Annotated in this window: 63 protein-coding genes and 2 pseudogenes (1 of these 65 running past the window's edge); 22 read left to right on the top strand and 43 right to left on the bottom strand. The window is 40.5% G+C overall.

Features of this window, described 5'->3' with window-relative positions:
* From PGQ38_RS06525 to PGQ38_RS20490, 4 genes are all read right to left on the bottom strand, one after another.
* A protein-coding gene (locus PGQ38_RS06525; RefSeq protein ID WP_204452868.1) for an AAA family ATPase crosses the window boundary here: on the bottom strand, positions 1-276 show its 5' end (the start). Its footprint begins 1,428 nt before the window's first position; 276 of the gene's 1,704 nt are visible here — the first part of the coding sequence; its start codon is at positions 274-276; its stop codon lies beyond the left edge, outside the window.
* Positions 277-464: 188 nt separating this feature from the next.
* On the bottom strand, positions 465-695 hold the full coding sequence (locus PGQ38_RS06520; protein ID WP_118582817.1) for a DUF1653 domain-containing protein: 231 nt from the start codon (positions 693-695) through the stop codon (positions 465-467).
* A 60-nt stretch (positions 696-755) separates the two neighbouring features.
* Complete coding sequence (locus tag PGQ38_RS06515) at positions 756-1,208, bottom strand: hypothetical protein (RefSeq protein WP_270431087.1); 453 nt, start codon at positions 1,206-1,208, stop codon at positions 756-758.
* 4 nt (positions 1,209-1,212) lie between these two features.
* Complete coding sequence (locus PGQ38_RS20490) at positions 1,213-1,497, bottom strand: DUF6020 family protein (RefSeq protein ID WP_226855177.1); 285 nt, start codon at positions 1,495-1,497, stop codon at positions 1,213-1,215.
* Between PGQ38_RS20490 and PGQ38_RS06510 the strand changes: the two genes are divergently transcribed.
* The gene (locus tag PGQ38_RS06510; protein ID WP_270431113.1) at positions 1,408-2,088 is read left to right on the top strand and encodes an IS630 family transposase; all 681 of its coding nucleotides are present in this window, start codon (positions 1,408-1,410) and stop codon (positions 2,086-2,088) included. The two genes, PGQ38_RS20490 and PGQ38_RS06510, sit on opposite strands and share 90 nt — an antisense overlap.
* A gap of 29 nt (positions 2,089-2,117) precedes the next feature.
* Here the strand turns inward: PGQ38_RS06510 and PGQ38_RS06505 are convergent, their stop codons facing one another.
* Genes PGQ38_RS06505 through PGQ38_RS06465 form a run of 9 tightly spaced genes read right to left on the bottom strand, consistent with a single transcriptional unit; the run spans position 2,118 to position 11,512 of the window.
* The gene (locus PGQ38_RS06505) at positions 2,118-3,254 is read right to left on the bottom strand and encodes a glycosyltransferase family 4 protein (protein ID WP_118582826.1); all 1,137 of its coding nucleotides are present in this window, start codon (positions 3,252-3,254) and stop codon (positions 2,118-2,120) included.
* Between the two features lie 2 nt (positions 3,255-3,256).
* A complete protein-coding gene (locus PGQ38_RS06500; protein ID WP_173715818.1) occupies positions 3,257-3,625 on the bottom strand; it encodes a DUF2304 domain-containing protein in 369 nt (122 codons plus the stop codon).
* The gene (locus PGQ38_RS06495; protein ID WP_118582832.1) at positions 3,622-4,347 is read right to left on the bottom strand and encodes a glycosyltransferase family 2 protein; all 726 of its coding nucleotides are present in this window, start codon (positions 4,345-4,347) and stop codon (positions 3,622-3,624) included. Before PGQ38_RS06495 ends, PGQ38_RS06500 begins: the two co-directional genes overlap by 4 nt.
* Before the next feature lies 1 nt (position 4,348).
* The gene (locus PGQ38_RS06490) at positions 4,349-5,470 is read right to left on the bottom strand and encodes a glycosyltransferase family 1 protein (RefSeq protein ID WP_173718429.1); all 1,122 of its coding nucleotides are present in this window, start codon (positions 5,468-5,470) and stop codon (positions 4,349-4,351) included.
* 16 nt (positions 5,471-5,486) lie between these two features.
* Positions 5,487-6,581, bottom strand: a complete 1,095-nt coding sequence (locus PGQ38_RS06485) for a glycosyltransferase family 1 protein (RefSeq protein ID WP_118582838.1) — start codon at positions 6,579-6,581, stop codon at positions 5,487-5,489.
* On the bottom strand, positions 6,578-7,456 hold the full coding sequence (locus PGQ38_RS06480) for a glycosyltransferase (protein ID WP_173718430.1): 879 nt from the start codon (positions 7,454-7,456) through the stop codon (positions 6,578-6,580). The genes PGQ38_RS06485 and PGQ38_RS06480 overlap by 4 nt, the downstream gene beginning before the upstream one ends.
* An 18-nt stretch (positions 7,457-7,474) precedes the next feature.
* Positions 7,475-8,920 carry a flippase gene (locus PGQ38_RS06475; RefSeq protein WP_173718431.1) on the bottom strand — a complete coding sequence of 482 codons (1,446 nt, stop codon included), beginning with the start codon at positions 8,918-8,920 and terminating at the stop codon, positions 7,475-7,477.
* 26 nt (positions 8,921-8,946) lie between these two features.
* Complete coding sequence (locus PGQ38_RS06470) at positions 8,947-10,860, bottom strand: DUF2142 domain-containing protein (RefSeq protein ID WP_173718432.1); 1,914 nt, start codon at positions 10,858-10,860, stop codon at positions 8,947-8,949.
* On the bottom strand, positions 10,844-11,512 hold the full coding sequence (locus PGQ38_RS06465) for a hypothetical protein (protein WP_173718433.1): 669 nt from the start codon (positions 11,510-11,512) through the stop codon (positions 10,844-10,846). Before PGQ38_RS06465 ends, PGQ38_RS06470 begins: the two co-directional genes overlap by 17 nt.
* 130 nt (positions 11,513-11,642) lie before the next feature.
* Between PGQ38_RS06465 and PGQ38_RS06460 the strand changes: the two genes are divergently transcribed.
* Complete coding sequence (locus PGQ38_RS06460) at positions 11,643-12,902, top strand: hypothetical protein (RefSeq protein ID WP_173718434.1); 1,260 nt, start codon at positions 11,643-11,645, stop codon at positions 12,900-12,902.
* 55 nt (positions 12,903-12,957) lie between these two features.
* Here the strand turns inward: PGQ38_RS06460 and PGQ38_RS06455 are convergent, their stop codons facing one another.
* The 4 genes from PGQ38_RS06455 to PGQ38_RS20485 form a co-directional block, all read right to left on the bottom strand.
* Positions 12,958-14,037 carry a glycosyltransferase family 2 protein gene (locus tag PGQ38_RS06455; RefSeq protein WP_173718435.1) on the bottom strand — a complete coding sequence of 360 codons (1,080 nt, stop codon included), beginning with the start codon at positions 14,035-14,037 and terminating at the stop codon, positions 12,958-12,960.
* A 176-nt stretch (positions 14,038-14,213) separates the two neighbouring features.
* Entirely contained in the window at positions 14,214-15,293 is a 1,080-nt protein-coding gene (locus PGQ38_RS06450; RefSeq protein ID WP_173718436.1) for an acyltransferase family protein, read from the bottom strand.
* A 34-nt stretch (positions 15,294-15,327) separates the two neighbouring features.
* On the bottom strand, positions 15,328-16,485 hold the full coding sequence (locus tag PGQ38_RS06445) for a glycosyltransferase family protein (RefSeq protein ID WP_204452794.1): 1,158 nt from the start codon (positions 16,483-16,485) through the stop codon (positions 15,328-15,330).
* A gap of 322 nt (positions 16,486-16,807) precedes the next feature.
* Complete coding sequence (locus PGQ38_RS20485) at positions 16,808-16,858, bottom strand: DUF6783 domain-containing protein (RefSeq protein ID WP_373119316.1); 51 nt, start codon at positions 16,856-16,858, stop codon at positions 16,808-16,810.
* A 68-nt stretch (positions 16,859-16,926) separates the two neighbouring features.
* On the opposite strand from PGQ38_RS20485, the gene PGQ38_RS06440 reads away from it, so the two are divergent.
* Positions 16,927-17,649 (top strand): hypothetical protein, encoded by a 723-nt coding sequence (locus PGQ38_RS06440; protein ID WP_195991163.1) that lies wholly within the window; start codon positions 16,927-16,929, stop codon positions 17,647-17,649.
* 3 nt (positions 17,650-17,652) lie between these two features.
* Positions 17,653-18,102, top strand: a complete 450-nt coding sequence (locus PGQ38_RS06435; RefSeq protein ID WP_195991164.1) for an HD domain-containing protein — start codon at positions 17,653-17,655, stop codon at positions 18,100-18,102.
* 115 nt (positions 18,103-18,217) lie between these two features.
* Here PGQ38_RS06435 and PGQ38_RS06430 read toward each other — a convergent pair whose 3' ends face one another.
* From PGQ38_RS06430 to PGQ38_RS06400, 8 genes and pseudogenes are all read right to left on the bottom strand, one after another.
* On the bottom strand, positions 18,218-18,826 hold the full coding sequence (locus PGQ38_RS06430) for a DUF4317 family protein (RefSeq protein ID WP_118582927.1): 609 nt from the start codon (positions 18,824-18,826) through the stop codon (positions 18,218-18,220).
* A 113-nt stretch (positions 18,827-18,939) separates the two neighbouring features.
* Positions 18,940-20,115, bottom strand: a complete 1,176-nt coding sequence (locus tag PGQ38_RS06425) for a MalY/PatB family protein (RefSeq protein ID WP_195991165.1) — start codon at positions 20,113-20,115, stop codon at positions 18,940-18,942.
* Positions 20,096-21,274 (bottom strand): trans-sulfuration enzyme family protein, encoded by a 1,179-nt coding sequence (locus tag PGQ38_RS06420; RefSeq protein ID WP_195991166.1) that lies wholly within the window; start codon positions 21,272-21,274, stop codon positions 20,096-20,098. Before PGQ38_RS06420 ends, PGQ38_RS06425 begins: the two co-directional genes overlap by 20 nt.
* 115 nt (positions 21,275-21,389) lie before the next feature.
* Positions 21,390-21,500, bottom strand: a complete 111-nt coding sequence (locus PGQ38_RS20480; protein WP_416386741.1) for a DUF6783 domain-containing protein — start codon at positions 21,498-21,500, stop codon at positions 21,390-21,392.
* A 17-nt stretch (positions 21,501-21,517) separates the two neighbouring features.
* The gene (locus PGQ38_RS06415; RefSeq protein ID WP_270431112.1) at positions 21,518-21,823 is read right to left on the bottom strand and encodes a branched-chain amino acid transporter permease; all 306 of its coding nucleotides are present in this window, start codon (positions 21,821-21,823) and stop codon (positions 21,518-21,520) included.
* Positions 21,824-21,839: 16 nt separating this feature from the next.
* Positions 21,840-21,941 (bottom strand): annotated as a pseudogene (locus PGQ38_RS19785) (branched-chain amino acid transporter AzlC); the annotation flags it as partial.
* Between the two features lie 202 nt (positions 21,942-22,143).
* Positions 22,144-22,497 carry an Hpt domain-containing protein gene (locus PGQ38_RS06405; RefSeq protein WP_148462144.1) on the bottom strand — a complete coding sequence of 118 codons (354 nt, stop codon included), beginning with the start codon at positions 22,495-22,497 and terminating at the stop codon, positions 22,144-22,146.
* Between the two features lie 119 nt (positions 22,498-22,616).
* Positions 22,617-24,137, bottom strand: a complete 1,521-nt coding sequence (locus PGQ38_RS06400; protein ID WP_195991167.1) for a C69 family dipeptidase — start codon at positions 24,135-24,137, stop codon at positions 22,617-22,619.
* Positions 24,138-24,348: 211 nt separating this feature from the next.
* Between PGQ38_RS06400 and PGQ38_RS06395 the strand changes: the two genes are divergently transcribed.
* On the top strand, positions 24,349-25,113 hold the full coding sequence (locus PGQ38_RS06395; RefSeq protein WP_173715802.1) for a threonine/serine exporter family protein: 765 nt from the start codon (positions 24,349-24,351) through the stop codon (positions 25,111-25,113).
* Between the two features lie 5 nt (positions 25,114-25,118).
* Positions 25,119-25,550, top strand: coding sequence for a threonine/serine exporter family protein (locus PGQ38_RS06390; protein ID WP_270431111.1), 432 nt, complete (start codon positions 25,119-25,121; stop codon positions 25,548-25,550).
* Positions 25,551-25,558: 8 nt separating this feature from the next.
* On the opposite strand, the gene PGQ38_RS06385 is transcribed toward PGQ38_RS06390, so the two are convergent.
* Entirely contained in the window at positions 25,559-26,596 is a 1,038-nt protein-coding gene (locus tag PGQ38_RS06385) for a DUF3878 family protein (protein WP_270431077.1), read from the bottom strand.
* A gap of 267 nt (positions 26,597-26,863) precedes the next feature.
* On the opposite strand from PGQ38_RS06385, the gene PGQ38_RS20475 reads away from it, so the two are divergent.
* Positions 26,864-26,935 (top strand): DUF6783 domain-containing protein, encoded by a 72-nt coding sequence (locus PGQ38_RS20475; protein WP_373119314.1) that lies wholly within the window; start codon positions 26,864-26,866, stop codon positions 26,933-26,935.
* Positions 26,936-26,995: 60 nt separating this feature from the next.
* Positions 26,996-27,328 carry a helix-turn-helix domain-containing protein gene (locus PGQ38_RS06380; RefSeq protein ID WP_173715800.1) on the top strand — a complete coding sequence of 111 codons (333 nt, stop codon included), beginning with the start codon at positions 26,996-26,998 and terminating at the stop codon, positions 27,326-27,328.
* A gap of 106 nt (positions 27,329-27,434) precedes the next feature.
* Here PGQ38_RS06380 and PGQ38_RS06375 read toward each other — a convergent pair whose 3' ends face one another.
* The 17 genes and pseudogenes from PGQ38_RS06375 to PGQ38_RS06295 form a co-directional block, all read right to left on the bottom strand.
* Positions 27,435-29,381 (bottom strand): bifunctional metallophosphatase/5'-nucleotidase, encoded by a 1,947-nt coding sequence (locus PGQ38_RS06375; protein WP_270431075.1) that lies wholly within the window; start codon positions 29,379-29,381, stop codon positions 27,435-27,437.
* A gap of 38 nt (positions 29,382-29,419) precedes the next feature.
* Positions 29,420-30,718 (bottom strand): DUF2399 domain-containing protein, encoded by a 1,299-nt coding sequence (locus tag PGQ38_RS06370; RefSeq protein ID WP_270431074.1) that lies wholly within the window; start codon positions 30,716-30,718, stop codon positions 29,420-29,422.
* Positions 30,696-34,808: a TIGR02680 family protein gene (locus PGQ38_RS06365; protein ID WP_416386740.1), complete on the bottom strand. Its 4,113-nt coding sequence runs from the start codon at positions 34,806-34,808 to the stop codon at positions 30,696-30,698. The genes PGQ38_RS06370 and PGQ38_RS06365 overlap by 23 nt, the downstream gene beginning before the upstream one ends.
* Positions 34,801-35,943, bottom strand: coding sequence for a TIGR02678 family protein (locus PGQ38_RS06360; RefSeq protein WP_270431070.1), 1,143 nt, complete (start codon positions 35,941-35,943; stop codon positions 34,801-34,803). Before PGQ38_RS06360 ends, PGQ38_RS06365 begins: the two co-directional genes overlap by 8 nt.
* Entirely contained in the window at positions 35,943-37,427 is a 1,485-nt protein-coding gene (locus PGQ38_RS06355; RefSeq protein WP_256144253.1) for a TIGR02677 family protein, read from the bottom strand. Before PGQ38_RS06355 ends, PGQ38_RS06360 begins: the two co-directional genes overlap by 1 nt.
* Positions 37,428-37,838: 411 nt before the next feature.
* Positions 37,839-40,130: an SIR2 family protein gene (locus PGQ38_RS06350; RefSeq protein ID WP_270431067.1), complete on the bottom strand. Its 2,292-nt coding sequence runs from the start codon at positions 40,128-40,130 to the stop codon at positions 37,839-37,841.
* A 30-nt stretch (positions 40,131-40,160) separates the two neighbouring features.
* Positions 40,161-40,460 (bottom strand): type II toxin-antitoxin system RelE/ParE family toxin, encoded by a 300-nt coding sequence (locus PGQ38_RS06345; RefSeq protein ID WP_270258811.1) that lies wholly within the window; start codon positions 40,458-40,460, stop codon positions 40,161-40,163.
* Positions 40,461-40,463: 3 nt separating this feature from the next.
* Positions 40,464-40,712 carry a type II toxin-antitoxin system prevent-host-death family antitoxin gene (locus tag PGQ38_RS06340; protein WP_168933414.1) on the bottom strand — a complete coding sequence of 83 codons (249 nt, stop codon included), beginning with the start codon at positions 40,710-40,712 and terminating at the stop codon, positions 40,464-40,466.
* Positions 40,713-40,929: 217 nt separating this feature from the next.
* On the bottom strand, positions 40,930-41,358 hold the full coding sequence (locus PGQ38_RS06335) for a hypothetical protein (RefSeq protein ID WP_270431066.1): 429 nt from the start codon (positions 41,356-41,358) through the stop codon (positions 40,930-40,932).
* The gene (locus tag PGQ38_RS06330) at positions 41,345-41,557 is read right to left on the bottom strand and encodes a helix-turn-helix transcriptional regulator (protein WP_270431110.1); all 213 of its coding nucleotides are present in this window, start codon (positions 41,555-41,557) and stop codon (positions 41,345-41,347) included. The genes PGQ38_RS06335 and PGQ38_RS06330 overlap by 14 nt, the downstream gene beginning before the upstream one ends.
* Positions 41,558-41,719: 162 nt before the next feature.
* Positions 41,720-42,034 (bottom strand): TnpV protein, encoded by a 315-nt coding sequence (locus PGQ38_RS06325; protein ID WP_270431108.1) that lies wholly within the window; start codon positions 42,032-42,034, stop codon positions 41,720-41,722.
* 77 nt (positions 42,035-42,111) lie between these two features.
* On the bottom strand, positions 42,112-43,425 hold the full coding sequence (locus PGQ38_RS06320) for a plasmid recombination protein (protein ID WP_270431106.1): 1,314 nt from the start codon (positions 43,423-43,425) through the stop codon (positions 42,112-42,114).
* Between the two features lie 197 nt (positions 43,426-43,622).
* Positions 43,623-43,844 carry a DUF5348 domain-containing protein gene (locus tag PGQ38_RS06315; protein ID WP_270431065.1) on the bottom strand — a complete coding sequence of 74 codons (222 nt, stop codon included), beginning with the start codon at positions 43,842-43,844 and terminating at the stop codon, positions 43,623-43,625.
* A gap of 174 nt (positions 43,845-44,018) precedes the next feature.
* A complete protein-coding gene (locus PGQ38_RS06310; protein ID WP_262624073.1) occupies positions 44,019-44,252 on the bottom strand; it encodes a complexin-2 in 234 nt (77 codons plus the stop codon).
* A gap of 66 nt (positions 44,253-44,318) precedes the next feature.
* Positions 44,319-45,383: an AAA family ATPase gene (locus tag PGQ38_RS06305; protein WP_270431062.1), complete on the bottom strand. Its 1,065-nt coding sequence runs from the start codon at positions 45,381-45,383 to the stop codon at positions 44,319-44,321.
* 124 nt (positions 45,384-45,507) lie between these two features.
* Positions 45,508-45,831 (bottom strand): plasmid mobilization protein, encoded by a 324-nt coding sequence (locus PGQ38_RS06300; protein ID WP_270431060.1) that lies wholly within the window; start codon positions 45,829-45,831, stop codon positions 45,508-45,510.
* Positions 45,832-45,844: 13 nt separating this feature from the next.
* Positions 45,845-46,039, bottom strand: a pseudogene (locus tag PGQ38_RS06295) (site-specific integrase); the annotation flags it as partial.
* Positions 46,040-46,296: 257 nt separating this feature from the next.
* Between PGQ38_RS06295 and PGQ38_RS06290 the strand changes: the two are divergent.
* From PGQ38_RS06290 to PGQ38_RS06225, 14 genes are all read left to right on the top strand, one after another.
* Positions 46,297-46,818: a DUF5720 family protein gene (locus PGQ38_RS06290; RefSeq protein ID WP_270431058.1), complete on the top strand. Its 522-nt coding sequence runs from the start codon at positions 46,297-46,299 to the stop codon at positions 46,816-46,818.
* Between the two features lie 29 nt (positions 46,819-46,847).
* The gene (locus tag PGQ38_RS06285; RefSeq protein ID WP_005361053.1) at positions 46,848-47,720 is read left to right on the top strand and encodes a DUF6017 domain-containing protein; all 873 of its coding nucleotides are present in this window, start codon (positions 46,848-46,850) and stop codon (positions 47,718-47,720) included.
* A gap of 77 nt (positions 47,721-47,797) precedes the next feature.
* Entirely contained in the window at positions 47,798-48,778 is a 981-nt protein-coding gene (locus PGQ38_RS06280; protein WP_067536870.1) for a toprim domain-containing protein, read from the top strand.
* A gap of 13 nt (positions 48,779-48,791) precedes the next feature.
* Positions 48,792-49,016, top strand: a complete 225-nt coding sequence (locus PGQ38_RS06275; protein WP_005361058.1) for a hypothetical protein — start codon at positions 48,792-48,794, stop codon at positions 49,014-49,016.
* 32 nt (positions 49,017-49,048) lie between these two features.
* Complete coding sequence (locus PGQ38_RS06270; protein ID WP_005361060.1) at positions 49,049-49,330, top strand: helix-turn-helix domain-containing protein; 282 nt, start codon at positions 49,049-49,051, stop codon at positions 49,328-49,330.
* 82 nt (positions 49,331-49,412) lie between these two features.
* Positions 49,413-50,315, top strand: coding sequence for a hypothetical protein (locus tag PGQ38_RS06265; protein WP_040446567.1), 903 nt, complete (start codon positions 49,413-49,415; stop codon positions 50,313-50,315).
* A 126-nt stretch (positions 50,316-50,441) separates the two neighbouring features.
* On the top strand, positions 50,442-52,370 hold the full coding sequence (locus PGQ38_RS06260) for an LPD1 domain-containing protein (RefSeq protein ID WP_005361064.1): 1,929 nt from the start codon (positions 50,442-50,444) through the stop codon (positions 52,368-52,370).
* An 18-nt stretch (positions 52,371-52,388) separates the two neighbouring features.
* Positions 52,389-53,219, top strand: a complete 831-nt coding sequence (locus PGQ38_RS06255; protein ID WP_040446570.1) for a hypothetical protein — start codon at positions 52,389-52,391, stop codon at positions 53,217-53,219.
* Entirely contained in the window at positions 53,216-53,632 is a 417-nt protein-coding gene (locus PGQ38_RS06250) for a DUF3846 domain-containing protein (RefSeq protein ID WP_005361068.1), read from the top strand. The genes PGQ38_RS06255 and PGQ38_RS06250 overlap by 4 nt, the downstream gene beginning before the upstream one ends.
* A gap of 17 nt (positions 53,633-53,649) precedes the next feature.
* The gene (locus tag PGQ38_RS06245) at positions 53,650-54,465 is read left to right on the top strand and encodes a hypothetical protein (RefSeq protein ID WP_005361071.1); all 816 of its coding nucleotides are present in this window, start codon (positions 53,650-53,652) and stop codon (positions 54,463-54,465) included.
* Positions 54,466-54,516: 51 nt separating this feature from the next.
* Positions 54,517-54,987 carry a PcfB family protein gene (locus PGQ38_RS06240; protein WP_040446572.1) on the top strand — a complete coding sequence of 157 codons (471 nt, stop codon included), beginning with the start codon at positions 54,517-54,519 and terminating at the stop codon, positions 54,985-54,987.
* Positions 54,984-56,828, top strand: coding sequence for a VirD4-like conjugal transfer protein, CD1115 family (locus PGQ38_RS06235; protein ID WP_005361076.1), 1,845 nt, complete (start codon positions 54,984-54,986; stop codon positions 56,826-56,828). Before PGQ38_RS06240 ends, PGQ38_RS06235 begins: the two co-directional genes overlap by 4 nt.
* Positions 56,829-57,072: 244 nt before the next feature.
* Positions 57,073-57,231 carry a Maff2 family mobile element protein gene (locus tag PGQ38_RS06230; protein WP_055156893.1) on the top strand — a complete coding sequence of 53 codons (159 nt, stop codon included), beginning with the start codon at positions 57,073-57,075 and terminating at the stop codon, positions 57,229-57,231.
* 155 nt (positions 57,232-57,386) lie between these two features.
* Positions 57,387-57,659 (top strand): helix-turn-helix domain-containing protein, encoded by a 273-nt coding sequence (locus tag PGQ38_RS06225; RefSeq protein WP_002593556.1) that lies wholly within the window; start codon positions 57,387-57,389, stop codon positions 57,657-57,659.
* The last annotated feature ends 12 nt before the right edge of the window (positions 57,660-57,671 follow it).

Below are 57,671 nucleotides of genomic sequence, written 5' to 3'. Positions count from 1 at the left end.
AATTTCTCTATATTTCTCATGATTCCAGATTGATAATCCCCGAAACAGTTCTCCTTCTCCCCTGTATTTTTCTGAGAAAAAGCATTCAAGCATATTTAAATTTAAAGATTTTCCGAATCGCCTTGGCCGCGTTATCAACGTAGCAACATCCTGGCTTTCCCACCATTGGCGGATAAAATCTGTTTTGTCAATGTAGAAGCTATTGGCTTCCCGAATGGATGCGAAGGCGGTATTGCCGAGGGAAATTGTCTGGTGGGAGGTGTTTTTTATTTTCATTTTACTGCTACTTTGCTGTTCTGATACTGATAACTGATTGTTTATCTGTTCCGATTTGGAGTTTTCACCAATCTTCATTTAAGCGTCCTCCCATTTCATAATAATATATTTTTAAAGAAATAAAAATCCGCCGATTGCTTATGCAGTTACATTGTACTACATGAGGAATCGGCAGACAAGGGGATTATCTAGTCTTCTACAAGTTCAAATCTATATCGTTGCTTCACTTCCGGGTACTTATCACGATCCACTTCTGAGGCAAACATTTCTAAAGGCCTAATATACACTTTAAAGTCACCATACAAAGCCCGATACACAACAAACTGTTCTCCAGTTTCAGAATGCTCTGCTATATATAAAACTTTATATTCATTTCCTTTAAAATGCTTATACTTTCTGTTCGTCTCAATTTGTCTCATCGTTATGCTCCTTTTTATTAACTTGACAAGTTCAGCTAAATATCTATTTTTCTTTGTGTCTTAACTCTCCTCTAACTCTTTGAGCAAGTATGGAAAAAGAGCACTAATCGGTAACAGGCAAATGAAAGATAATCCATAACGCGGCCAGTAAGTAATTGGTGTAGCTACTAATAGTGTGGCTATATTTCCCAAACAAGGAATAAAAAATAGTAGATAACGCCATTTTCCTTCTACTAGTGCATACAGAATCATAAATAATGAAATCCATAAGCACAATGCAACAGATGGCATTTGCGTCACAACTGAAAAATACTTTTTTACAGTTAAATCAATACTCGAATTTTCCCCAAGAAGACTACCACTTGTAATATCATACACTTTTTTAAGCTCACTAGTCTCTCTTGGTGCTCCCATACATTTAATTCCCAATAGCTCAGCCCCCAGAAGCCACAAGTTTCCATAGCCCATGCTTCCATGAATAATATAGGATTTTTTATTAGCAGTGACATCCATACCTTTAGAAACTCCTTCTTATGTTCCTTAAAAACTCTGTATTAAAATCTTCACTCCACTTCATATGATCAACTAATCCTGGCCTATAATTATCTATATATTTCTCCAGCGGCATAATTTCATTCAAAAAAGACTTTTCTTCATTCGATATGTTACCCTCGTACACAACACTCCTTGCAACTTGTTGTAATGGTATTCCATATGCCCCAGTTGCAGTTCCCTCAATTCCAAACCCCAGGCTGATGCTGAATTCGTAGCAAAAATGGAGGATGTTCTGGATGTATATCAAAGACCATATGATCCGTCCAGACCGGTAATTTGTATTGATGAAACGAATAAACAGCTGATCCTTGAAAAACGGATTCCCTGTAAACCTGGGGAACCGGAAAAAGTAGATTCTGTTTATGTCCGGAATGGAGTTGCAGATATCTTTATGATATCTGAGCCGCTGGCAGGAAAACGGGAAACTGTTGTAAAACAGACTCGGACAGCAATCGATTTTGCTGAAGTTCTTCGCTATACAGCAGATGAGCTATATCCAAAAGCGGAAAAAATCATATTGGTCACAGATAACTTAAATATCCATGCGCCGTCTGCTTTGTACAAGGCGTTTTCAGCAGAAGAAGCAAATCGACTAACCAAACGTTTTGAATGGCATTACACGCCAAAACATGGCAGCTGGTTGGATATGGCAGAAATCGAAATAGGAGTTATGAGCCGCCAGGCACTTGCAAAACCATTTCCAGATTTCGAAAGTTTTGAAAAACAGGTTCGTAACTGGACAGTTAACCGAAATGCGAGATGCGTAAAAACAAATTGGCAGTTTACAACAGCTGATGCCAGAATTAAGCTGGCAAAGCTATATCCAACGATACTTTAAAAACTAGATGGATGCAATACTACTACTTTTTATAAAAATTCATGTTCTATTTTATCTGCAACTTTTTCCCACGTAAAACCTTTTATCAAACGTTCATAACTTTTTTCAGTTGCAGATATTCGATATTTCCTATTTTCCATTGAACGAAGTAACGCCTTCTCAACCAGATCTTTTTTGTTATTTTCTAAAATAATTCCATAAGAATCGTCTACTATAATTTCTTTTGCACCACCTCGCTCAGTTGTTATAACAAAGTTATGGCAAGCAATAGCCTCCATTACAGAAGTAGGCATTCCTTCTGATACAGATGGCAAGCAAAAAATATCAGATACTTTTAGCAAACTTACAACCTCTTCAAAAGTAACCTGCCCCATAAGTATCATATTTTTTGTATTACTTTCCTTTAATCTCTGATATAAAACTCCGTCTCCCGCCATAATTAAATAACTATTCGGAAAACACTTCTGAATATTTTGAAAAGCAGACTGTAACTGCAGCACCCCTTTTTCTTCAATCAACCTGCCTGTATATGCTATTACAATAGCATTTTCGGGAATACTATATTTGTCTCTCATGTCATCTTTCCGATTCAGCAAATTATTGATATCATCCATATCAACGGCATTATACAATGTAGAAATACCATTAATATGGAAATGTCCAAGCCACTCCAAACAAGCCTGTGATACACCATAGAACTCATTGCACTGCCTTTTTACAAGCCAGGTAATTCCATGTTCAAAAATCCGCTCCATTTTATCCAGTATCGCATTATGTACAGACATATGTGACGTACCATGTTCAATAACAATATTGCGTTTTGCATACTTTCTCCCGAATGTTACTCCTACAAGAGAATGAATATAAAATCTAGTATTTGTAATCACTAAATCGTATTTTTGTTTCTTCAACATTCTCATCAGTTTACGGTATTCTCCGTTAAACTTTACGGTCGGAAACCTTCCATTCATCAGATTATAGCAGGGCAGGCGATATATTTTAATCCCATTTTCGATTTCAAATTCTTTCAGTTTTGAAATTCTAGATGTAACAATTGTAACATCTATCCCTTTTTTCTGCAGTTGCTTTGCAATATTATAAGTATACCGTTCAACACCTCCAACGGTAGGTAAATACTGTGCTGAAAAAATACATACTTTTTTCATTTTTAACTATCCTTTTGATCTTTATCATTACTGTCTGCTTCAAATTTCTCATCTATAGCTATTTTTTGTGACAATTCTTTAATACGGTATTCCAAATTTGAAATTTCGATTGTTGCCATAAACAATTTTATAATGACAATAAAGAGAATTACCAAAAAAATAAAGTTGGTAGAAGAATAAATTCCAAGCAGTTTAGCACCCCAAATCGTAAGTTGTGGAAACAAACTTATTACAATCAGAAGAAATGCAAACATGAGCCAAAAAATAGCATGTTCTATCTGAAGTTTCGAATTTCTTATCTTTTTAATCATAAAAACTGTTGTCAAAATAGAACAAACAATCAAGGCAATCCTAAATACAAGAGAAATCATCTTTCGACCTCCTCACTATTTATTATCTCAACCTCGTATTTTCGCTTTCTAAAATTCTGCAATACAATAATTGAAATTAGCATTTTCGTCATATACCAAATTGATTTTGTAAAATTCAGATAACTCTCGCCGGCAATTCTCTCTGCCATTTTCACCTGTACTTCTCCAATCTTTGCTCCCTGTTTAAGCAAAAATGAAATGGTATCAGGTTCTGGTCCATAATTAATGTTACTGGCAAATTCCTTAATCATGTTTCGATTAAATATACGCATTCCAGATGTCGGATCCATAACTCTGACTCCGGTAGTCATATGAATTGCCCATGAAATCATATTACTCCCCAGCATACGCATAGATTTCGGTTTTTTTTCCGTTACAAACCGAGAACCAATTACAATATCATATCCTTCATTTATTTTTTTGATCAGCGCTTCAATATATTCAGGCAAATGCTGTCCATCTGCATCCATCTGCATAGCATAATCATAATTTTTTAAATATGCGTACTTTAATCCAGTCTGAAATGCACCCGCCAATCCTAAATTAATTGGAAGATCTATAATTTCATATCCACTTTTATGACAAATTTCAGAGGTATGGTCTGTTGAACCATCATTTACAATGATATAATCATACTGAGGATATCTCTCAACCAATTCGTCAATTACTTTGGTAATACAATTTTCTTCATTATAGGCCGGAATAATAAGTAATATTTTCATTCTATTTTTCCTCATTTACAGCTTTCGTATAAATATTTTCTAGTTGTTTTACTGTTTCATATATATCGTAGTTGGCAGTTCTTATTTCTTCCAATCTATTTATGCGAGGTATATTCTTATACATATCCAGAATTGTCTCAGCCCACACTTTTGCACCTGCTGCAATCTGCTCTCTCTTAACACACCGTGTCACTATAGCTTCATCCGGAACTCCTTCTGAAATCAAACATGGAAGACCTGCTGCTTGAGCTTCAACTGCTACAATTCCCAAACCTTCGTGAATAGAAGGAAAAACAAATCCATCCATCATAATCATAAGCTCAGGAATATCTTCTCTCACTCCCAGAAAATGTACCTTATCTACAAGTTTCATATCTTGCACTTTTCTTTTTATTTTATCTTCTAGTCCCCCGCGTCCCACTAATATAAACTCTGCTTTAGGTTCAATTTTCACAATTTCCGAAAAAACTTCCAAAAGAAAAGTATGATTCTTCAAGGGAATAAAACGTCCCACATGTCCAAATACAATTTTCCCCTCCAGTCCTAAAGAGGTTTTCATTTTTCTTTGTATTTCAGAATCATAAACATACTTACTGGCATCAATGCTATTGTTTAAAACCTTAAACTTTTCAGAAGAAACTACTTTTTTTCCGTACTGATCTACACCAGCCTGATAAGAACATCCTAAGTAATAATCAGAGATCCATCTGTTATCTAATGTCATAATTTTGAAAATAATATCCGAAAGATTGTCCATTTTGTTAAGTGCATGACTATGTGCAATTGTATATCGTCCTAATTTATTTGCGACTCTTAAATATACAGATGCACTACTTCCAATATGTCCATGTACAATCTGAATTTCTGGATGTGCTTCCAATAATTTCTTAAACTGACTCTTATAAGACACATAATTGTATATTCTATATGGAATAATGTGAAAAATTCGACCTCCTAATTTTAAAATCTCATCATCATAGTCGCATTTATTTTCTACATGTACCAAAAAATCGAACTTAATTCTACTTCGATCAATATGACGATACAGATTCATAATCATAGTTTCTGCACCACCTCTATCCATTGCTCTTATAACGTGTAGAACATGAATACACTCACTCATTATTGCAACTCCCTTTTTACAAAAATCTCTCAAAAATGTGCTCTGCATTTTCTTCAATATCATAACCAGCACTAATAATTTGTGCTCTTGTGTCCTTGCGATGTTCTTTTAACAATTCTTCCATATCTTCCACCCATTTTTCCAACGGTGCCTCAAGACTTTCGAATTTTACTGACTCCGTAATCTTCACCTGTGTAGTAATAGTATCAGAAAACAGACATGGTAATCCTGAAGCCTGCGCCTCTATAGCAGAAACTGGAAGTCCTTCAAATCTGGATGGCATCAAAAGCAGATCAGCTGCCTGCATTAGCCTGTCAACATCTCCTCTATTCCCCAAAAACATAACACAATCCGTCAAACCAAGCTTTTTAACCTGATTTTTCACTTCTTCCATAAGCTCTCCATCACCAATCAACAGCAAAACAGAAGTTGGATATTTTTTATAAAATTCTGAAAAAACATTAACTAAAAAGCTATGATTTTTCTGAAAATGAAATCTGCCAACATTCGTAATAACAATCTTATCACTTATCTTAAGATCTAATCGAGTTTTCATTCTTATATTTTCATTATAGGAGTATTTATCTGTTTCAATAGCGTTATTAATCAAACAATAATTGTTCTGTTTTACAATATTGTCACCAAACATAAATTTTCCAGCAACATCAGAGCATGCAAAAAAATGTGTAACATATTTGCTGATAGCTTTTTTGTGTTGTAAGTGAGAAATCAAAACTAATTTACTCCCCATGTTTTCAGAATTATGGCTATGTGCAATCCTAACCGGAATTCCATATTTTTTTGCTGCTTTTAACCAGGTAATATCTGAAAGTGTGCAGAAATTGCACCAGAGAATATCATAATTTCCTTTTTTTACTATTTCATTTACCCTACAGTTATATCCCAAAGGATTTTTTATTCTTTCTGGAACATAATGAATTTTTACTTCTCGTTTTAATTTTTCTCCCAAATATTGCGGAGTCCTATTCATAATAATAAGTTCAACTGTATATTTATTTTCAGGTAAATGATTTACATAATTTAAGATAAAGGCCTCTACGCCCCCATACATATTGCTAAGACCATATATTAATATTTTTTTCATCTTCATATTTTAAAATATTTCACCAACCAGAATACTAAAATTTTTATTATTTCTGTTACTACATAATATATTTGTGACATCCACTTTTTCTTAATCTCAAAGAAATATCTATTTCTTATTTTCAAGCGTTCTGCATAGAATCTCAAGTACCATTCTTTAATGCCCCCTGCTTTCCGTAACAGATCAATCACCTTATATTCGGAATAAATTGTTTGTTTTTCATTTGAAGAAAAGTTTTCCCCTGTAGAAACATGCGTATATAAATATTCCGGATTATAACTGATGTTTAGCTTTTCTCCAAACATCAGCATCCAGAGATACATATCATCAGCACAATTCTCCCATAGAATATTTTCCATCCAGAAAACAGGAATCGCACTTTTACGAATTAGGCATTGACCAGGAGATGCAATAACATTTCCAAATGCGACATATGGTGCAATGGTAGTTGCATCTTTTAGTGTCTTATCATTTTTAAATATTGGATAATCTTTCCCGGATATCTGTCTTTTTCCATTTGCTATTACCATATCAGTTTTATATTTTTGAATACATTCAAACTGACTTAATAGCCATCTTTCTGATACAATGTCATCTTGATCCAGCATCCATATATATTCCTGACTAGCTTCGCAAATGCCGTTTACTCGGGTTTTATGTATTCCATAATTCTTATTGTTTTCGATTATCCGATAATATCCACTAATTTCTTTTAAAAATTCTTTTTCCAAAGCATCCCCAGGACTATCATTTATAAACAGAATTTCAATTTTCTCATCAAACTTTTTTTCATATTCTTTAATATTATCAGCTAACACTTTTGATAAATTTTCTAAATATTTATTTCCATGATAGTATGGAATAATTACTGATACACCCAACTTTTTTCCTTCCTTTAACTACTTACTTCTGAACTGCTTTGCTATTTCTTTTATTGGTCTAATTATTTTGGCATTTAGGATATTTAATAATATAAAATACACTACCACACAACTCAATACCGTAACACAAATACTTGGAATAATAGTTAAATTAAATGTTCTTATATACAAGCCAACAGCAAACATACCAAGCCCAGCCACAAAATATTTCCATAATTCACCATACAACTTGACATTTCTATAAAATCTTCTCATTTTGATGCTCAGAATAAGATATACAGTTCCTTCCGCAATAATTGTTGCTACGGCTGCACCTCTTGCCCCATAAGGAATAATCAAGACAAAATTAAATACCATATTTACACATGCGCCTGCAATTGTTGAAATTAATGTATCTTTTTCTTTGCCAAATGGAACAAATATTTGAAAAACCAACAAGCCATTAATCGCTGATAAAACAATATTCGGGCTTAAAATACACATAATCGGAACAGCATTCTGAAATTCAGCGCCACTAAAAATCGTAATCAACTCATTACTCAATAATATAAATCCAAATGCACAAGGTATGGCAAGTCCAATTAAGTAATTTACTGCATTATAAATAATCTCCTTGTATTCTTTCTCCATTCCTTGTTTTATATAATAGGAAAGCCGTGGAATCAATACTGTACATGCAGAGGAAATCAAAGTTGTCAACGTCCTGTTGAGTTTTACTGCTGCTGAATACAAACCTACCTCAGTTTCACCTTTCATTGCACCAATCATTGTAGTATCCATATTCAAATAAATCTGTGACGCTACACTCATTCCGAAAATAATCAATATAGGAGGCAAATGTTTTTTTAACTCATAATGTTTTCTTCCAAAAAGTTTGATATATTTTCTCTTATAAAATATATTAAAAATATTTGATCCAACATTTGCCATTACTACTAATCCAGCATAAATAATATAATCATCACTGCTACGGACAAAGCAAAACATACATATGAGGGCAAGAACCTGAAATACAAACGTTCTGACGGTAATATATACATAATCCTCAAATATATTAAAAATCCAATTCACACCTATCAGATTAAAAATCATAGTAGTTCCGCATAGCAACAGAATATTCTGATAATTTTTTAACACAGGTAGGAAAGAGCACAGAACCAATCCTGTATAAGCAACAGCAGTCGAAATAGAATTGATAATAACAATCTCACTGCATAATTGATTTAATTGTTCCTTATTTTCACGTATCTTTGCACCTTCTCTTACAGCATACGTCGTAATACCTAATTCTGCAAAAAGGACAAAATAATTCGATATAGAATTCGCATAATCGACTCTTCCAATTCCGTTTACCCCCAATACTCTGGAAGCATATGGAAATGTGATCAGTGGAAAAATAATACTCAGTACAGTTTTTATTATATTTATAACTGAATTAACTTTTAGTGATTTCGTTTGACTCATCTGTACCCCTTATATTTTCTCATGACTTACAATAATCTCGGTTGCAGAAAAAAGCTATATATTGATACAAGCCAAAATATATTTGCTGATAACAGAACAAGTTTCGAAACGCTTTCTCCAGATATCTGTATATATACTTTTTTGTTTGTAACCAACAACGCTACTAAATAAAGTAAGGGCAAATAGTATCTTGCCTGAACACCGGCTATAGATTCTGCTCCCACTGGAGTAAAGCTTAAATACAATGCAACCCAAATTAATATAACTGTAATTATTATAACACAAAAAATAAATAATCTATACAAAGAACTGTAGGAAATCACACTATCCTGCTTATCTCTATAAATCAACGTAAGTAAGAGTACCGGAAGCAAAAGCATAACCCATTTATGCGATAATACGCCTAATGCACCAAAATTTAAGAACATCAAATTCCCTACAAAATAGTTACTTGAAGAAGGATCTCCAAGGTTTCTAAAATTATCAAACCGCAGAATATCAGTAACTAATAATTTTATAGTTGCCCATGGATGCTGAATCATAGAAAGGATCTGTCTTACAACACTTGTATCTCCCCCTCTGGAATCTCCTCCAAAAGATACATTTCCAGCAATTGTATTAGAAAATACAGGCAGAACAAATGTCATCAGTACTAACCCCAAAATTGTCAATATTCCAATCCAAAATATAACCTTATACTTTTTTTTCATTTTCTGAACTCGTGGTAATAGCAACATAACAAGAATCAATGGAATATACACAGCCTTTGATAGACAGCCTACAGAAAAAAGAAAAATCGAGCTAATCATATTTACAGCCTGATACTTTTTCTGTGAATAGAACATTTCATTGCACCATAAAACGCTTCCCAATGTTACACAGGCAAAAACCACTGCATCATACGAATAAGAAGCAGCTAAATAAATTGACGTCGGCATCATTGCTATAAATACCAAAAACAATTTCTTCTTTTTTGCTAATCTAATAGCTAGGAACATGATTGCAACATAAAATAAAAGATTTCCAATTTTCCCAAGCATATACATGTTTGAAAATGAAAAATTAAGCAGCATTCCAATTTTCATCATAATAGCCATAGGAATATATGCCAAAAAGGAATATGAAACAACACCCGTCTCTTTTGTTTCCAAATGTAGAACTTCTCTTCCTTTTTCATTCATTACAGCTCGCAGCTCTGCATATTCCGCCTTTGTATTGCAACTTGGAGTTTTTTTATCTATTATAGATTGTGTAGCCTCGGACCACTTTACATGCTTACCACTGGCAATACTATAAACATTCTGAAAATGTACCTCTTCATCCCAGGCATTATAAGTCGGCTGTGCATAAATTATAACAAGCAGCCCAAAGACGAGTGAAAAACAAAGGAAATACCATTCAACCTTTTGTACAAATTTTTTTTCAAATATCATTGCATACAATAATGCAAGCAAGCATACTACAAATAATACCCGATATTTATTAATCTCAAAACGATTTGAAAAAGCAACTGAATGTAATTCCGTTTTCTCTGGCTTATAAAGAGTTATTTTAATAGATTTAACTTTCTTATTTAAATTAGTATAACTTTCAGAAAACCACGTACTAACATTATCCCAATAACTTACCTTTTCCGATTTGCCAAATCCATTAAGTTTCTGAACTTCCATCACATATGCATCATCACTTGCAAATTCGCCAACAAGTCTTATTTGCTTAATATATAATGCTTTATCTGTTGTAAAATCAATCACATATTTTTCATACTCACCTTCTTCTTCCAATTTCATATGTTCAGTAACATCCATCCAATCATATCCACCAATAATTGACCGAAAGTTGAAGATAATTTCAATAAAAGCCGTCAGTAATACAATAGCCAAAACAGCCAATATTCTTTTGTATTTTTTTATATTTTTTGCTTTATTTAACAGTTTCAACCTTACTCTCCTCATAACTGATGTAAAAAACATAACTACTCAATAAGCACAATGCAAAAATCAATGCACATGCCCATACATACGGATGTTTGGGGTTCAGAGTCTCAATTGCATATAAAATTGAATAATATTCCCCATAACTTCCAGATTCTTCGTATCTAAAATAGCTTCCCGTATTTATATTTCCTAAAAGCGATACACGAGTCTCTGGAGAAATTCCTGTTCCCTTTATTACAACCGTATATTCTCCATCTCTTTTCTCGAAATCATCCAAAAGAATTTCTACTGAATTCAGCGAAGATCCTTCCGTCAATGAAGCCAGTTCTTTCACTGAAAAAGTTTGTTTTGCAAGTGTTTCATTATTATATTCAATAGCACAGGTAACTTTTCCGTTTTCGTCGTCACCATCCACACCAAAATATAAATTTACACCATACAATTTTTCATCATATAAGTTAAATTTTAGTTTCATCTGTTTCTCATCTGTAACCGACCCAATTCTTGGAATACTATGTAGATTTCCATAACTACTTACATCAATATTAGATGTTAGAGTTTCTTTTCGCTCTATCGGGACTATGCAGGATAAAATCAGCGCCAAAAAGCATCCAATATTTATTACACGTAGTACCCATTTTAATTGTTTATTCATACTTTTTTCCTTTTTTTATAAATATCTATTAATATTTTCAATTGTAGCAAAAAATCCTAGTAAAAACAAGGCGTTTTTATTTGACGAATTCTGTTTCAAATAGTAATATATTTTTAAAGGAGATTATATTATGCCCAAAAAATTGTTATACTTTTTTTCATTATCTATTCTTTTCTTATTTCTATCAGCACTTCCAATAAGTGCTACCGAAAAGGAGGATACTGTTTCTGTTAATGTTTTCAATAATATGTATTATGGTACGTTAGAAAAAAATAATGATGGTGAATCTGTTTTTTCATTATTTTCTGATCAAAGCGATTCCACATTTACGATCACTGGTAATTGGTCCGAGGCCTTAAATTCATTCGATGGTACCTGTATCATTTCCTATCAAGATGGAACCATACAGGAAGTCACATTCAAAAAAGGAATTATTAAAAAAGAGGTAAAAACTACTTTTCCAGATGGAACTTACCAAATTTTTGAAACCAAGAACGGTAAACCATGCAAAAAAATTTTTACCTACTCAAAAAATGGTACACTTTTAGATTTAGATTGGTTTGATCATTGCCGGTCAGTAAAGGAATTAAATGCATCCGCAGTTTCTTTAGATTACGAAACATTAATCAATACACCGTATAACTACTCAGACATACCGGTTAAGCTTTCCGGAACTGTAGTAGAGCTTTATGAAATTCCAACACACGGTTATATAAAAATACGAGATACTGATAATCATCTATTTTTATTCAACTATCCTAATACATATATCCAGTCGGCTTTTTCAACCAATATCGAAAATGTTTCAGTAGGTGATACCATTGACATTTATGGTACGCTAGACAGCATAAATGATTACACACAGAATCCGCTTTCCCTATACGAACATTCTCTTGGTTATCAAATGGACTTTGATACTTTTGAAAATTTGATTACAGATTCAGATTTTCTTGCAAGTATAAAATATTGTAGCACTATCGACGATAATGATTTAAAAAAGCCGATTCCAGTTTTCAACGCATATTACTGGCAAACAAATGAAACAAATATCGATCCGTTGCATCTTACTTTCAGCTATGAAGAAATTTGCAAGTATCCATATTATTACAAAGATGAGGATTTGTCCGTAACAGGCAAAGTTATTTATGAAGAGCTTAATTCTTCTGGTAACCGTGCCACCCTCCTTATCAAAAAAAGAAACTCCTCTGAAATATACGGAACTACTTACAAAGCAGAAGATTACTCTCCTTTACTAGGCAAAACAGTTTCCTGTTCTGGTTCAAGTGATGGAAATCGTAAAATTGCTTACTATAATATGGACACTCAGACAATGGGATACGCTCTTTTTCCTAACATTAAACTTTCTAAATTGAATTTAGTATCTAATTAAGCTTCAAGGGCTCTATGTCAATAATTACAGTTTTGACATAAAGCCCTTATTTTAATTAATCTTCTTTATTCTCCATTCTTTTCTGCAAATACTCTTGCCATTTTCCTCGAAAAATAATCATATTCCTTGCGCGTCTTTCTCGAACCACAGTAGGTTCATCTGTACTTTGAGTTCCAAACTCATAGTGAAATACCAGACAATTACCGCAACAATAATTACGTAATCCTCTTTTCTGCAATTTCAAGCAAAAATCTACATCTTCGTATCCATAAAGATATTGTTCGTCAAATCCTTCACACAGCCAGAAATTTTCTTTTCTCACAAGTAAAACTGCCGCAGTTACACATGCCCACTCATGGTCTTCTCTGCTCATACAAGCATGCAATTCTTCACCATTATTTACATTATATGGTTGCCAATATCTAATATTTTCCCGTATTCCGTCACGAAAGGCAATTCCTTCATGCTGAATTGTGTACGATTTCCCTTTATTAATACTGTAATTTGGAATTTCAGGATAAACTAATGTTGCTCCGATTGCACCCACATTCTCGTTATTCAGCGCACTAAGCAGCAATTCATCAAGCCAGCCATCAGTTACTTCAGTATCATTGTTTAGAAATAAAAGATACTCTCCTTCAGCATAGTTTGCTCCAATATTATTTGCGGCTGAAAAAGAAAGATTTTCATCATTTCGAATCACTTTTATTGGAAGTACCGCCTGATATTCTTTTATAATGTCTAAAGATTCATCCTCCGACGCATTGTCGACCATAATGATTTCAAAATTATCATAAAATGTTCTTTCATGCAAAGATTTTAATAACTTTGAAAGCTGACTTTTTCCATTATGATTTACTATGATGATAGATACCAAGGGATGTGCCTGCTTCAAGATACTCCTTTCTGGATGGCACATTGCTTCCATGTCTCTCTGTACTTTTCTGAAATGAATATTATCAATTTCTCGAAAAACTTCATTTCGCCTTACTTCAAAACTCATTTTTTGAATACAAGCTTTCAGTTCTTTATTCTCGCTCCTCAGTTTCGTTATCTCGTTATTACACTTCTCCCATTTTTTTATTAGCTTATCAATTATGGGCACTTTGTAAATTATTTTTTTTAAACTCTGCATATTTTCTCCACACTTTTCTCTAAAGATATCACTGTTCACTCCGCGCTCAGTAACACGTTTCGCGCCGAAGTTCTCGTTTTTTCTATTAACTTTTTTTCACAAAACAAACATGTCTCCTACCTCGACATCACCATATATAAAAGATAAGAAACTAAACTAATTCATTTGATTTGCTATTACTTTAAAAACTTTTTATTTATGGCTATTCTAGTTCTTTCTATTAACCATCTTTCTCCATATACCAAAATCAATGGTACTGCCACACCCACAATATAATAAATGGGCCATAACTTTTCAAAGGAATAAGGAAAACATTCCAGTGTTTCATTTCCAAGCTTCCATATCTTGCAAATCATCAAATCAAAACATTTGAAAGTAATAATATGAAGTGCCATAATATGATAGCTATTTTTTCCAGCTGTACAAAATAATGTCCGTAATACTCCAACCTTATCAAATCCCTGAGCAATACAAATACAGAAAGTAATCCCCAGTATTGTAATTGGATAAAAAATCAACGGATGAAGAATCATGTTTGCCGACAATTCAACCATTCCTATATTGAGAGATAGAATTTTCCAAATAACAATGCCTAAAATTGGAGATAACCACCATTGTAAATATTTCATCATATACTGACGGTAATGCTGAAATAAATATCCCAAATAAATAACTGTAATTCCAAGAACAGAAGTCTGTATATGATACTGCAAAATAACCTCGTTATCATTTAACCAAATGCCAACTATAGCAGTTAAAACTCCACATAAAATATGCCATATTATTGGATATTTCATTTTTTCAGCATGATAATACAATAACATAAACATACTTACACCAATAAAAAACATTGAAACAAACCAAAATGCACTCAGCATAGCCTCGGATGTTCCAAAAATACATGCCTCAAATATTAGTTTTATAATATCTAATTTTCCATATACAATTGTATCACTCTTAAGTATATGAATTTTCAGAAAAAAATTATGCAAAAGAATAAACACAATACTATATTTCACATAAATGGGGAGTACTCCTCCTAACCGCTTTCCAATTTGCATATATGGCGTTATATCGTTACGCGGTTTAAAGCTCATCCCTGCAACAAAAAAGAATATCATTAAATGATATGTGTAAACAAATGGACCAATTGGAAAATTGCATCCTGGCAGTATCCAACTTGAATGTCCTATAACAATTGAAGTTATTCCAATCCCCTTCAATAAATCGATCAGAGTATCTCTTTGCTTTTCCATTCTCTTTCCCATTCTTTTTCAGCCGATAAACTTATTACTTTTGCAAATGTTTCTCCACAATCTCCGCCAGTTCCCGTGCTCTCGCCTCAAAAGAATATTTCTCCTTAATCACCGGCCACTGCTCATCGACTTTTGCTTTCACTTCTTCATAGTTGTTCTCAATTTCCTTCACGCACTGGTGAAATTCTTCTTTATTGCTATAGTACAGCACTGCTTCCGGAAAGATTTCCCTGAGCTCATCGCAGCAGTCAGATATTACCGGGAGACCGCAGGCCAGGGCATCGAAAATGCGATTATTCACAAACTGATAATCCAGCATGTCTTTCCAGTGGTCGTTCAATGTGACGCGGGCACTTCGGTAAAGGGCGGGAATCTGGCTGTTTTCGATAAAAACATCCTGTACCATGGTCTTATCTGGCCCCAGCATAGCTTTCCAGCCGGCACCCCAGATTTTCAGCGGAAGCTTATCCTGTGCTGCCCATAATACACAGGGGCGGGCCACACCACGGGAATTTCCAATAAATAAATAATCTTTTCCACGGCTGCATTCAGCTTCCTGATCCGGGTAAAAAAGCTCAGTGTCTGTACACTGAAGCAATGGATAAACAGGAACCGTAAGCTTCGCCTGAAGCTCCCTGGCATAATGGCGGGAACCTACGCATACAATATCATAGAGCTGGTATTCTTCTTGGGTAACCATCTCCGGGTGGCTGATATTCCACATAATGTAGAGGCATTTGGGGTTCCGGCGATCCGGACGGTAAAATTCGCAGCCTCGAAGTACAAGAACCACATCTGCGTTCACTTCACAGTCCCAGTCTTCGTGCAGGTCAATTATAGTGTACATTCCCATTCGATCCAGGTAACGTTTCAAGGCAACGGCATACGCATAATCGCCCCAACGGATCTTTTTTTCCTCAGGAGCAGGACATTTGATCACCCAGATCTGGCGTTCTTTCGCTTCACGCAGCACCTGTGCAGCCCGTTTTCCCCAGTCGTCCCGGCGATGCAGTTCCTGTGACACATATTCCTTCAGCTCCAGCATGGACTGGCTGTTTTTCTGAAGCTCCAGGAGGATTTTTTCCTGGCGTCTATTCTCTTTTTCCAGTTCACGCAGCTTATTGTCCATATAGGTGCGGCTTACCGGAATAAAGCTTCGTAATTTCTGTTTCAGGGTATTCCAAAAGTTCATATAGAAACTCCTTGTATAATAAGTTGTCAATCGGTAAAAATCTGTTTTTGAGTCTTTGGCTTTTATTATAACGAAATATGACAGGAAACGCAACTCCCCACAGCAAATCACCAAACAGGACAGTAGCGCAGCGTTACTGCTCACTGGTAACGTTCCGCGAAGCGCGTTACTGTGAACGAAATGAACAGTAACAGCGCAGGCGCTCTGCAATTTTCGCCTGAAACAGTAACCCTTCACAATTTTTTCACGTTTTTTTCTACCTTTTATCACTAGGAAAGTAATTTCGAATTTGCTATAATAGTTTCACGACATCAGAGCATGTTTAAAAAAGGCTTTCTGCAAAATGTGCATCACAATTTGTGGGATATTTCATCCCCATCTTTATTCAACAAACGCATCAAACTTTTCTGACATTATAAATCTTAGGAGGATACCGAATTCATGCGAAGAAAAAAGAGCTTACTAATACCGGCTGTGCTGGCTTTTTCCCTTTGCACCGGTGCTGTTGTCCCAGTACTGGCGGAGGAGACCTCACAGACAGCTGATGCAGCAGATAATGAACAAGAGGCACATACACAAAGTGCTACAGATACTTCTGATTCCCCTTATGAAAAAGGCACCATCACAGACACTGATTTTCAGAGTGAGTGGTTGAATCTGAAATTCACACCGCCGGAAACAGTAGTCATGAATACAGAGGAAGAGCTTCAGTCTGTTATGAAGCAGGGCCAGACTACTCTGGAGGAAGCTTCCGGGGTGGAACTTGGAGAGGATGCTTTGTCCGGCACTGTTTATGAAATGATGGCTTCTTCCATCTCTGGTTTTCCTAATGTTTCCTTAGTTGTCGAAGATGCTTCTTTGGAGAATATGACTGTTGACCAGTATTTTCTGGCTGCACAGCAGATGTTGGATGCTACCGGGATGGGCTATACTTATTCAGACGTAACAGATATACAGATTGCCGGGCAGGATTTCCGTGTTATGGAAACAAGTGTGGCAGTCAATGACTATGAAGTTCTTCAGAAATATTGTACCCGCAAACAGGGAGGAAAGTTTGTCTCCATTATTTTATCATACACCACAGATACCACAGCAGAAGCAGATGAAATTCTGGCAGCTTTTACTCCATTAAATACAGACACGGAGGCTGCGCCTGCAGAATAAACTATGGTCTATACTCCCTTAACCATAAAAGCCATAAAAATTGCATATAAAGCACACGAAGGACAATACGACCAGAGTGGGGTTCCTTATATTCTTCACCCGGTTCATCTTGCAGAACAAATGACAGATGAAACTACCACCTGCATTGCCCTGCTTCATGACGTTCTGGAAGATACTGCCCTGACTCTTCCTGATCTGGAAGCGGAATTCCCAAGAGAGATCACAGAGGCAGTCCAGCTGCTTACACACGCTCCTTCCGATGATTATCTGGATTATGTGCGCAGACTTTGCGAAAATCCGCTGGCTCGTAAGGTAAAGATTGCGGATCTCGCCCATAATTCAGATGAAACACGGCTTTCTTCCGTCACGCCGGATCCAATGCAGCTGAAGCACTGGCGGACGAAGTATGCAGCTGCAAAGGAGATCATACGGGAATACGAGAATATCCTATAAAGTAGAACTCCAGACTATGTAAAAAGGTACTCTGTTATATTGGTATCAACATAATTGATATCAATATAACAGAGTACCTTTATTATATTTTGCAAAAGCAACTGTTAGATTTCTATTATTTCACCCGCAAAATCGACCTCACCAGTTCCAGATGCGGTCTGTCTGCATCCTTCTGGAACACGGCCACATGGTTCAGGTCTGCGCCTCCATCTGTATATGCCGGAAAAAGAAAGCCGCACTCCGGCTCACCTGGCTCGTATTCATCTGCAAGAGGACAAATTACACAGATCAGATATTCAAAAACAGCTTCTGATTCCCCCAGCCGCTCCTTATCTGCTGCCTTTGCCGGAATATCATATCTGTCGTGGAAAATATAAACTGCATAAGGTCTCCTGCTTTTATAATTCTCCATTACAAGATCATAGAAGCTGTCCATAAGAGCATCGTTTTTCAGCCCACATTCCCGGATTGCCATCAAAAGCTGCCACACGGTTCCTGGCCTTCTGTCTGCATCTGCAAATTCATAACGTTTCAGATTTACATTTGTTGCTGCAAAGGGAACTACCTTGGCAAGCTCAATGTTTTTCTTCTTTTCTGCGGCAGACAGCTTTAAAAAATTCACGTTAAAGCTGCCGTCAAAGTCCCCGTCCTTATCCACATAACATCCCGCAATCCTTGTAAAAGAACTCCGGGCAACATTCATCCTCCTGGTCAGCGCCAGCATATCTTCACGGTCGATTTTGTTGGTCATGGTTTTCTCCTGTGTATACGCAAAATGTTTTTTCTATTTTACCATTCCTATGCGCTATACACAACTGAAAGTAAAAATATCTCCATTTAAAACGCTTTTCTAATCCGCTCCAACGCCTCCGTCAGCGTTGCCCTTGGACACGCCACATTAATCCTCTGGAATCCTTCGCCTGCTTTTCCGAAAATCTTTCCACTGTCAAGCCAAAGTCTGGCCTTGTTAAGGATCAAATTTTCCAATTCCTCAACAGTCAGACCTGTCTCACGAAAGTCCAGCCATACCAGATACGTGCCTTCCAGATCTGTCATCTTCACCCCAGGCAGATATTTTTCCACATACTCTTTTGTGTAATTGATATTCGCCTCCACATAAGCATGCATTGCCTGGTACCACTCTTCACCTTTGGAATAAGCAGCCTCTGTTGCCACCAGTCCCAGAACCCCGAGCTGGCTGGTTCCTGCCGCATCCAACTGCTTCCGGAATTTTCGGCGAAGCTCCGGATTGGGAATAAAAATATTGGAAATCATCATACTTGCAAGATTGAAAGTTTTACTTGGGGAAGTGCATGTAATGGAAATATCCTGAAACTCCTTTTTCAGACTGGCAAACACTTGATGCTTTCCCTTAAAAACAAAATCCTGATGGATTTCATCACTGACAACGGTCACACCATTTTTTACGCAGATATCTCCTATTTTTTCCAATTCTTCTGCGCTCCACACTCTTCCCACCGGATTGTGAGGATTGCACAGGAAAAACAGTTTTACATTTTCCTCCACGATTTTCTTTTCAAAATCCTGAAAATCAATGTGATAGCGGTTGTCTTCTCCCTGATAAAGGTTGCTGCTCACCACTTTTCTTCCATTGTCCTGAATAACTTCTGAAAAAGGATAATAAACGGGAAGCTGGATCAGCACACTGTCTCCCGGCTGCGTGTATGCTTTTACTGCCATCGCCAGGGCAAAAACAACTCCTGGTGTTTTGATCAGCCAGTCCTCCTGTATCTCCCAGTTGTGGTGAAGCTTCATCCAGTTTGCAATGATTTCAAAATAAGGAGTCTGAACCTCACTGTATCCGAAAATTCCCTCTTTTGCACGCTCTACCAGCGCATCCTCAATATAAGAAGAGGTCTCAAAATCCATGTCTGCGACCCAAAGAGGCAGCACATCTGCCGGCTTTCCCCTTTTTACGGCAAAATCATATTTCAGACATCTGGTATTTTTTCTGTTAATCACTTTATCAAAATCAAGATTTCTTTCCGCCATGTAATTCTTCCTCTGTTTCTGCAAATACTTTTTCAAATTCATCAAGAAGATCCTGTGTATCCTCGATTCCAACAGAGAGGCGAAGGGTTGCCTCTGTAATTCCGTTGCGTTCCCGTATCTCCTTCGGCACATCCGCATGCGTCTGGGTAGTTGGATATGTGATCAACGTCTCCACGCCGCCAAGGCTTTCTGCGAACTTGATCATCCGCACTTTTTCCAGGACAGAAAGGGCAAATTCCCTGCTTTCCAGCTGGAACGTAAGCATGGAGCCAAATCCTCTGGCCTGCTTTTTCATAATCTCATATCCCGGGTGATCTGGTAATCCCGGATAGATTACTCTGGTCACTGCGCTCTTTGTTTTCAGCCATTCTGCGATTTTGAAAGCATTTTTCTGTGCCTGCTCCATGCGGATTCCAAGAGTTTTGATACCGCGAAGAATCAGCCAGCTGTCAAAAGGAGCCAGGCCGGAGCCTGTGGTTTTAATAAGAAAACGAAGCTTTTCACTGATATCCTCTCTGTTGGTTACCAGAAATCCTGCCAGGGTATCATTATGTCCGCCCAGGAATTTGGTTCCGCTGTGCACTACAATGTCCGCTCCCAGTTCCAGTGGATTCTGGAAGTATGGAGATAAAAATGTATTGTCTACTATGAGAAGGAGATTATGTCTTTTTGCAATTTCCGCAAGTGCCGCAATATCAGTGACATTCATCATGGGGTTGGTTGGAGTTTCAATATAAATTGCTTTTGTGTTTTCATTTACATAACTTTTCACATTTTCTTTCCAACAGTCGATTCTGGAAAAATGGATTCCGTTTTTCGAAGAAACATTGTCAAAAAGCCGGATGCTTCCGCCGTACAGGTCTGCATCTATGATCAGATGGTCTCCTGGTTTAAACAGCTCCATTACCAGAGTGATTGCTGCCATTCCAGTGGAAAAAGCCAGTGCATCGATTCCATTTTCCAAAGTTGCTACAATTTTTTCCAGATGCTCTCTGGTCGGGTTCTGCAGTCTGCTGTAGTCAAAGCCTGTACTCTGGCCTACTGCCGGATGCTCATATGTTGCTGTCTGATAAATCGGAAAACTGATAGAGCCATAATTGTTACAACAGCCTTCCTCTTCTTCCAAATGTAAACATTTTGTATTGATTCCTCTTGCCATGATTTTCCTCCAGATTCGTATAATCGCGTTCAGAGAAATGTTTTCTCTCTTTTTTGTCTGAACATATCATAGCAAGATAAGAGGATTTTGTATAATTCATTTTACCTTGAGTTCGTTATAGAATATTGCTATATCTGATTAGATATGTTAGATTTGGTGTATTGCCAATTTCAGAGCGTGTTTGAAAAAGGCTTTCTGCAAGATGTGCGTCATAATTTGTGGGAATACTTTTTCAAACACACTCTAAAACATCCTCTGCACCAGCAGCATATACAAAATCGTTCCACCGCCAATACTAAGCAGTGTATTCTTTTTCCACTTATGCAAAAATACGATAAACAAAATCGCAATGGCTTCTGGCAGCCCATAAGTTCCGCTTGTGGGCACTTCCTTCAGGCAATACACGATCAGAAGGCCGATTACCGCATATGGAAGCACCTTCCCAAGATGAAGGATAAATGCAGGAGGCTCTTTGCCTTCTGGGAAAATAAGGAATGGCAGAAAACGGGTGACCATGGTTCCCAGAACCACGCAGGCAATGATGATAATACTCTGAGTTGTTGTCTTTGCTTCTCATCATAAAGCCATAGGACATTCCAAGGAATAAAAATCCAACGCAGATTGGAAGAGTATGGGGTAGTGCTGCCTTAAATGCTTTTTTCTTCATGTCGTCCTCCACAGCAAAGAGCTGAAGGTTTCCCCTCAGCTCTAATAAAGCAAACGTAACTGTTCCGTTCTTTCATAGTTACACTCTTCGCGATGCACAGAAATCATGTTTCCCATGTTTTCGCGCCGTACTTCTTGGGTTTTCTGTAAACGAAGTTCACAAAATATCTCTTGAGATGATATCTGCTGAATAGGAGCAGGCATTAATTACCGGCCAGTTCCCTGATAGCATCTGTCAAGGTCGTGTACTGCTCTTTCACCTGCGCGTAAAGCTCATCACTTCCTGCGGTTTCTCTTCCTCTTAATACCTCCGTAAGCTCTGCACTGACCTTATACAATTCTGTAAATCCAAGGTTCAGGCACACACCCTTCAGGGTATGGGCTGCACGGAAGGCTTTCTCTCCATCCTGTGCGGCAAGACCATCTGTCAGCTCCTGAAAACTTGGATCATTAAGAAATTTCACCGCAAATCTTTTCACAAGCGCTTCGCTTCCCAGTCTTTTCAGAACTCCATCGTAATCTGAGCCAACTTTCTCATAACATTCTTTTATTGTCATTCCAGCCTCCTTAATTTTCATTCCGGTTCCCTATGTAACTGCTTTCTGCACTTTATTATATTAAATTGAAAGAAATTTGTCCACAGGTTTCTAGAGCGTGTTTGAAAAAGGCTCTGACATTACGCATCAGACCTGGAATAAGCATTCTTCATCTGATTACTCAGCTCATAAAGCACTTTATTCAGTGTGTCAGAAGCCTCTTTTTTCACCATATCCGCAATTTCCTGGTTGGCCTGATGGCGAAGGGACATTCGCTTCGCTGCGTCAGACTCTTTTTCCAGAAGAGCGTCATATTTGCCAATCAGCTGGTGGCCTTTTGACATTACACGCTCCTGATAACGTTCAATATGGAAAATGGAGCTCTTATAAGAAGCATCTGCCATGGCACCGATCATGCGGCTTACCCAGTAGAAGCTGTCAGTGGTTACTTCCCTGGTGGTGCTGGAAAAATAGTCCGGAGTGGTATCAATTGTGGCATAAAACGGCACCAGCACATTAAATGCATTGGATGCAAATGCAACCCATTCCAGAATATTGCAGTCCTTTTCCATGCCTGGTCTCATCTGGATCAGAGACAGGAAATCTGTACGGTTCACACCGATAGAACGGAATGCTCCGCGCTGTTCTTTTTCTCCATAGGAAGCATATGGATCATAAGAGGTTCCCTGATAATGGGAGGACAATACATATTTCACATCCTCTACAGTAATCTTTTTTTCCGGAATCATGCACCATGGCAGATCATCAGAATATGGAGTAAATTCTGCATTTACGCCATCCCAGATTTTTGTCTTCGGGTTCAGGGTCCTCAGCATATACCATGCACGTGGAGTATTATAAACATGGTCGGAATCGTCATGGCTTCCGAACGCATCTCTTGGATTCAGTACACCATCCAAGGAAAGATCCAGGTGATTTTTGCTGATAAATTCTTTCAGGTCAGCGGAACACATGTATTCCAGATCCGCATATTCCTCACGTGGGCACCGATATTTTTCCTGATCCCGCAATGCCTTTTCCAAGTCAAATTTATCAATTCCAAGCTGATTTGGCATTACCACATACGCCTCATCCGGAACCTTTCTTGCCATCCAGTGATGGCCGCCGATGGTTTCCAGCCACCAGATTTCATTCTGATCCTGGAAAGCAATTCCATTCATCTCATAGGTTCCGTATTTCTCCAGGATACTTCCAAGACGGACCACACCTTCGCGGGCGCTATGAATGTATGGAAGAACAATGGATACAATATCTTCCTCTCCGATTCCACCGGCTGCTTCCTCCTTACCGTCCTTGACCGGCTGATAGGTTACCAGAGGATCCGCACCAAGTACCCGGGGATTGGAAGTAATCGTTTCTGTAGCAGTCATTCCCACATTTGCCTCATTTACACCGCTTGCTGCCCAGATTCCTTCGCCGTCTACTGCATTTGGCACAGATGTATAGCCCATTGGATCATCTGGAAGATCAATTTCCACATGAGAAATCACAGATTTATATTTCCGCGGCTGTTCCTGTGGATGAACCACCACAAATTTTTTGGGCATATAATGTCCGGAACCGGAATCATCATTTCTTGCGATCATGGTAGAGCCATCATAAGATGCCTTTTTTCCAACTAAAATTGTAGTACAACCCATTTAAATTTCCTCCTGAAAATATTTCGTAATCTACTATGCTCTATGTTAGCACAATCGGGCATTTTATGGAATACAAGATTCCGGAAATCAATTATTTAACGGTTGTATTGCCTGCCATTAAGCTTTATACTTATCTTATTCCCGTAGCAAAATGATACGCGAAAGAATCCTGCCCGTCAGGGCTTTTCTATAACTTAAAGGAGCATTCCTTATGCAGACATCTAAAGATTATTTGCATGTTTTTCTCGATATGGGCGACGCACTGTTAAACAGCGGCGCAGAAATTTTCCGGGTGGAGGATACCCTGAACCGGATGGGCTATGCCTGTGGTGCTACCCATATGAATGTTTTCGTCATCACGTCCAGCATTGTTATTACTATGGAATTTCCCGGAGATGGCGCACGGACGCAGACACGGCGCATTCATGAATGTGGGGGGAATGATTTCACCAAGCTGGAGCAGCTCAATGACCTGAGCCGTCGCTTCTGCAGCCATCCGGTTTCTGCTGCGGAGCTGCGAAATGAATTTGAGAAGATCAATGCAAACAGACCTAAGCCTCTTTGGAAACTGCTTGGAAGCGTTCTTGCAGCCTGCAGTTTTGCCCTTTTCTACGGCGGCACTATTCCGGATGCCATTACTGCCGGCATTGCTGCAATCCTGATATGGAGCCTGCAAAAATATCTAAGACCAGTATGTATGAACGAGGTTACTTTCCAGTTTGCAGCGTCTTTTCTCACAGGCTGCGCCATTTGCGGATTTACTTTGCTCTGTCCTTTCCTTCACATGGATAAGATTATGATTGGTGATATTATGCTTCTGATCCCAGGACTTATGTCAACTAATGCGATCCGCGATGTACTCATTGGTGATACACTTTCGGGTATTATCAGGCTGATCGCCGCGTTACTTCTTGCAGCAGCACTGGCGCTTGGTTTTATGGGCGCAATTATTCTTTTTGGGAGGTTTGGACTTTGATCACAATGACGGTTATACAGCTGATTACCGGAGCTATTGGATCTGTGGCTTTTGGTCTTCTTTTTCACATGAAAACCAAATATCTGCCTCTGGCTGCTGCCGGCGGTTTTCTTAGCTGGCTGGTCTTTCTCTTTGGGAAGAATCTGTGGGGAAGTGTTTTTCTTCCGGCACTGCTGGCTGGTTTTATTGCAGATGTGTATGCGGAAATCCTGGCAAGAATCTGCAAGGAAACTTCCACTTCTTTTTTCGTTACTTCCGTGATTCCGTTAATTCCCGGAAGTACCCTTTATTACTGCATGAGCAGTATTGTAGAGGGAAATCCCATGCAGGCACTTAACTATGGGAGAGATACCTTTCTCTTCGCATTTGGAATCGCCGCGGGGATGAGTATTGCGTGGGCGATCTGTTATTTTCTGAGAAGTGTTAAAGCACGATAGTTTCTTACTCACAGTTTTCGGATTTCCACCTTGCGATTCCGCCAGTCCTTTTTCCAAACCATGAGAAAAACCTGAAAATCCAGGCTGTCTCTGGCTGTTGTAAAGGGCTCTTCTCTTAATATCTCTGCATGGATTCCATCCCGGGTCAGTTTTTCCTGCAGTTTTCCCGCTTTTGACAGCAGACTTTTTAGCTGCTGATCAGCCTCATTTCCAAAATTCCGGTCAGGATAAGCCGCCGCTGCGCTTTTTATTTTTCCGGTAAGAAGATCAATCACTGCACTATGCTTATTCTTGTGTAATGCCCTGGCAAAAATCCTGGCGATAAATGGAGCTGGAAATTTCTTATAAACATGCAACAACCGAAGCAGAGAAAAATCCCGGGCTTCTTCTGCCAGCCCTTCCATTACCTGAAATGCTGCTGCAGACGGCTTCCAGGGGTCTTCCTTTGGCACAATATACTGTTTCGGCACTGCCGGATAACAACAATAATTCAACGGTGGAAAGTCCGCCAGCTGCACAAGTGCTCTTTCTTCTTCTGTACAAAACTCTTCTCCCAGATATTCCAGCTTATCTCTTGCAATGGCGATCCGATATTCCAGCTGACGCAGATATTCATACCCAGGTACCCAGAAATGACCGATCTCCCCATAGTTATAAAGATAAACCTCCAGATCCAGCATTCTGAAAAACAGAGTGACTACGTTCTCCCCCTGCCATACTACCAGTATATATTCATCCCCTTCCTGACTTAAGGATGATTTCAGAGGGCCTTCATAATTCTCCAGATAAGAGCCTGTAAGTCTGGCATCCCGGAAAATGAGAAAGCTTTCTACGGCATCATTCATCAAATAAACAAGGCGGATATCACCTGGAATTTTCTCTTTTCCCACTCTGGCAAGGCTGTCTTTTTCGCCCTGTTTTCCCTCATTATTTTCATATGTCTCATAACATTCCCATTCAGCCTGTGCTCCGTTTTCTTTCGGAAACAGCAATTCAAATTGCTCCTGTTCCAAAAGCTCCTCCAGCATTTCAAATGTATCCTGCATCTTGTGATTACCTCAAACTGTTCGATTCCTGTTTCCAATTTCACTTTTTATTATATGGGTATCTGACAGAAATGTCAAAATAACGACAACAGATATATAGCTATAAAATAAATAGCATACAATTTACAGCTTACATTTTTCATATATTTTCTATATACTTTATATTATGGATAAAGAAGCTGTCGTTCCATAATATAAGAACCCGCAGGCAATCAGGAAGCGGTGAAACCGTTCCATAGATTGCCAGAGCATGTTTGAAGAAACTGTTTGAAAAGGGTTTTCTGCAAGATGTGCGTCAGAATTTGCAGGAGATTTTGTTCAAATTGGAAAGCAGCTTAAATGCGTGTAAAATCACAGGTAAGCCAGTTCGGCACCTGTTAAAAAGATTGGAGAACGAATATGAATCAGATTGATTACGAAAACTTAGGATCCCGAATGAAAGAACTGCGAATCAAAATGAAGCTTACCCAGGCAGAAGTTGCCAAAGCTCTGAATGTAACTCCTGGCTACATCAGCAACGTGGAGAATAACCGTACTGCAATGTCCCTGCGTATCCTTATTTATTATGCAAGGCTGCTGAACATCTCCCTGGATTCCCTGATTGGCAGAATTGATTCTGAATACCGTGAAACTGCCCTGGACCGCGAGCTTTCCGAGCAGGTACATAAAATGAGTATTCCAGAGAAACAAAAGCTTCTGAAAACCATGAAGGTATGGATGGAAGAAGATTGATTCTGAACGTAAAAGGGGCTGTCTATTTCCTGACAGCCCCTTTTGTAACTTTATGGTGTTTATAGTATTATATCAGATTTTATTCCCCCCCATTTCTGTGATAGTATCACATACTTTTCTTTTTTGCCTTGCGGACCAGTTTTCGGATCAGGACTACAATAAGAATAATAATTACAAGGAAGAGCAGGCAGATCAGCACGATCATTACTGAGAATCTATTGGGATTTTTCACCAGATCAATAATATTTGTGCTGTCATCTACAACCTTACGGTTATGAGTGACTGCATAATATTCCGGTACATTAGCAATTCCATCCCCGTCTGTATCTTCAAAAGACTGCATGTATCTTGCAATAGCATCCCACGCTTTCAATTCCCTGCCATCTTCCATGATTGCCTGATCTTCCAGATTTTCAATTGGATTTCCGTTCTTATCCTTTGGTTCAAGAGACAACAGACTATAGGACATTTTCATTACAGAGCCAAGCATTTGTCCTGTATACAAGTCAGTCACAACATGGTACAGTTTATCATCCTGAATTTCAATTCTTTCTCCATCTTCTCTGGTCAGATAACAGTCCGTCACCTTATTCAGAATCATTCGATGAGGATTATATGTAAAATTCAGTCCGCTGCAATACAATCTTGCAGTTGTCATAAAATCCGAAACAGAAGCGTCTACTTCTGCTGCCAGCTTCAATTCTTTTCCTGTCAGATATGCATTGATAAGAGGATATCCTGCCACACCGTCTTTTCCAATTCCCAGAGAAAAAGAATTGTAAACATCCTCTACTGTAATATTGCCTTTTGTATATGTGTCACGGACCGTTCCGCTTGGCACAACCGCTACATCTACCGGATTCCCATCGTAATACTCTGAATTTTCCACAGCATATACATACGCATCAGACATAATATCGCCAAGATTCAGTTCTTCATGCTTTGTTCCCATCTCTTCCAGACTGTTAAATTCAATATCGTTCTGAGCCAGAACTTCATCCCTGGTGTACCCAAAATCTGCAAGATAATTGGTGTCTACTGTATCCATTAATTCATCAATCCGTTTCTGTGTTTCCTGATCCGGCTTGATCTCATCAGACACAGGAATCAGCTCATAGGAAGTCATTTCCCAACGCCCGTCCTCCTTCTGTGTCATTGAAAGTGATCCAAGGTTTCTCCCATACTCACCGCAGGATACAATATATGTATTCCCATGCTTAATGGCTTCATTCAGCTCTGTATGGGAATGTCCACTGATGATCAGATCCAGATCCGGCACCTTTTTTGCAAGGATTTCATCCTCTGACTTATCCTCGTCCTCCCAGGTTCCGCCGTGAGACACACATGCGATCATATCCACATTCTCGTTTTTCTTAATCTCAGCTACCGTCTGCTTTACTGCTTCTACCGGATCTTTAAACAGAAGTTCACATGTAGGCGCACATTCCAGGGCATCTTTTCCAAATACACCAACCACAGCAATTCTCGTATCACCCTTTTGAACCACAACATAATCTTTCACGCCGTACGCTTCAAACGCTTCTTTGATCTGCTTCTGCCCATCTTTTAAGCCATCTTTCTCCATAGCATCCCAATCCACATTGCACACTACGATCTCCGGCACTGTCTCACCGGAATTTATGGCTGCTTTCAGCATATTTGCCAGTCCCTTTGACCGGTAGTCGTATTCGTGATTTCCAAAAGTAGTCACATCATACCCCAGATATCCCAGCATTCGAAGCTCCGCTGCCTCCGTATCATATACGGTCTGGATCAGTGTACCCATGGAAAAATCTCCGCCATCCAATACCAGGGTATCTGGATTGTCTTTCTTCTTTTCATCCATCAGGGTTTTTATTTTCGCAAAACCGCCAACTTCTTTTTGCTGTCCATCTACAATTGTTGAAAAGCTATCCAAATGGGAATGAGTATCATGGGTAAACAAAACGTCTACCTTTTTCGTCCCAGCTGCTGTCACAGGAATATCCAGTACAAGCAGAAGCAGTGTTGCAATTGTTAATACAATTGACAAAATTCGTTTCCGTGTCTTCATAACTTCTCCTTTTCATTCAAAAGATCTTCATCTGATTTCTATAGCATATCTTCTGCCAGCATCTCCTGATATCCGGCTGTCCTGTATTTTCCGATCAGCGCTGCCACCGGCTTTAACCTTTCATCCGTTATTCGTTCCAGTATTTTCAGCCGCTTAGGTGATATGACCTCTTTGGATCTGCATCTTTCGTAATCCGCGGCTTCCATATGCCAGTAATAAAATTCGCCCTTATAATACTGTGACAGTTTCTGTGCGATCAACACACCTTCCGGATCCAGATCTCCTGCATAATAAATCCGTGTTTCGGATTTTGCAAGTAAATCCAATGCCATCAAACCTGCCAGTCTTGGCTGACCGTTCATGCACATATATGCTTTTTCCTTATGATCTGTTTCTTCTTTTCCGCAAAGCATGGCAAAAACCGAAGGATTTTCCACAATATATATTTCATTTTGGGGACAATAGAGTGCATCCCATTCTGTAAGCACTGCAAGAGGAACCTGTACAATATGCTGTTCTTTCGCAAAACCTGCCATACCTTTATGATAATTTCCATCTTTTTTCACAGCCTGCACCTGATACAGCATGGTATAATTGGAAACATCATCCAGCATGATTCCTGCCAGCAGATAACTTTTCTGACGCTTATACGCAGGAAATATTGCAGATGTCTCTACTGTAATTCTTCGTATTTCCAAATCCATCTGTATGATCTGATATAAAAAATTCCCATCTGCTGTTCCAATATCAAACGCATGTGGATTGCCTGTCCGCATAGCTGCAAATACGGCAAGGTACATCTTTGTGCTGCGATATGGCAGATTGTTATAGATTTCTGCTCCAAGCCGCAGCATCTTGTCCCATTTGGCCAGTTCCTGACTCCCGTTGTCTTTCACAATGCTTCGCAACGATTCTAAGGCTGTCTCTACAGAAGTTCCTTCATAGTCTCTCTGAAAAATATCCCATATACGCTCTTTTTCCTGTTCCCGTAAGGATTTTTGCTCCTGTCTTCCAAGCAGTGGCTCTTCAAAAAAATTCTCCAACAGGCATTCCGGCGTTATCTCTTTATATCTGCTTGTTTCCAGCGCCTGTCTGAATTTTTCTGCTGACACCGTTACACTTTTCTGACTGTGAAAAGATTTTCCAAAAAATCCTTCCAGTTCTTCAATATCTGTTGGTTTCAGATTCTTCAGAATTACTTTCCCACCAAACCTTCCGTAAGAAATATATTTCTCCCGGAAGCCTTTCAGAACCTTCTCCCAGACCGGGCTCAGGTGAAAATAAGCCAGACAGTCTTTCATTTTATTTTCAGATTTATACTCCTTCTGCCTGTCCAAGCTCTATTCCTCTCTGTTCAACTTCTTCCTCGTGTTCTAACAATTCTTTCCTGTGACCATTCCATAAATAAGGCATAACGGTTACAAATTTCGCATTTCCCGGACGGATTAACTGATAGATTGCCAATGCGTCCAACGTATCACAATCTCCCCACAGAACCTGTGAGTTAATAATAAAATCAAACCGGAATTCTGTCATCAGACGGAACATATCGCGAATATTTTTATTATCTACTCCGGCAAATGCCTCGTCCAGAGATATCAATCTCGGTGCATCTTCTCTTCCTCCCTGATACTTGGCCACAACTGCTGAAAACAGCGGTACATACATGGACATTGCCTTTTCTCCGCCACTGAAGGTTCCGAATACACTATTTGTCAGCTCCTTCTGACGTTCCCCGTTTTTCTGGGAAAACAGCTGGAATTCAAACCATTTACGGTAATCCAGCGTATCCTTCATGATCTGATAGAAGGATATCATTCCCGCACTGTCTTTCGCATTTCTTCGTGCCTCTGCCACTTTGGAACGGAAATGGGCAGACAATCTGGCTGCCTCATCTTCACTCATCAGCCGATAATCTTTCTTCAGTAATTCTACCAGTTCTTTCGTATCCAGCTGGTCTTCCTGTTCTGCAGTCTTACTTCGCCATCTAAGGCTAAGCTTTAATCCGCTGGAGGTATTCATACCGTTCATCAGGGAATTCATTTTCTGTACCCATGTATTGGAACCGTTAATCTTTCCACGGATTTTTCTGCTTACCGTATTGGCAAGAATGTCTTCAAACAACTCCCGGTCTCCATCTTTGATCAGATTCTCCAGCTCTGTAATGTCTTCTTCAAGATGCAAAAGAAGACTGGCAAATGATATCTTTACGCCTTGATATCTGGCCGAAATGTCCAGTCGTTTTGCAGGAAATTCCGTTTGTTCTTCTTCCGTAAACAACTCATTCTGCATTAAATGATAGTCTGTAAGAAAGCCTCTGTTTTCAAAATATACCTTATTCAGATCGCGGATCACACTGTCTTTATCCAGCGCTTTTACATCTGATTCCAGATAACTTCTGATATGTGCGGCATCTTCCGGTATCTCTTTTGGTATTTCCACATAATGCAAAGCCTTTTCCATATCATAGCATTCTGAAAAATATTTCGTTTTCTTTTCATATTCTTCAATTTTCTTCTTGTTTTCGTCTAAACGCAGTGTCAGTTGTCCCACTTCGTCTTCTTCATGTGTCTGTCTGCTTACGCATACACGTAATTGCTCCGGATAATCCTGCAGCCAGTTAATACATGCATCAAGCCGTTCTTTAATTTCTTCGTAATCAGTCAGACGCAATTGTTCCTGAATGGAAGTCTGTTCTTCTGTCTTTCTCCTGATTTCTTTTTGAATTTCCTGCAGATCATACCGTATCTGTTCCATATCTGCATCCAGATCTTCCAGATGTTCTTTTCGCTCTCTCAGATACATCAGACTTCTAAGATACATTTCGTGTGCGGCAATCAGGCTGATCAAATGCTTTCCATATTCCTCTGCTGCTTTTTTTGCTTCTTTAAATATATCATAAGAACAGGTCAGATATAATGCTTCTGCAATTTCCAGTGCTTTCTTTTTCTTTTCTTTCAGTATCTCCACTAGTTCACGGATCTGACACTCCAATTTATCACTCTCGCGCTTCAGCTGTTCGCACTCTCGTTCCTCGGCTTGCAGCATCCGAAGGGCTTCTCTCATGTCTGTGTCTTTCGGAAGATTCTCGTATTCTTTTCTGAGAATAGCTTTTCTGTCAGACAGCTTTCTATGCAGTTCCTCCAGCTGCTGTAATGCAGTTTCCAACTCTGTGATTCTCTGTCTGCACTCTTCTATCTTTGCCTGTCTGTGTTTTTCACGGGCCTTTGTTCCAAGGAATCCTGCCTCATATTCTCCTGTTACAGTTCCGGCAAGCACTCCCATTCCGTAGGTTCCATCTTCTGCAACGGTAAACAAGCTCTCACTATCATATGCAATGCTTCCCAGGATTCCGGTGAGACGCTGATTGGAAAATATGTCATTCACTTCTTCATTCAGTTCCAATACATCCAACAGACTTCTGTCTGGCTGCAGATTCTTCTGACTGTTCTTGCAGATAAACAGATAATGATCTTCACATCCTTGTTCTGTTTTCAAAACCTGCTCTTTGTATTGCTCATCTATTACCAGTGCATCCAGAATTCCCATCTTTAATAAAGCTTCTTCCAAACGGTTACAGGCTTCTTCTTCCAGATTATCTCCAAATTCTATAACCTTGTAAAATTCCTGATATGGAATTCCAAGAGCATCCAGTCTCTTGCGGTTACATATGACTGCCTCTGAACGTTCCGGCTGTGGTTCTTTCTGATTCTCCCATTCGGCCAGATCTGCCCTTACTTCTTCCAACTCTTTTTTTGTATTTTGGCTCTCTGTATCATTTACCGAAAGTTCAGATTCGATTTCCCCATTTTTCTTGATCCATACATCTGCAATCCTCTGACGAACCTCGGCAAAATCAGAGGATTCCTTATACGTTTCGGCAAATATACTTAATTCTCTTAATAATTCTTTTTCTAATGCCAGCTCCTGGTTTGCACCGTTCCACTGATACAATGCTTCTTTCCATTCATTCTGTGTCTGCACAAATACAGATTCCAGTTCTGACACTTTTCTCTGAAGAGTATCCAGTTCACGAATCCGTCTTTCTCTTTCTTTTATCAGATCATCCTTCTGTCTTTCCAGACGATCTGTCTCTGCCAGTATCTCTGTTCCCTCATTAATTTTTTCTTTTGTGTTATCAAATTGCTGCTGGTGTAAATTGAATTTGTATGGTTCTTCCGGATGTTTTTCCAGCTCTTCCTTCATAAATGCATGCTCTTCAAAGGCCATGGTATCAGCCTCATCCTGCATCTCTTCTATAAGCTCTTCCAGTTCTTTTTCTTTCTCATATTTCCTGTCTTCTTCTGTTTTAATCTGATTCTGTGCATCCTGATATTGAGTCTGTTTCTGCTCCAGGAATCTCTGCTTTTCTCCCAGGTTTTTCTGTTGTCCGTTTAATTCTGTAATCAGCTCCGCTTCTCTTCGCTTCAATGCTACCGCGTCGCTTTTGTTCAGAGATTCTTTCTCTTTCTCCATGGATTCACGTTTCGCATCCAACTCCTGATGTTCTATTTTCAGAGCTTCAATCTTCTTTTTGCATTCACACAGCTTTTTCTCCTGTTCTTTTTGCTGTGTCCTTGCATTTTCCAATTTTAGCCCAGCCTGTTCGCAGCGTTCTGCTTTTTCATATAATAATTTCTGATTATATTTTGAAAATACTGCCTGGATTTTTTCTGCTGCCTGTCTGGCTTCTTTTCTGTTTTTCAGATTCATGGTCATGGTATCCATATTTTCAATGGCTTCCGACATAGGACGCAGGTCATCATCAGACAGGGGCTGAAGGGAATCACTTAAAATATCATTGATTACAGATGGCTTAAAATCCTTGGAAAGCTTCGGTGTACGCAGCTGAATCAAAAGATCTATCATTTCCTTATATTCTTCTGTTGTCTCAAATCCAAAAATCTGACGGTTCACATATTCCATATAATCAACCTGTCTGTCAATAACACGGCCGCCATCCCCAATCCTGTTTTCCAGCTCTTTTTTGGAAAGTGTAACCTTTTCTCCTGAATCCTTGTATAAAAAGAAATCCTTACCGATACGTCTTCCATCGGTCAGGCTAAAATACCATTTATCCAGATTCTTTCCTCTTCTTGCGCGGATACCCATTCCGATGGTCAAATATGTATCACTGTTTTGTCTTTTAAGTTCCAGATACAGATAGCCTGTGCGTTCTTCACGTCCGTCATCTTCTTCCAGAAGATAGCTGCTCATCTTACGGTCCCTGGAACCGAAGGGATCCAGTCGTTCCGGGCTCATATTTCCATCCAGAAGAAGAGGCACCACACTCTGCATAGTTACTGATTTTCCCGATCCGTTTGAACCTCGAAGGAGCATTCTTCCCTTCACAAACGGGAATTCCTGTTCGTCATAATACCAGAAATTAATCAGTCCGATCTTATTTGCCTGCCATCTGCTATTCATCATTTCTTCCTCCCATATAATCCTCCGGATAGCTTCCCTGTATTTTTCCGGTGAGCGGACATATTTTTATCTGATGAGCGAGTTCTTCTTTTCTTATGAACATCCACAACTCCATCTCATCCAACACACTTTTTACAAATTCCCCTTCCGGCATCTCGCGATAATTTTTCGAAAATCCACTTCCATATTCCTGTTTCATTTCTTTTATCATATTTTCAAATTCAATCCCATCTATAAGACAGGTTTCATCCAATCCGTTTTTCCATTGGCCACTCTCAATCTTCTTGCGTATTTCACGAAAGCACAAAAGCAAAATATCTGAAATGGAATTATTACCAGGAAATACTGTTCCCATTCTGCAGTCGTCTCCCGACAGCAGATATGCACTTCCCTTATGAATGTGCACATGACAGTCAAATATCTGCTCCAGTTCTTCGCTTAATCTGCGTCCGTAATATTTCAGATATTCAAAATCCTCCGATGAGCCATCCTCTTTATACATACCAGGTGCAAAGATCAGTCTTTTATAGACTCTGTGCCTTCTTGCAAAGCCTCGGTCTTCATCCACTTCAAACCAGTCACTTTCCTGAAAATCTTTCGGTTTCGTATATTCCATAATGTCTTTTGAAAAGCTCTTCATAAAATATCTGGATGCCCCTGTATTTTCATAAAGCACTTCTCCTCCTTCATCGTCCATGAATGCCTCGTCTTTTCCATCTGTAACTCCAATAAGCCCCTGATCTTCTGCAAATCTCATTACACGAATCAGCTTTCTTCTGTTCGTATACAATGTCCAGTCAGAGATTTCCCCAGGCAGATTTGCTGTAATATATTCCGTCAGCTGTGATATGATAAACTGCTCCTGTGCATCTCTGTCTTCCAGAAACATCAGCAAAATACAGAGATAGGCATATTCTTCTTTTGAGGAAAATTTCTGAATCCCCATAAAGCTTTCTGGTATCACCGGAATCTTCTCCATCTTTATCAGAAGTGAATTATCAATGATCTGGCAGCCCATTTTCTCTGTAGTAAATTTACGCAGTTCTCCAAGGGCATCTCTTAATTTATAATAGGTTTCCTTATCTCTGGATTTTAATACCCATCTTTTATTTAACAGGATCTCCAGTTCCTTCATCACGTTTCCTCCTGAAATACAATTGACAGATCAGGCATAGTAAAATTACCATCCAGACAATGCACAACACAGGTCTCATCTGCCCGGCTTCTGTCTAATATATATCTTCTTCCATCATCCGTTCTTGCAGAAAAATCCGCAGATTCCATGGCATCTGACAGCCATTTCAAAAGGATCTCCCTGATTCTTGGTTCCAGTACCGGTAATTCTCCAAAATGAATCCTTCCATTCACTTCTAACGCCTGCAGTTTTTCCATTTCTTCTCTCTGTTTTTCCAGCATTTTACGTCTTGTTTCCTGCTTTTGCTCTGCTGATTCGCGGATCGCACTTCTTCTGGATTTCTCCCTGTATGTGCGTATCCTTGGCTTTAAACTGATTTCCATGGGTTGTTCTTCATATACTCCGATATTCATACTATCCGTTTCACGTACCAGATCTCCGGCAATATGCTGCGGGCACTCCATGCCAAATACCATTGCAGACATTTTGTGGGCTTCTTCCATATCCTGGCATTGCAAAAATAATTCTGCCACCTTGCGGTATTCTTCTTTTCGGTTAGCCCCCAATGCATTCTTTTCACTTAACTGCGCTGCATATCTTGTGATCCTGCGAATAATGTCATTTGTCGCATCAAAAAGCTTTCCCGCTTCATTCTCCTGACCTTCCTTTCCTACGAACCAGTCATAGATACTTTGATAACGGCCCTTTACTTTCTGCCAGATCATTTCCTTCGATACTTCCACATCCATTCGCGGTATCGACAATTCATAATCAACTACTTTTTCAAATACCTGATTTTTCATCTCTTCCTTCTGCATGCATAAGCTTTCTTCTATCACACCTACATTTCTCTGTAATCCCTTAATAAAGCTGCGCAGATATTCGATCAACCGGTCTTTAAACACCAGAAACTGTTTCGTATGCATCATTTCTTCTGCCCGCACACTGTTCAGATCTCTGATATAGTCCTGATAATTCTGATTCAGGCGTACAAAATCATTATTCAGATCTGTCCACCAGGTATATACTTCATTTTTATCTCTTTCCACAATCTCCGGAAACCGTTCTATACCTCTTCGTATCCGCTCCAATAATGTGGGTTCTAGGGATGCACCTTCAATGAACAGGTTCTCAAGTCTAAGCACCAGACGTTCTATCTCTACACTATATTCCGTCATCTGATAGCGGTACTTTTTGTTCTTAAATTCTTCAATGGATGCCACCTTTTTCGTATCCTGGATCGTATTCAGATTCTTCCATTCTGTCAACATTGTAAGATCCTGTTGACACTGCTCTGGTCTGTAATCTGCAAAAAAAGGATCCTTTATCATTTCTTCGTAAACCTCTTCCTGGTACAGCCAGTATTTCAGTTTCTCGTAATGTTCAAAAAAAATACGCATAATACAGCGATATCTGCTTACATTATCTGCATTTAAATATTTCGCTTCTGTCAGTGGTTTGATTAATTTATCTGATACCTGCATGAGGCCTCTCCTTCTTTTCATACATGGGGTTACTTATATATAATGTCGGAGGCAAAAGTCCCCGACTACGATACTTGCGGATTGTTTCACCGATTACATTGTATCAAGACGTTGGCCAGTCGACCAGTCCTAATCTGTAAAAGCTACTATTTTTTGCACGAAAAGAGGCTGCAGGAATTCTATCCTACAGCCAATTTCGCTTTTTTGTTTATTTCACTTTTTTATTCAAACTCGCAAATTCGAAATTAATTCTATACAGTTTTGTATAGGTGTTTCGGTTCTATTTGGTTTTATTTTTGTCCAACTGTCTTAATCCTATGGGCTGTACCGACTGGTGTTATCATATTATTATCATGGAAATGTTATCATATGTCAATATTTCTATGTCTTTCATTACCAACAAATAATCTTTTATCTAACTACTTTTAATTGTTCATAAAGACCTATTGTTTTTTTACTCATTGATTCTTCTTTTTTAATCAATTCCTCCAACCAAGAAAAAGCTTGCTCAATATATATGCTTTCTTCATATTTTTCCAAAAACACAAGTGCAAATTCTGCATACTTCTGAGCATGATATATTTTACGTTTATCACTATTATAGCATTTATCCAGAATGCTCATCGCTTCCATTAATGCACTCTTAGCTTCCATAGTTATTTTATCCCTATTGGCTTCAAACAATATAATTGCACGTGCATTTTTAACGCTAAAATTATTAGGCTGTAAATGAATTGCTTTATCAATGTCTGAAAATGCTTCGGAGAATCTTTTTGTTTTAGCTTTATATAATGCCCATTGTTGCAATGTATATGCACTCGGATCATTTTTATACACTTCCTCGTATGCAGCATCTCCTTCATCAGAAAAAATATCATAGAACAAACCTGCGTCATATGCCGTTCTTTTAAAAACATAATCTTTATATATATAGCATGGCGAAACTTTTTTTATAAATTTTTTAATTATTCTTCCATAATCCTCTTTAAACTTTAAAGAAGCCACATTGTGAGTATATTTTGCAAACATAGATGATCTTAATGTATAATAATCTTGATCATCAATATCTTCATCAATAGAAACATTCAAATCCGATAAATATGATTGCACAATCTCAATTTTATGCCTTATAGAATTTATGTCCGTTGAGTTAAAATATCCAACAAGTACATCCGTTGTTAAGGCAGACTTATTATAAATAAGATACGCTGTAAGTAATATTAACTCAAAAGCTTCCTCATTCTGAATTTTAACCCTTGTCAATGACTGCTCTATTTTCTTTTTCGAAATTACTCCTTTTACATTTGCAGATATCAGTTCTAATATTGAATATTTATCATTATCATTTTGTTTGTATTTAAACTCATCTTTTCTTAAGTCTTCCGGAATATTAGAAAATATTCTTTGAGCTTCATTATATTCAATATCTGGAATATTTATTTTTTTATAAGACACCCGTTCTAAAATATGTTTTGATGACTCAAACATAAAGTCATCACTGGTTGCTACTGTTCTAATATAAGAGCATTCTGCTAACATCTTGTATGCTACCATATCCTCTGAACAATTATCTACCAAAATAATAAATTCTTGCTTATCTTTAATTGCATTGTTGCATAGTAACTTTGCTTTAGCTTCATTTAAATCTTCTACAAAATACGTTGGTTTTCCTATTTTACATGCAACTTGCATTAACATCATAGTTTTACCACCCAACGGAATACCTACAGCAATAACATTTTTATTTCCCAATGCAGCATCAATAATAGTATTCACACATTGTGTTAAATAGGCTTTTTCAGTCAGGGCATAATACCAATGCGTCTTTCCCTCTCTATAAAAATCACTAATTGGCAAACTCTCAACCTGATTAATACTTGGAACAGCATACTTTTTCCAGAAATGACTCTCTCCTTTTCTTTCTGTAGAACTACTATCTTTCGTTTTGCCCAATTCCTCATTTATCTCTTTTAAAAGTGCTTCTGTGTCACCAATAATAACCTTACATCCCAAATCTCTAAAATATTGTATATCAGCACTACCAGGTTTTAACTGAATCCAAACATCTTGTCTTCCATCTTCTAACACTCTATCAAGCACACCTGAAACGCTCCCGTCATGAAAACCGTATCCCCAAAATACTGTCGGTTTACGCAACAATGCACTTTCCATCATAGAAAACAAGCCCGGCTTTTGATTACTTACATTACAAAGTTCAAATTTACCAAAATACAATTCTGAATCAAGGTCTAAAACATCCCCATGCAAAGGTATGTATTCAATTGAATATCCATCTTTTTTAGTCGGTCCATAATGCGAAACACTATTTAGATAATATCTACTACTTTTATCCATAACAGAGTAAATTAGGTTATCAATATTTGTTGTTATAATACTTGAAATATTGATTTTATTTAACACATCATATAATTCATTATAGTCCTGAACCATATATTTTTCCCTAAGATAATCTTGAAATTCCTTCTTACAATTTCTTTTTAGAATAGAAGATAATTTTTCAAGATCATGAGAATACGAAGCATCCAATTTAAATTTTGTACAAATATCCCCACATAATTCACTCGCTACTGGTAATCTATTTCCCGATGGAGATTCTAATACCGAAAATCCCGCTCCTGTAAATAAATTAATACCTGTTTTTAATTTGTCAAAAAATATATTTCTATTATCTATTTCTATCATACAATTTCTCCTGGTTTTAATGATAATATATTAATCAAAAATCCTCGTAATATCCCGATACCGATTTACCACCCGGTAAATCTCTACATACTCTTCCCCCACTTTATAGATGATCACATAATTCTCCCAAACCGCATACTTGTAATCTGTTCGGAAACTAACTCTTTTGGAGAGATCTGCACCTATCCCCGGAAACATTTGAATATTTTCAAATTTACCGTAAATTTCTTTGATCGTCTTTGCAGCATATTCTGCATTATCCTCAGCGATATAATCACGAATTTCTTTTAAATCCGTTGCAACCAATGGGTTGATTCGTAATTTCAGCATAGTTTACTCCCCCACAAGTGCTTTTAATTCGTCCAAGCTAAGCCAGCCTTCGCCGTCTTTGACTGCCTCCTCTGCCTCCTGCAGCTTCATTAATAGCTTTTTCTCTGCACGATCACGCTCATAATCTTCTATATCAAGCACTACAAAACGCCCTCTGCCATTTTTCGTCAAAAACACCGGCTCTCCAGTCCGGCAATTTTTTAAAACTTCATTATAATTTCTCAAATCAGATACTGGTAAAATATTCGCCATATAGACCGGTCTCCTTTCTTGATGCACTGTTTTTTTCTATATTTATTATATGCGAAAAAGCTGTAAAATTCAACTTAAAATTTTACAGCTTTCTTATTTTTCAAATAGTAACCATCAATTCTTCAATAATATCCCGACAAGGAATTCACCAATTATAATCAATCAAAACATCAAAGATTCATTCTTGATTATATTTATCTAGATAAAACATTGTTATTTACATCTTTTTACACAAATAACGATATATAATCGTAGCTAATATATACTCTGCAACTGCAACACCGGCAAGAATACATACGATCAAAGTACCTGCACGAAATAGTGCAGCTATAAACGAAGCAATAAAACACGCCACCATAGTAACTGCCCATGATATATATCCCGCACGATTACGAAGCTGTACCTTTCTTTCATCCTTTAAATTAATTTCCTGTTGGCGTACTTTTTTACGATATTCCTCTACATTTTCTGGTCTTGTATGGTGATAATGTCTCACTAACTGCATAATGCTGCTAAAAATCAATGCGAATCCCATGGCAAAAATCATTGAGGAATAGTAATCTACTTGAATAGTAACTCCAATAATTACTAAAGCTATACCAATAACAATATAAATTGCTAACATGATTTTATCACTTTTCTTCATGTTTATCCTCCTCATATATAAATATTTCTTCAATACTCATACCAAAATACCTGGCAAGTTTAAAGGCTAACAAAATGGACGGATTGTATCTTCCATTCTCCAAGGAGCCAATGGTCTGTCTTGAAACTTCCATGGCAGACGCTAATTCTTGTTGCTTAATTCCTCTTTCCTTTCTTAATTCTTCTAATCTGTTTTTCATTGATGCTTTTCTCATCCCCTTCTCATTCACGGAAAGTTAACTTTCCGTATCTTGATTATACATGATTACCCAAAAATGTCAAGTCAACTTTCCATAATAGAAATAAAAAGAACTCCTCATCTGCTAATGATAAAAACAATGATACTCTTTCTTTTTTACTTCTTACCCATATATAATCTCTGTAAGCACCATTTCCTCTGCTGCAGTCCTTATCCCATTCATCTTCCGTATCCAAAGCTTCGGCTGTTCTGCCTTCAACGGTTCCGTAACTCCCTGCTTTTCTGCCATTTGCATTACCAGTACCTCCATCCGCTCATGCGCTTCCCGATCTACCCTGTTCAGATGTTTATTAAGCTTCCCCTGCAACATAAACATCTGATAGTACGGTTTTCTATGCTCCTTGAGATAAGTTTTCCGGAGTATTCCATACTTCCCATAATGTGCTTCTTCGTCCTCAGGCAATTCCAAATCTGGCAGATAATAATCCCCTTACAGTGTATAGCCCAGACCACTCTTATCATCGTAAATATGTTTTTTCATAGCGTCAATCCTCCTTATCTTGCGTCCAGATCATACGACCGCTTATTTACTTTTCGTCTGTTCCCCTCATCTATTTCCCGGCTTCTTTCGTTTTGAATGAGATATTCGGAACGTTCTTCTCCAACTGCCCTTTTTAATCTCCAAAAATCTTCTTTTTCTTCCCGAAGAACAGCATTTTCACTTATCAATTCCTGTTTCTGCTCCGCTAATATTTGATTAGAATTTTTCAACCTGTCATACTTATAAACAACCTGATCTAACTGCTCTTTTATTTGAATATATTTCAGATACAAACCATACAGCAGATCTTTCAGTTCACTGATTACCGGATATGCCTTTTTATCCCGGTAACTCTTGGCACTTTCCAGCATCCCAGCCTCTGGAAGTACCTCATCAACCGGTTTCGAGAATTCACCGGCATATTTCTGGATATCTTTTGCAATATTTTTTGCCTGTTTCAGACTTTTCTCATATTTATCGGCAGTTGCTTTCGCCTGTTCTGCTGCTTTTTCTGCCTTGGCACGCTCTGCCTTCTTTTTCTGCAGTTCATTCCCGGTCTGCAACAATTCCTCATGGAGATTATCTGCCAGTTCATGGCATGCAGCCGTTTCCTTCTGTAGCTGTGCTTTCTGCTCTTCCAGAGCTGCCACTTCCTGCTCACGCTGTTCCTTTTTGAAATTTAAGACATCCAGATGCTCCCGGTGTGTACCTTTTTGCTCCCAGATCATCCCATATCTTTCTGCGATCTTCGCCAGCTCTTGTTTCTCCGATTCCATCCACTGATTATATTCTGTATTTTCCCTGCCCTTTCCGACAAAGCCTCTGGATGCCAGTGCTTGTTTCATGGATACTCTGATATCCGGCCCTCGTTTACTTCCAGTTACATACGGCACAAAATCAATATGAAGATGTGGTGTTGCCTCATCCATATGTAGATATATACCGAATACCCGGAACTGTGGGTTCCTCTTCTGAAAATCTTTTGCAAAATCCAGTAATGCCAGTCTGGCAATCTGCCCTTCTCTACTTAAGCACCCGGTATCGTCTTTATTCCCAATTTGAAAAATTGCTTCGTGGAAAACTTTCTCCTGTTTCCCAGTTCGGATGTGCTCATAATAATCTTCAATTTTCCTGTCTTTCCGTTTTTGTTTTGCGTTGTACCGTTCAATTGCTTCATCAAATAATTCATGATAGACGTCCTTCACATTCTCTGACTGCAATACCACGTTTCGGATTGTCCGGGCAGCATCTACGTTTTCTGCAATAAACTTTCTCTCATTGTGGGCGATAGAACCTTTTCCAATCATACCGCTGATCGTCCTTTTCATTTCCACTATTCTCACCCCCCCCCTCGCTTATAAAAATGCCAGATACGGCAAAAAGAAATCTGCGCCGGATACGGCGGTTTTGTTACTTTTGTCAAAAGTAACGCAAAAGCACTTTCGACAGCCGTACCGTCCATCAAAAGTACCCTTGCGCCCTGCCGGGAGCTTTTCCTCCCTTCTGTCGGTATAGCTGTGCCCAGTTATATCCTCGCCCGGATATATTCCAGATCACCACGGTAAGGTGTCCCCACCAGATACCAGTTCCGGGCAGCATCCATTTCCATCCGGGTCTCTACCCGTTTGCCATCCATCAAAATCTGCAGGCATTCCCCACAGTGCAATCCGGTATCAATCCATAAGTCCGATGACAAGATACCGTATCTTCCGTTGTTACTGTTGTACCCAAGTCTACCTTCTCTCATTTCCAGTCTCCTTTCCAATCGGATTAAACTCAAAATCAGTCGCTAAGGATGCCCTGAAACGGGGCTCCCTTTCCGCAATGCCAAAAACTTCCATCTTCACATCTGCAGCTTTTCCTTGTCTGCCAACGATACAGGAGCGTGCCACGCCCCTGTCCTATCGTAGTCAAGAAAAAACTACCAACGGAAATCCTCCGGTATTCCACGCCTGTCCAGATACTCCTGCCGGGCTTTTTCTCGTTCCTCCTCCGTCGGGGCAGTTTTGGATCTCGTATATAATTCCCGTTCCACCATAGCATTCATTTTCTGCTCCAATCCGTTTTTCACTTCTTCCGTGCAGCTATCATCGTCAAGCAGATGATACCGAAGAAGTTTCATAAATAATTCCTGTGGAATCTGTACATTTTTCATTGCTTGCTCCTTTCAAGGTGGCAAGATGCCCTGTTCTTAAGAAATAGTCATCTTGCCATCTTCCTTTTATTCTGACAACATCCAGAACCATTGATTGCCACGTTTTACAGAATTAATCTCCAGTTCCAGTTTTGCATTTCGCAGTGTTTTCTTCTTAATCCCACGCTTTTCAGCTTCTTCAATCTTTCTCTGAGCCATACCACCGTTAGCCAGTATCTCCATCAAGAACTCTTTCGCTTTCCGGCTTTTTTGCCCTCTGCTGTCACCACTGAGCAGATCATCTGCGCTGATGTCATATTCCCCGATCCATTCAAAACCCGTCTCCTTATCCAGACGGAATGCTATGGACTTTCCTTCCGGTGCAAGGGAGCTTTTCACGTGACATACCACACGGATTTCCGGTTCATCCTTAATTCGCCCCACGATTAGCACGCTTCTGGCTGCCGCCTGAAAATCTATAGAACCTAAACCACGGTAGGAAGACTTTCCGTTGCTGTTTTTGTTCATGTGCCCAATCAGAATGATTGCACAGTGATATTTCTCTGCAAGCACCGCCACACGTTTCATTAACGGGCGGATTTCATTTGCCCGGTGCATATCTACCTCTGCACCAAGAAACCCCTGTATCGGGTCTAAAACCACCAGACGGGCTTTTGTCTGCATAATAGCTTCCTCCAGTCGGATATCCAGCATAGTAAGTGGTTGCTCCCGGTCATCAATGACCATCACTCTGGAACAGTCTGCACCAGCTACCAGAAGCCTCGGCTTAATCGTATCTCCCAGTCCATCCTCTGCAGTCTGGTAAATAACATTCACAGGCTCCATCGGACTTTCCGATAATTTTAAATCAGAATCAACAACCATTTCTGCTCCACTATTTTCCTCGGTTTTCTGTTCCTGCTCCGGCAGAATCTTTTCTCCTCTGGTCAATTTTGCAATGATCTGAAGCACCATCGTGGTCTTGCCTTCACCGGGATCTCCTTGAATAATCGTTACTTTTCCAAAAGGGATAAACGGGTAAAACAGCCATTCAATCTGTTCCACCTCTACCGTTTCCATATTTATCAACTTTAGATCCGGCTGCATCCTTTTTGTTTCTGTTTTCTGTGTCACTAATCTGTTTGTTTCCATCCATTCCTCCTTATTTTCCCGTTGAAAGGAACAGGAGATTTTGATAGAATACCCATAGAAAGTTTTGGTTTGAGTATTCTACCAAATCCCTGCCTTTAGGTGTTTGCCGACACTTAAAGGCTTTTTACTGTCCATCTTTCATTCCCTTCATCGTTACCGTAATTTGTTTAATCACATCCAATAAATCTTTTGGTACTTCCTCACCTCCTTTGATGCGCTGAAGCTCCTCCAGAACTTTTGTCAGTTCCATTTTCAGTGCTTTATACACTCTTGGATTCCCTACTACGACAATTTCTTTTTCCTGCAGGCGCCGGACAATATATTCCTGCTTCGTAAGTCCGGATAATCTGACCAGCGTTTCAATCAATTCATCCTCTTCCGGTGATACCCGGAAAGCTACAGTCTTGTTCCTCCAACGTCCCTGATTGTCCCTGTTTTTTGCTGACATCTGTTTTCCTCCTCTACTTCGTAAATTCTTCAGTCTCGAACATTACATCCATCCGTTCCTGATCCAATCGGTCTACCATCTCTGTCTGCACGGATGGGAATAAATGTGTATACCGGTAAGTGATCTTTTCCGCAGAATGCCCTACACGTTTCCCGATTGCAAGAGCTGTAAATCCCATATTAATCAGCAGGGAAACATGGCTGTGCCGTTACGGTATAATAACGACAAACAGAAAAAGCCTTTATTTTCAAGGGGTTTGAGCGTTTGTCGTCTTTTATTCAATTCCTTTTCCAAGTTGAAAATTGACGAAAACTATAAAGAAAAAAGGAGGCTGTTTTATTAACGACAAAATTTAATAGTGCCAGCGGTCCGGCTTTATGTCTGACCGCTGGTTGCCGTGGGCGTTTCACTTTTATAGGTGGACGCCCTTTTTTCATACTCATTTTCGAGAGAAAGGAGATCCACATGGAATTAAACGAAATGGAAAAAAAGCTGCTCTTTCAAGTGGAGGGCGATTATCAGACAAAGATCCTGAATGAACTTTATATGACCGTGCGGTATTCAAATAATTCCGAACAGCGGGAGGCGGCAGAAGGTCTTATGGCAAAACTTCGTGTTCTGTCAAATGCAGAGTGCATGGACTTGGTAAAAGATATTCAGAAGAATTACCGTCTGCCCTATCCAGCCCGGACGATTAGAGAAAAGATCGCCGAGGCCAGACAACAATCAGGGGCAGAAAAATTGAAGGGGCATGACATCATGGCACTTGAACGCTTTGATCCAGAAGTAAAGCACATGATCGTCTTTGATGTATTGTCTTACGATTCCCCTGTTGGCGACAAAGGCGATAAGATGCGCTTGTTCCTTACAGATGCCGGCTATCAGAAATTTTTAGAGAGCCAGGAGCGGGGCGAAGTGAAACTGAAAAACCATGCGAAGGTCTCTGACGGTCATCTCCATTATGACCGCAGGGATCATGCCTTGTAACGGAATAGTCGAAGAAAGGAGGCGGTACAATGGCAGTATTCCGTGTAGAGAAAACAAAGGACTTTACGATAATGAGCAATCACCATCTGCGCAATACGGAGTTGTCCTTAAAGGCAAAGGGGCTTTTATCACTTATGTTGTCGCTGCCGGAAGATTGGGATTATACCACAAAGGGACTCGCCCATATCTGCAAGGATGGTGTGGATTCTATCACTACTGCCCTGAAGGAACTGGAGCGGCATGGTTATCTCACCAGACAGCGCCTCCGCTATGATAACGGGCAGTTGGGAGACATTGAATATACGATCCATGAGCAGCCTGTAAGTACCGAAAACACAGGGCTTTCACCTAAACGGGAAAATCCAAGACAGGTAAAACCAGAACAGGCAAAACCTAAACAGGCGGAACCTGAACAGGAAAATCCGGCACAATTAAATACTAATCCATTAAAAACAAAAAAATCAAAAAAAGATAAATCAATAACTTATCCATCAATCTATCCGGCAGAGCCGGAAGCGGCAAACCGCACGGATGGGATGGATCGGATAGAGCTGATAGAAGCCTATCGTGAAATCATCAAAGAAAATATTGAATATGACTTACTGGTCTTACGGTATGGCAGGGAACGTTTGGATGAAGCCCTTGAACTTATGCTTGAAGTGATTTTGTCGAAACGCCCTTACATTCGCATTGCCGGAGATGATTTTCCGAGGGAAATCGTCAAGAGCCGGTTCCTGAAGATCAATTCCGGCCACTTAGAGTATGTCTTTGACTGTATCGACAAGAACACAACGAAGGTCGGAAACATCAAAGCGTATCTGCTGGCGGCGCTGTATAATGCCCCGGCTACAATGGACAGCTATTACCGTGCCGAGGTCAATCACGACCTGTACGGCTGTTAGGCACCTTTGGGTGTCTTTTTTCATTTCATCACAGGAAGGAGGCAAAGCACAATGAAAAGAAACACTGTGCCGGTACTATGCCCGGCGTAACCAAAGAACAGATTCAGGCAGCGCGGGAAGCTGACTTGTTTACTTACCTGCAATTCCATGAACCCGGCGTGCTGAAACAGGATGGACCTAATTTCCGGCATAAGGAGCATGACAGTCTGGTATATGTGACCGGGAAAAGGTACTGGTACTGGAACAGCCGCGGACGGAGTATCAATGCGCTGGACTACCTGATCCAGATTCGGGGATATGGTCTTGTGGATGCGGTTCATGCTCTGGTAGGTGGCGAAATCCCACAGGAACCGGCTTACCGAAGTACGGCAGAAATACAGGTATCAAAAGAGCCGGAAAAGAAAACATTCGCTCTCCCCTGGGCCAGACGTTGCGCGACCGCTGCGGTCTTCTATTTGCAGAAACGGGGGATCAGCTCAGAAGTCATTCGCCAGTGTTTACAAGCCGGGATTTTTTACGAAGCCCGGTATCATGGAGAACCGGTTTGTGTGTTTGTTGGGAAAGATGATTCCGGGAAAGCGAAGTTTGCCTGTATGCGCAGTATCAGCGGCAATCTCAAAAAGGATGTCTATGGCAGCGACAAAGGATATAACTTTTGTTATCCCCCGCAAAGTCCGGGCAGCCGGCATGTGGCAGTCTTTGAAGCTCCTATTGATGCGCTTTCCCATGCGACACTTCAAGAGCTGGAGGGATGGAAATGGAATGGTTATCGCTTGTCTTTGGGCGGTACTTCCCATGTGGCGCTGACTTCTTTCCTGGAACGCCACCCGGAGATACGGCGTGTTACCCTTTATATGGACCACGACCTTGCCGGATTTGTCAATGCCCGGAAAATCAAGACCATGCTTCACGAGGATAAACGTTTCCGTCATATCCGGGTAAGTGTCAACCCTCCCCGGATGGGAAAAGATTACAATGAGAAATTGCTGCTGGTTCGGGAACAACTGCAAACCAGCCAGCACCAACGCCGCCCAAAAGAGGCGGCTGTTTCAATTTAGGGAGGATTTCAACATGAATGGATCTCAACATATCTGCTTTACAGACAGCGCCGGAAAAGCGCTGTTTTCCATTCCCGACAATGGTTTACTCTGCCTGTTCTATGGAAACGGGGACAGGCACTTTGCTGTTTGTCATCGTCTGGATGACACCCATGCAGAAATTGACGGGGTAAATTATTCGATGCCGGACTTTGCCAAAAGGATGAAACACAACCAGATCAGCTTTGCCCCGGCATAAGGCTGGAAAACAAATAACAGGAGGATTTGAAAATGAAAAAAATTGAAAATACCGCTTTGCAGATGATTGCCGAGGCTTCCCGGTGTCCAGACTACGGCCCCGATATGGTTAAATCGCTGATGAAAAAGCTGGACATGAACGAAAAGGGCTTTGCGCTTTTGATGAATGTTGCCCCATCCACAGTGCGTCTTTGGACCAGCGGAGCTGCACAGCCTTGCGGCACAGCAAAACGCCTCATGCAGATTTATGAAACCGGTCCGGAGATTGTCGGCAAGATTGCCGGCGGGCAGCTACCGGCAGATGGGAGGGATTGATTAAATGGCGGGGACAGATAGCCAGCCGTTTGCGGAAAATGAGCAGGTCAAAGAGCTGCTTCACATGAAAGGAGGAATTTGATTGAATCAGGAACCACTACCGCAGATTCATTTGATCCGCGATACAGACTTATCCGTCTTTGCGTATGAACTCCATATTTTTGCCGGAGATTTTCTTAGAGAATGCGAATTCAATATGCGTTCTCTGGCAACAAATACCGGGGCTGATTCCATTGCCATCATGGGGAAAAATCACATGTGGCTTTCCGACGCCTTATTTGCTTATTGTTCTACGGCGGATCTTCATCAAATGATCTTAACAACGGAGTTCATCGGAGCGAGGGCTTTCCTGTTTCATACGGATCGGAGCGAGGGCGGTCACTTGTACGGAGATGTCCTGATGATGGATTTAGACACGCTGCGGCAGGATATAAAAAGAAATATCCTCTATCCCTGCGGCGTCAATATTGAACGCAAAGATGGTTCAGCGGCTACGGTCAGCCTGAAAGAATGGACTGAAATGGAGCTTTACGAAAAAGATGCTCTGAAAAGTTGGGGATTTTCTTATGCCCCGAATCAAGTTACGGAATGGCAGTACCACTATTCCACGATGTTCAGACAGTGGATGGATCAGGCATTTCGTTATATGCCCCAGGATTTAGAAGAACGCCTGAATATGCAATATATGGAGGCAGCCCAGAACCCGGATATGGATAAGTACCGCATACCACAGGGAACGGCAAAGCAGATGCTTCTTTATGACGAAGCCCCTGTGTATCGCCTTCTTCCATCCGGTTCGGAGAAAATTGCGCCCATCGCGGCAATCTCTACGGGCCTGTGGTATGAAAATTACCGGGAGTTTGCCATTGCACCGGAGGATTTAGGCGCTCTGGACAAACTGATCCGCAGGGAAACTGACCGGCTCACAGGAAACCTCCCACAACTTCACAAAAACGAAGAACGCCGCCCTGCCCCGGAGCGATAAGAATTTTACACTGACTGGAGGTGATGAAGATTGGCAGGAGTGCATGAAGATTTCGGCGAAAAGATCGGCGGTGCGAAAAAAGACCTGTGGAAAGACCGCGGGCTGTATGCAGATGATCTGGAAGCCATGAATGAGCGCGAAGCCGAAAAATTTGTGAAAAAGGATAATGTTTGGAAAAAGCCGGACTATGCAGCCATGCTGGAGGAAGGGATTCCTCTTGGCGTGGTCTATTTTATTAAAAAAGCAAGAGACGGCTTAAACGCTTCCCCTCAGTATTACCGCACGGATGACACCCCGGAAAAACGGACCGCGAGACAAAAGGAATATATAAAAACAGTCCGGGAATTGCAGACAGTGCTTTCAGATGTCCGTACTGTGGAGGATGCTGTGAGAGCCTATGACCGCTTTTTCGTTGACAATGGATATTTAGAAAAGGTACAGGGCTGGGGAAGCGGAATCCATTACCGGGCAACGAAAAAGGGACAGGACAATCCCGTGATCACAAACAAATTGTCCAATACCATGCTGATCCGCTCAGCTGAATATTTTGAGCGCAACTTTACTCAGGAAGCAAAAAAGGAACAGTTTTGTGTTTCCAAAGAGCAGAAAATACCGAAAGGTTATGCGATCCACTTCAACGACGGGAAACAGACCTATTCTAAAAATGGGGACTGGAAACCCGGTACCTACTATGTGACAAAAGGCTATTCGATCCTGCGGACCAATTTTGGGACCAAAGAAGCTGCCCTGAAATGGGTGCAGGAACTTGCCAAAGGCAGGAACAAAAACGGAAAGATCCGTTTTGTCCCTCCACAGCTTGCCCATGTCAAACGTACCGGACCGGATTATCGGAATGGCGTGGAGATCACCGGACAGCATTATCTTGATACCTTTGGGTTCCGCGGCGGTGAGTTTGGAAACTGGATGAACCAGAACGACCGGCAGACCTCCCTTAACATGGGATTTGAAGCACTAAAGGATCTGGCGTCAGCCCTTAAGATCAGCGATAAAGATATTGCTTATCAGGGAACACTTGCTATCGCTTTTGGTGCAAGAGGCAGCGGCAATGCTGCAGCTCATTATGAACCTTTGCGTACAGTCATCAATCTTACAAAAATGCACGGGGCCGGTTCCCTGGCACATGAATGGTGGCATGGACTTGACGATTATCTTGGTACAAAGATGAGAGCAAAAGGGATGCTGTCAGAACAGCCCCACCTCTATGCGCCGTTCCAAAAACTCATTGACACCATGAAGTATAAACCGGAAACACCGGAACAGGCAGCAAAGCGCACGGAAGCACAAACAGAACGCACCCGGAAAAATGCGGCAAGCTGGCTGGATTCCTCGGTTCTTGCCTCCCTGAAACGGTATGGCAATGAGGAACAGATGGAAACCTACGCAGTCTTGCGGGAAGCATTTTTGTCCGGCGAACCCGGCTCTGTGGAACAGATCAGCGCATTTAAGAAGAATGTTACCGGCCGGGTAATTCCCAAAAGTGAACGGGAACGGCTGGAAATTTTTGAGCGTATGCTTTCCGGGATGCAGGCGCAGGAAGCTCCGCAGATTGGACGGACGGAAACTGATTTTTACCGTAATTCGGTACGCATGGGAAAAGAATGTGAAAAAGACGGCGGTTATTGGGACAGCAATGTGGAAATGACAGCCAGAGCCTTTGCCTGTTATATCAAGGACAAACTGCCCTACACATCGGATTATCTGGCAGGCCATGCCGACTGTGCCCTTACCCTGGTTTCCGGTAAAGACGGAGAAATGGAGGTATTGAAAGCCTTCCCTGTGGGGGAAGAACGCCGTGCAATCAACGCTGTTTTTGACGAGATCATTCAGGATTTGAAACGGGAACAGCTATTGACCCATGCCGATGTAACGCTTCCCCTCTCTGTTTCTGAACTTCGTGAGGCGGCGGACGGGCAGCTATCCATGTTCGGCGTCGGCCGTCCTTCCGTGATGGATCAGCTTGCGGCAAACAGGCCGGCAGATAAAAAATCACCGGCACAGACGTTTTCCAGAAAAAACCACGAGCCGGAAATATAGCAGGAGGTGAACAGCATTTTGGAAGAAAATAAAGATTATCATGCCTACCGGTATGGCGACCACTTGACGCCGGGATCAGAGCTTAAAATTGAACACAGCGTAGTTTGTGAAAATGTGGATATTTCTACTCTGATCACAATGGGAATAGATAGCCTGGAAGCCATGCGCCAGGGAAGTATCGACGGGGAGCAGAAAGCCTATGAAATCGTGGTGGCTGCTGCAAAACAATGGGAACAGCAGGCAGCGGCAACACAGACGATCAACCGGGCTTTGGAATATCTTCGTACACCGGAGATTGAACATACCGGCAACCAGTGGAAAGACACCGATAACTGGAGGGCGGATCAGAAAATCAGCAACCGGGTCTATCAGATGACCTGCAGTATTTGGGAAGATACGAAATATGACAGAGAAACCAAACAGAGTGTTCCGATTGCCTGGTATGTGACATGGGAAGTCCGTATTCATTCCCCGAAGCAGGGATATGGAGCAAAGATTGCCGGACAAAACCAGAAACGATATACAGATAAGAACGCAGCCATAAAATACCTGGACGGGCGAAAGAAAGCCTATTCCCATTTATTCACGGAAATTTCCCCGCCGATCCCGAAAGAATATGAGCACCATTTTATGGTTCACGGTACTCTTTTACCTGGCTATACGGTTGAAGGACTGGAACAGGCCAAAACGGAACATGCCGCCGCCGAGGTTTCGGAGGGCGGTATTTTTACACCCGAAAACCAGGAGAAGCCTTCCGTCCTGGGGAAGCTCTCTGTGGCAAAAACTCAGGAAAAAACGCCAACCACTCCCGGTACGGCAATGAAAAAGAAGGAGGATATACAATTATGAAAGTGTTAATGGTAGAGCCGGGCAAGTCCCCTTATGCTGCGGAGATCGAAAGTGGTCTGAAATCCTTGCAGGCGGCAGTGGGCGGAGATATTCAGGCGGTCTATCCGTATGAGGACCCGGTGGCTCTGATCTGCAATGAAGAAGGCAAGCTGATGGGGCTGCCTTTGAACCGAGCTCTCTTTGACGATGACGGCCACATCTATGATATTGTGTCCGGGAATTTTCTGATCGTTGGTCTTGGCGAGGAAAATTTTACAGACCTTTCCCCGGATCTGATGGAGAAATATGGGGAGCAGTTTAAGTACCCTGAAAAATTTGCAAGGCTTGCCGGCGAGATCATTGCAGTCAAGCAGCCTGCAACCAATGAGCACCGGGAAAAACCGATGATGCACCATTCCGGCCCGGATTTGTAGAAAGAAAGGAGCCAATTATGTTAATGGCAGTAAATGAACCTTATGCCCTTATGGTGCAGCCGGACGATATTCTGATCTCTCCCCGTGAGGTAGATGAACATTTTGGGACGATGGTATGCTTTCATCCCCGCTATGCGCTGGGCGACCATCACAACCATATGGACAAAGATGACTTCCTGCGGGAAATGTATTTAGATACCGTAGGACATGATGAAGCCGGCATGAAACGCTATGAACGGATGGTAAACATTGTAAGCAGCCGTTTCCGGCATGGACCAAAGACAGAGGAACGGGCGATCGATGAAGCAATGCAGAAAGTAATTTCGGAAAAGTATCTGATGCTCCCCCTCTATCTCTACGACCACTCAGGTCTTGCCATGAGTACAGAAAGTTTCTCAGGCAGGGCTCCTCATGCAGAATGGGACAGCGGACAGGTCGGCTGGATCTATGTTTCCAAAGAAGATGCCCTAAAGGAATTTGACGCTGACAAGATGACCGGCGCCATCCGGCAGAAAGCGGACGCACTGATGCGCAGCGAAGTCGCCGCTTATGATTCCTATCTGCGTGGCGAATGTTATGGGTTTGAGCTTTATAAAAACGGGGAGCTGTCGGATAGCTGCTGGGGCTTTATGGGTAACTTTTCCGATGTGTTGAAAGATATGGCGGCATACCTCCCGGATGAGTGCAAAGGGATGGTCGATCATCTGGAGGAACAGGAACGCCCGGCTACGATCATCAAGACGCTTTTGAAACATGCTAAAATTCAGGTCGATCAGGCAGCAAAAGCCTTTGAACACGCTTCCCGACAGCAGGTTCTTGGGGAAAGCCGGTAAAAAGTTATTTCCATATTATAAATACCGATTTTATCAGAAAGGAGGATGCTCTTGCAGGAAGAACTCGAACAACGAACGGTTTCTGTTTCTATACAGGCAGCAAAACTGTCAGGGCGGGTACTGCGTGCGGCTATTGCTGCGGTACTCCAAAAGATGGAACAGGAACGCACAATGCCAAAAGTCGGGCGCAACAGCATGAAGCGGCTGACTTATAAAGACCCCGGAGCCAATACCATTGAAGTTTCAGGGCGAATCCGCTCTTTTGAACGGTATGCCAGAAAACATCAGGTACGCTACCATATAGAAAAGGAACTTGGGACCGATCCCCCAAAATGGACGGTATATTTCAAGGCAAACCAGGCGGATGCACTGACGGCAGCTTTTAAGGAATATACAAAGAAAGACCTTACACGCAGCACCAGACCGTCGCTGCTTATACAGCTTCATAAGTTCAAAGAACTGGCACAGTCGCTTGGCCGTGACCGTGTAAAGAACAAAGAACACGGAGGACCGGAACGATGAAGATTGATGCAGAAACATTGAAAAAACAGGTCATTCTCCATCTGCCTTATGTTCTGTTCCTTCTGGTATTTGCCAAGCTGGGCGAAGCGGTGCGGCTGGCTCCCGGAGCAGACGCTTCCCAAAAGCTGTTAGGACTGTCCGAAGGCTTTGCCCTTGCGTTTCAGAGTATGTGGCCGGGGGCGGCAATGGACTGGCTGATCGGTTTCTGCGGTGCAGCCATTATGCGGCTGGCAGTCTATCTTAGAGGGAAAGACGCTAAGAAATACCGCAAAAATGTGGAATATGGTTCTGCAAGATGGGGAAATAAAGCCGATATTGCCCCGTTTATGGACCCAAATCCGGAAAACAATATCATTCTTACCCAAAGTGAAGGACTGATGTTAAACGGAAGGCCCAAAAATCCGGCCAATGCAAGAAATAAAAATGTACTGGTAGTCGGAGGATCAGGTTCGGGAAAAACGCGCTTTTTCATCAAGCCCAATCTGATGCAAATGCACAGTTCCTACGTCGTCACCGATCCGAAAGGTACAGTCCTTGTGGAATGCGGAAAGATGTTGCAGCGAGGCACACCAAAGCTGGACAAGGACGGAAAGCCTGTGCGTAATGAAAAAGGAAAGATCATCTATGAGTCCTATAAAATACGGGTATTCAATACGATCAATTTCCAGAAAAGTATGCACTTTAACCCGTTCGCCTACATTCATTCCGAGAAAGATATTCTGAAGATCGTCACTACCCTAATCGCCAATACCAAAGGCGAAGGAAAAGCCGGAGACGATTTCTGGGTCAAGGCAGAAACCCTGCTCTATACGGCACTGATCGGATATATCTATTATGAGGCTCCGGCAAACGAACAGAATTTTGCCACACTGGTAGAAATGCTGAACGCAATGGAAGTCCGTGAGGATGATGAGTCGTTCAAAAATGCCGTTGACCTTCTCTTTGACGCGCTGGAACAGAAAGACCCGGATCATTTTGCCCTGCGTCAATATAAGAAATATAAGCTCGCTGCCGGAAAAACAGCCAAGTCGATCCTTATTTCCTGTGCTTCCAGACTGGCTCCTTTTGACATTAAAGAAGTCAGGGAAATTACCATGTATGACGAACTGGATCTGGATATGCTGGGAGATGAACGGACTGCTCTTTTCCTTATTATGAGTGATACGGACGGGACCTTTGCATTTTTGATCAGTCTGATCTATTCCATTTTGTTTAACCGCTTGTGTGAGCGGGCGGATGATGTATATGGTGGAAGGCTTCCCATCCATGTGCGCTGCCTGATCGACGAGGCGGCAAATATCGGGCAGATCCCGAACCTGGAGCGTCTTATGGCGACCATCCGAAGCCGTGAGATCTCTGCCTGCCTGGTGCTGCAGGCGCAAAGCCAGCTCAAAGCCCTGTATAAAGACAACATGGACACCATCATCGGTAACTGTGACGCCTCCCTTTTCTTAGGAGGCAAAGAAGAAACCACCTTAAAAAGCTGGAACTCCCTATTGGGGAAAGAGACCATCGACCTGTATAACACCAGTGTCACAAAGGGCAATCAGGAATCCCACGGACAAAATTTTCAAAAGCTGGGAAAGGATCTGATGTCGGTGGATGAACTGGCAGTCATGGACGGGGGTAAATGTCTGTTGCAGATCAGGGGTGTGCGGCCGTTCCTCTCCCGGAAATACGATATAACCAAACACCCAAATTACAAACTGCTTTCCGATTTTAATGAGAAGAACGCTTTTAATATCGAAAAGTTTCTTTCTACCCGGATGCCGATGCGTCCCGGTGAACGATACCGCAATTATGAAGTCACAGCCGAAGATCTGGCTTCCCAGACTTTATAAAGTTGTTCCTGCCTGTCAAAGCATGACGCCCTGGCAGGCTTTGTTTTTGTCACGATGAAAGGAGGATTTTTTGAGGATTCGTGATTCTCCCTGAAAAGTAAATAACCGCAGGATTTTTCCTGCCCCATGCCGCCGTGCTGTTTGAAACAGATTTTTTCTAAAAACAGTGCGGCGGCTTTTTTTGTTTCCGGCCTGATACGGCCATATCACAAATTAAAATTTCTGAAATTAAAGGAGGAACATTATGGCATTTTTTGCAAGCGCGATTGATACTTTGAAGATCCTTGTGATCGCCCTGGGCGCAGGTCTGGGCGCATGGGGTGTTGTAAACCTTCTCGAAGGTTACGGAAATGATAACCCAGGTGCAAAATCCCAGGGGATCAAGCAGTTTATGGCTAATTAAAGGGAACAAAAAGAAAGGAAAAGCACAATCCAGACGGTATCAGCGGCAGGCTACAAGAATAAATTGTGATTTCACAAGATTGGTGCTATAATAAGAGAAAAGTTCCTGCCGGGGCAGCCGCTCCGGTGGTATGGATAGAAAGGCAGGAAAACAATATGCACATCAGCTATAAACCACTCTGGCACACACTGTTAGAGCGTGATATGAGAAAAGAGGATTTAAGGCTTGCCGCTGGTATGACAACAAATATGATTGCCAACATGAGCAAAGAGGGAAAGCACATCAGCATGGATACATTAGCCCGTATCTGTGAAACTCTGAATTGTGAGATTACTGATGTGATTGAGTTAGTACCAGACGAGCCTGCTTCCACAGGAGGTAAGGAACATGAGCGAATTGAAACCAAGAATAACGGAAAACGGAATTGATTATATCCTTGT

The organism is Blautia faecis (assembly GCF_027662325.1).
Taxonomy (GTDB): Bacteria; Bacillota; Clostridia; order Lachnospirales; family Lachnospiraceae; genus Blautia_A; species Blautia_A faecis.
Note: the sequence above shows the minus strand (reverse complement) of the source record. Positions and strands in the feature narration are given on the sequence as shown.

Bases quoted from the DNA above. Each gene is read 5' to 3' on its own strand.
- PGQ38_RS06270 (WP_005361060.1), top strand. From the start codon at position 49,049: ATGAAAAAAATTGAAAATACCGCTTTGCAGATGATTGCCGAGGCTTCC.
- PGQ38_RS06225 (WP_002593556.1), top strand. From the start codon at position 57,387: ATGCACATCAGCTATAAACCACTCTGGCACACACTGTTAGAGCGTGAT.
- PGQ38_RS06355 (WP_256144253.1), bottom strand. From the start codon at position 37,427: ATGCAGGTATCAGATAAATTAATCAAACCACTGACAGAAGCGAAATAT.
- PGQ38_RS06500 (WP_173715818.1), bottom strand. From the start codon at position 3,625: ATGATTTCTCTTGTATTTAGGATTGCCTTGATTGTTTGTTCTATTTTG.
- PGQ38_RS06440 (WP_195991163.1), top strand. From the start codon at position 16,927: ATGCGAAGAAAAAAGAGCTTACTAATACCGGCTGTGCTGGCTTTTTCC.
- PGQ38_RS06460 (WP_173718434.1), top strand. From the start codon at position 11,643: ATGCCCAAAAAATTGTTATACTTTTTTTCATTATCTATTCTTTTCTTA.
- PGQ38_RS06455 (WP_173718435.1), bottom strand. From the start codon at position 14,037: ATGCAGAGTTTAAAAAAAATAATTTACAAAGTGCCCATAATTGATAAG.
- PGQ38_RS06395 (WP_173715802.1), top strand. From the start codon at position 24,349: ATGCAGACATCTAAAGATTATTTGCATGTTTTTCTCGATATGGGCGAC.
- PGQ38_RS06320 (WP_270431106.1), bottom strand. From the start codon at position 43,425: ATGAAAAGGACGATCAGCGGTATGATTGGAAAAGGTTCTATCGCCCAC.
- PGQ38_RS06360 (WP_270431070.1), bottom strand. From the start codon at position 35,943: ATGAAGGAACTGGAGATCCTGTTAAATAAAAGATGGGTATTAAAATCC.
- PGQ38_RS06435 (WP_195991164.1), top strand. From the start codon at position 17,653: ATGGTCTATACTCCCTTAACCATAAAAGCCATAAAAATTGCATATAAA.
- PGQ38_RS06315 (WP_270431065.1), bottom strand. From the start codon at position 43,844: ATGAGAGAAGGTAGACTTGGGTACAACAGTAACAACGGAAGATACGGT.
- PGQ38_RS06425 (WP_195991165.1), bottom strand. From the start codon at position 20,115: ATGGCGGAAAGAAATCTTGATTTTGATAAAGTGATTAACAGAAAAAAT.
- PGQ38_RS06490 (WP_173718429.1), bottom strand. From the start codon at position 5,470: ATGAGTGAGTGTATTCATGTTCTACACGTTATAAGAGCAATGGATAGA.
- PGQ38_RS06380 (WP_173715800.1), top strand. From the start codon at position 26,996: ATGAATCAGATTGATTACGAAAACTTAGGATCCCGAATGAAAGAACTG.
- PGQ38_RS06285 (WP_005361053.1), top strand. From the start codon at position 46,848: ATGGCAGTATTCCGTGTAGAGAAAACAAAGGACTTTACGATAATGAGC.
- PGQ38_RS06405 (WP_148462144.1), bottom strand. From the start codon at position 22,497: ATGACAATAAAAGAATGTTATGAGAAAGTTGGCTCAGATTACGATGGA.
- PGQ38_RS06495 (WP_118582832.1), bottom strand. From the start codon at position 4,347: ATGAAAATATTACTTATTATTCCGGCCTATAATGAAGAAAATTGTATT.
- PGQ38_RS06330 (WP_270431110.1), bottom strand. From the start codon at position 41,557: ATGAAAAACAGATTAGAAGAATTAAGAAAGGAAAGAGGAATTAAGCAA.
- PGQ38_RS06400 (WP_195991167.1), bottom strand. From the start codon at position 24,137: ATGGGTTGTACTACAATTTTAGTTGGAAAAAAGGCATCTTATGATGGC.
- PGQ38_RS06250 (WP_005361068.1), top strand. From the start codon at position 53,216: ATGAAAGTGTTAATGGTAGAGCCGGGCAAGTCCCCTTATGCTGCGGAG.
- PGQ38_RS06420 (WP_195991166.1), bottom strand. From the start codon at position 21,274: ATGGCAAGAGGAATCAATACAAAATGTTTACATTTGGAAGAAGAGGAA.
- PGQ38_RS06375 (WP_270431075.1), bottom strand. From the start codon at position 29,381: ATGAAGACACGGAAACGAATTTTGTCAATTGTATTAACAATTGCAACA.
- PGQ38_RS06280 (WP_067536870.1), top strand. From the start codon at position 47,798: ATGCCCGGCGTAACCAAAGAACAGATTCAGGCAGCGCGGGAAGCTGAC.
- PGQ38_RS06310 (WP_262624073.1), bottom strand. From the start codon at position 44,252: ATGAAAAATGTACAGATTCCACAGGAATTATTTATGAAACTTCTTCGG.
- PGQ38_RS06430 (WP_118582927.1), bottom strand. From the start codon at position 18,826: ATGCTGGCGCTGACCAGGAGGATGAATGTTGCCCGGAGTTCTTTTACA.
- PGQ38_RS06290 (WP_270431058.1), top strand. From the start codon at position 46,297: ATGGAATTAAACGAAATGGAAAAAAAGCTGCTCTTTCAAGTGGAGGGC.
- PGQ38_RS06335 (WP_270431066.1), bottom strand. From the start codon at position 41,358: ATGAAGAAAAGTGATAAAATCATGTTAGCAATTTATATTGTTATTGGT.
- PGQ38_RS06485 (WP_118582838.1), bottom strand. From the start codon at position 6,581: ATGAAGATGAAAAAAATATTAATATATGGTCTTAGCAATATGTATGGG.
- PGQ38_RS06520 (WP_118582817.1), bottom strand. From the start codon at position 695: ATGAGACAAATTGAGACGAACAGAAAGTATAAGCATTTTAAAGGAAAT.
- PGQ38_RS06345 (WP_270258811.1), bottom strand. From the start codon at position 40,460: ATGCTGAAATTACGAATCAACCCATTGGTTGCAACGGATTTAAAAGAA.
- PGQ38_RS06245 (WP_005361071.1), top strand. From the start codon at position 53,650: ATGTTAATGGCAGTAAATGAACCTTATGCCCTTATGGTGCAGCCGGAC.
- PGQ38_RS06235 (WP_005361076.1), top strand. From the start codon at position 54,984: ATGAAGATTGATGCAGAAACATTGAAAAAACAGGTCATTCTCCATCTG.
- PGQ38_RS06365 (WP_416386740.1), bottom strand. From the start codon at position 34,808: ATGAATAGCAGATGGCAGGCAAATAAGATCGGACTGATTAATTTCTGG.
- PGQ38_RS06260 (WP_005361064.1), top strand. From the start codon at position 50,442: ATGAATGAGCGCGAAGCCGAAAAATTTGTGAAAAAGGATAATGTTTGG.
- PGQ38_RS06350 (WP_270431067.1), bottom strand. From the start codon at position 40,130: ATGATAGAAATAGATAATAGAAATATATTTTTTGACAAATTAAAAACA.
- PGQ38_RS06230 (WP_055156893.1), top strand. From the start codon at position 57,073: ATGGCATTTTTTGCAAGCGCGATTGATACTTTGAAGATCCTTGTGATC.
- PGQ38_RS06385 (WP_270431077.1), bottom strand. From the start codon at position 26,596: ATGCAGGATACATTTGAAATGCTGGAGGAGCTTTTGGAACAGGAGCAA.
- PGQ38_RS06300 (WP_270431060.1), bottom strand. From the start codon at position 45,831: ATGTCAGCAAAAAACAGGGACAATCAGGGACGTTGGAGGAACAAGACT.
- PGQ38_RS06515 (WP_270431087.1), bottom strand. From the start codon at position 1,208: ATGGATGTCACTGCTAATAAAAAATCCTATATTATTCATGGAAGCATG.
- PGQ38_RS06275 (WP_005361058.1), top strand. From the start codon at position 48,792: ATGAATGGATCTCAACATATCTGCTTTACAGACAGCGCCGGAAAAGCG.
- PGQ38_RS06505 (WP_118582826.1), bottom strand. From the start codon at position 3,254: ATGAAAAAAGTATGTATTTTTTCAGCACAGTATTTACCTACCGTTGGA.
- PGQ38_RS06305 (WP_270431062.1), bottom strand. From the start codon at position 45,383: ATGGAAACAAACAGATTAGTGACACAGAAAACAGAAACAAAAAGGATG.
- PGQ38_RS06450 (WP_173718436.1), bottom strand. From the start codon at position 15,293: ATGGAAAAGCAAAGAGATACTCTGATCGATTTATTGAAGGGGATTGGA.
- PGQ38_RS06465 (WP_173718433.1), bottom strand. From the start codon at position 11,512: ATGAATAAACAATTAAAATGGGTACTACGTGTAATAAATATTGGATGC.
- PGQ38_RS06475 (WP_173718431.1), bottom strand. From the start codon at position 8,920: ATGAGTCAAACGAAATCACTAAAAGTTAATTCAGTTATAAATATAATA.
- PGQ38_RS06340 (WP_168933414.1), bottom strand. From the start codon at position 40,712: ATGGCGAATATTTTACCAGTATCTGATTTGAGAAATTATAATGAAGTT.
- PGQ38_RS06390 (WP_270431111.1), top strand. From the start codon at position 25,119: ATGACGGTTATACAGCTGATTACCGGAGCTATTGGATCTGTGGCTTTT.
- PGQ38_RS06445 (WP_204452794.1), bottom strand. From the start codon at position 16,485: ATGAACTTTTGGAATACCCTGAAACAGAAATTACGAAGCTTTATTCCG.